Here is a 57,015-nt window from a genome sequence, read left to right on the forward strand (position 1 = left end):
GGGGAACCAACCTTGGAGACCGTGCCCGCCAAACACCTGCTGCAAAAGACCCGCTCCCCCGCCCGGCTTGGCGCGGCGTACAACCGCGACCTCTAACGGGGCTGCTGCCACTGCGACAGCCGCAGCGACGACTGCGACCGGGTGCGCGCCAAGGAGAACGCCATCCCCCTGCTGCGGCGGGAGCTGGCGGCCAAGCGACAGACCGGGGTGGTGAGCCTGGGGGCCATGGGCGACTGCTACAACCCCTTTTCTGTGCTATCCTGTAAATATCAAAGAGCGGGCCCAACCCCCGGGGCCCGCGCGGGGGGGGAACCAACCTTGGAGACCGTGCCCGCCAAACACCTGCTGCAAAAGACCCGCTCCCCCGCCCGGCTTGGCGCGGCGTACAACCGCGACCTCTAACGGGGCTGCTGCCACGGCTGCATCTACTGCGACAGCCGCAGCGAATGCTACCGCATCGACGACTTCGACCGGGTGCGCCGCCAAGGAGAACGCCATCCCCCTGCTGCGGTGGGAGCTGGCGGCCAAGCGGCAGACCGGGGTGGTGAGCCCGGGGGCCATGGGCGACTGCTACACCCCCTTTTCTGTGCTATCCTGTAAATATCAAAGAGCGGGCCCAACCCCCGGGGCCCGCGCGAGGAGGAACCAACCTTGGAGACCGTGCCCGCCAAACACCTGCTGCAAAAGACCCGCTCCCCCGCCTGGTTTGGGACCGAGTACAACCTCAACCTCTACCGGGGCTGCTGCCACGGCTGCATCTACTGCGACAGCCGCAGCGAGTGCTACCGCATCGACGACTTCGACCGGGTGCGCGCCAAGGAGAACGCCATCCCCCTGCTGCGGCAGGAGCTGGCGGCCAAGCGCCAGACCGGGGTGGTGAGCCTGGGGGCCATGAGCGACAGCTACAACCCCTTTGAGGAGGGGCAGCGGCTGACCCGGCAGGCCCTGGGCCTCTTTTTGCGGCACGGCTTTGGCGCAGCCATCGCCACCAAGAGCGACCTGATCACCCGCGACCGGGCCCTGCTGGTCGAGCTCTCCGCCCAGGCGCCGGTCATCGTCAAGTTCTCCCTCTCCACCGCCGACGAGGGGCTGGCCGCCCGGGTGGAGCCCCGCGCCCCCTCCCCCGCCCGGCGGCTGCGGGCGCTGGAACAGCTGTCGGCCGCCGGGGTGTTTGCCGGGGTGCTGCTGATGCCGGTGCTCCCCCTGCTGGAGGACGACCCAGACCAGGTGGTGGAGCTGGTGCGCCGGGCGGCGGACGCGGGGGCCCGGTTCGTCTACCCGGCCTTTGGGGTCACCCTGCGGCAAAACCAGCGCGCCCACTACTACCGCCAGCTGGACCGGCACTTCCCCGGCCTGGCGGAGCGGTACCGCGACCTGTACGGCGACGCCTACTGGTGCGCCTCCCCCCGCCACCGGGAGCTCTACGGCGTCTTCTCCGCCGCCTGCCAGCGGCGGGGCCTGCTCTACACCATGGAGGAGATCGTGCGCGCCTACAAGCCCCCCCGCGCCGAGCAGCTCTCGCTGTTTTGACCCCCGCCGCCCGGGGGATGCCGCCACAAAAAAAACAGAGGGCCCGGACAAGCCGCCGGGCCCTCTGCTCTTTATCTCTATCCCTCGCCGCCCTCTCCCCCCAAAGGGAGGAGGGTGACCGTCCCCCGGCCGCACCGCACCAGCCCCTCTTTTGCCAGGGCGGCCAGGGCCCGGTTGACGCTGCGCATGGGCGCCTTTACCTGAGCGGCCAGGGCCTGTTTGTCAATCGCTCCGCGGCGGCCCATCTCCCGCCAGCTCTGCAGGCAGGCGCGCACCCGCTCCTTGACGCGCAGGAGCTGCAGCTGGGTGGCGTTCTCGGCGTACCGGCGCATCTGCTGCGCCAGGTGGCGGATGAGAGCGGTGGTGAGGGCAAAATCCCGCTCCATCCACTCCAGCAGGTAGTCCCGGTCCAACTGCAAAACGGTGCAGTCGCTGGCGGCCATCACCTCGATGGTCTTGAGCCCCTCGCAGAAGATCTCCAGTTCCCCGAAGAGGTCCCCCTCGCCGTAGCGGTCCACCAGGGCGGTGGCCCCGCTCTCGTCCGCCACCCAGGCCATGGCCGTCCCCCGCTCCACCATGTAGATGCAGCGGTTCTCCTCCCCCGCCAGCAGCACCGGCTCCCCCTTGCAAAAGGTGCGCCGGTGCAGCCCGCCTCTCAGGTCTTCCGGCATCCGCTCAAAAAATTCCCGCATCTTTTTCTCCTTCGGGTCAATTGACCTGTTTTCATTCTACCGGCCGCCCTATACTGTTGTCAAGGGATCCCAACCGGCCGCCCTGGGCGGCAAGAGAGGAGAGTATGCAGATGAAAAGACCCATTGTGATCGACACCGACACCGGCTCTGACGACGCGGTGGCCCTGGTGCTGGCGCTGCGCGACCCCGCGGTGGAGGTGCTGGCCATCACCACCGTGGCGGGGAACGTGGGGGTCGAGCAGGCCACCCAAAACGCCCTGATGACCATCGACTACGCCGAGCGGGAGACCCCGCCGGTCTACCAGGGGTGCGCCAAGCCCCTCTACCACCCCCACATCTCGGCCGAGGGGGTGCACGGGGAGGACGGGATGGGCGACCTGGGCACCCTGGTCCCCAGCGCCCGCCTGCCCGAAAAGGAGCACGCCGTGGACGCCCTGATCGCCCTGGGGCGCAGGGGCGGGGTGGAGCTGCTGGCCCTGGGGCCCCTGACCAACGTCGCCCTGGCCATGATGAAGGACCCCGAGGCCATGCGGGGCTACACCCGCATCACCCTGATGGGCGGGGCCTACACCAAGGGGAACACCGGCCACCTGGCCGAATTCAACCTCTGGGAGGACGCCGAGGCGGCCGACTACGTCTTCACCTTCGGCGTCCCCATCACCATGGTCACCATTGAGGCCTGCCGGGACGAGGCCAAACTCACCCGGGACGACTGCGACCGCATCAAGGCCGCCGGCTCCCGCTGCGGGGCCTTCTGCGTGGACTGCAACCGCACCCTCTACGAGGCCAGCGCCCGCTACGGCGAGCCCTACTTCACCCTGCCCGACGCGGCGGCCGCCGCCGTGCTGCTGCGCCCCGACCTGGTGGCCGAGCAATTTGACAGCTACACCCGCATCGAGTGCCAGAGCGAACTGGCCTACGGGGCCACCGTCAACGACCGGCGGCCCCGGGACCGGGTGGAATTCGTCTCGAAGAAGTCCACCTTCCCCCCCTTCAACTGCCGGGTGGTACACCGGCTAAAAGCGGCGGAATTCAAAGAGTGGATGATCGCGCTGATCGCGTAGAGAGGAGAGAGCGCTGTGAAAAAAATCATTCTCGACACCGACACCGGGTCCGACGACGCGGTGGCCATCGTCATGGCCCTGCGGGACCCGGGGGTCCAGGTGCTGGCCTGCACCACCGTCTCGGGCAACATCGAGGTGGAACAGGCCACCTACAACTGCCTGCAGTCCATCGACTACGCCGGTACCTATCGCCCGCCGGTCTACAAGGGGGCGCGGCGCCCCCTGCAGGAGGAATATGAAAACGCCGACCAGGTGCACGGACAGGACGGGATGGGCGACCTGGGCACCCTGCGCCGACCCGCCGACAGCCCCGCGCCGGAATTCGCCGTGGACGCCCTGCTGCGCCTCCTGCGCGAGGGGGCGGGGGACATCGAGCTGGTGGCCATCGGCCCCCTGACCAACCTGGCCCTGGCCATCCTCCAGGAGCCGGAGACCATGAACAAGGTGCCCCACATCACCATCATGGGGGGCGCACACCCCTACAACAACCCCCACACCGTCTGGGCGGAGTTCAACATCATGTGCGACCCCGAGGCCGCCCAGGTGGTCTTCTCCTCCGGCATCCCCTTCACCTTGGTCACCCTGGAGGCCTGTTGGGGCGACATGCGCTTTGACGAGGGCGACATCGCCCGCTTTCGCGCCCGCAGCGAAGCCGGCGCCTTCTGTGTCGACTGCAACCGCACCGCCATCGACCTGGCGCGCAAACTGCACGGCAAGGGCAGCTTCGACCTGCCCGACGCCGCCGCTATGGCGGCGCTGCTGCGGCCCGAACTCGTCAAGACCAGCTTCCCCAGCTACACCCAGGTGGACTGCAAGGGCCGCTTCACCCGGGGGGCCACCCTCTTTGAGCCGATCGAGCGCCGCTTTGTCACCGACGCCTTCGGCCTCGAGAAGCACCGCCCCAACTCCACGGTGGTCACCGAGATGGACGGGGCGGGCTTCAAGGAGTACCTCATGGAGCTTCTCTAACTTTCTTCACCTTCTCCAACAAAACGCCACAGGGCGGCCGGGAACACTCCCGGCCGCCCCTCTTTTTGCGGTGTCACACGCCCCCAGGTCGCTTTATGTATGGGGGTTCCCCAAACCAAAGCTGACGCTCAAGGCGTGGTCGATTTGATCCATAGCGCCCGTATCCAGCTGCCCCATCCGCTCCTTGAGGCGGGTCTTGTCGAGGGTCCTGACCTGCTCCAACAGGACGATGGAGTTCTTGGCCAGCCCACAGGTCCCCCCGGTCACCGAGATGTGGGTGGGCAGGTGGTTTTTGTCCTTCTGACTGGTGATGGCTGCGGCGATGACGGTGGGGCTGTGGCGGTTGCCCACGTCGTTTTGGACGATGAGCACCGGGCGCACGCCCCCCTGTTCCGAGCCCACCACCGGGCTCAAGTCGGCGTAGTAGATCTCCCCGCGCTTGACGGTATTCACGTCTGTCACACTCCCAAAAGAAAATTGCGAAAGTCGCCCGCCGCGGTCCGCGGCTGCTGCCTGCACCCATAGTTTGGCCCGCTGCGGCTCCCCTTAAACACGGGAGGTGTACCCCATTCTATTTTTTGAAAGTGGCTTTGGTGTGGCCGCCGGGCCGCCCTGCCGCCCGCCCCCGAAGGGAGGGCGCAAAAAGAGGCGGGGAGCAGCCGGCCGACCGGCTTTTCCCCGCCTTTTTGCGTCTAAAAAATGGCCGCGAACAGGACCGGCGGCCCGGGCAGAGGGACCGCCCCCCTCACGAGACGGCCTTGAAGTTCTCCACCGCGATGCGGGTCTTGGCCCGCTCCCCCTCGCCGCCGTAGGTCATCTCCAGGGGGGCGAGGGTCTCCCCGTCAAAGGTGAGGGTGTAGGGGCCGTTTGCATCCTCTCCCCGCACGGTGATGCGGCCCTTCTTCTCGGTGACCTTACAGTTTTGGGCCTTGAACAGGGTCTTGATGACGTTGGCCACCGCCGTCCCCCGCATCGGCGCCCCGCCGGGGTTGATGCGCAGCCCCCCATAGGTGAAGGAGAGGTCGGCGATGGTGATGGTGCAGCCCAGCCCCTTGAGGGTCTCCGGACTCTGCACCGTGAACTGGTAGGTGCCCTCCGCCGTCTTTTCCAGGTCGAGGGCGCAGGAAAAGCCCTCGCTCTCCACCGTCACATCGCAGGTAAAGGCCCCCTCAAAGGCGGTGGTGGGGTTTTTCACCCCCGCTCCCCCGTCCTTCTTGCAGCCGGCCAGCCCGCCCAGACAGCACAGCAGCGCCAGGGCGGCGGCCCACCCCCTCTTTGTCCGCGTCATCGCCTCTCCCGCCTTTCCCACAAACTGGTTCCCTCTACTTCTATGCAGGGAGGGGGCCGTTCATGTGCCGAGGCGGGCTAGAGCATCACCACAAAGGCCACGGCCTGGGTCCGGTCGTGGCTGATGCTCACGTCGATGGCCCCGCCCCCCGCCAGCGCCTGGGCGCGGGGGGAGAGGGAGAGCACCGGCTTGCCCCGGCGGTCTCTTAGCACCGAGATGTCCTGAAAGCCGACCCCGCGAAAGCCGGTGCCCAGGGCCTTGACAAAGGCCTCCTTGGCCGCCCAGATGCCGGCGGCCGTCTCGGCCGGGTGGCGGCGCGACGCCAACAGCGCCCGCTCCCCCTCGGTGAAGCAGCGCGCCAAAAAGCGCGGATTTTCCAGGCAGCGGCGCACCCGCTCGATCTCGACGATGTCCACCCCACAGCGCAGCACAGCACAACCCCTCCTCTTTTAAAACAGCGTATCGGCGATTCAAGTAAAAGTAGGTTTCCAGTAAATGGACCAAATGGGCCGACAAGGGCCCCTTCCGCGCACCCGACGTCTCCCCCCACTATACCAAATTCTGTCCGACTTTTCAAAAATTCGGCGGGCGGGGTGTTGAAACCGCCCAAAAAATGTGGTAGAGTAGGGGCAGTAAACGCAGTGACGAAGGAAAGTAACCGTCCACAGACCGCTTCACAGAGAGGGCCCGGCCGCTGAAAAGGGCCCGGGGCGGGCGGGCGGCGAAGTTCCCTTCCGAGCGGCCCCGCTGAACGGCTTGTCTCAATAGGCGGGGACGGCAGGCCCCGTTACGGTTAAAAGAGTGTTTGCTCTATTGGCAAAAATCAGGGTGGTACCGCGGAAGCTGTTGACACGGCCTTCGTCCCTATAACAGGGGGCGAAGGCCGTTTTGTTTTCTCCCCCGTTCCCCGGCCGGGGCAGCGGCCAAAAAACGGGAGGGGCCCACGCCCCTCTGCAAAAAAGGAGTACAGAGATGAAAGAGGCACTGAAGAGGATCGAAGAGGAGGCGCTGGCCCAAATCGCCGCCGCCGAGGAAGGGCTTGACGAGCTGCGGGTCAAATACCTGGGCAAAAAGGGCGAGCTCACCGCCATCTTGAAGCAGATGGGCGGTCTCTCGGCCGAGGAGCGGCCGGTGGTCGGCCAGCTGGCCAACCGAGTGCGCGGCGGCATTGAGGAGGCCATCGCCCAAAAGACCGCCCAGCTGAAGGCCGAGAAGCTGGCCCGCCAGTTGGAGAGCGAGTCCCTGGACGTCACCATCCCCGGGCAGGCGCCCAAACTGGGCAAAAAACACCCCCTGACCCAGGTGCTGGACGACCTGACCGAAATCTTTTTGGGGATGGGCTTCTCGGTGGCCACCGGCCCCGAGGTGGAGTACGACTACTACAACTTCGAGGCCCTCAACCTCCCCCCCGACCACCCGGCCCGGGACACCCAGGACACCTTCTACATCACCGACAAGGTGTTGCTGCGCACCCAGACCTCCCCGGTGCAGGTGCGGGTGATGGAGCAGCAAAAGCCCCCCATCAAGATCATCGCCCCCGGGCGGGTCTACCGCTCCGACGCGGTGGACGCCACCCACGCCCCGGTCTTCCACCAGATCGAGGGGCTGGTGGTGGACAAGAACATCACCATGGCCGACCTGAAGGGCACCCTCAACACCTTCATCAAAAAGCTCTACGGGCCCGACACCGTCACCCGCTTTCGCCCCCACCACTTCCCCTTCACCGAGCCCTCGGCCGAGGTGGACACCCAGTGTTTCGCCTGCCACGGCAAGGGCTGCCGCCTCTGCAAGGGCGAGGGGTGGATCGAGCTGCTGGGCTGCGGGATGGTGCACCCCAAGGTGCTGGAAAACTGCGGCATCGACCCGGAGGAGTACTCCGGCTTCGCCTTCGGCATCGGCCTGGAGCGCATCGTCATGCGCCGCTACAACATCGACGACCTGCGGCTGTTCTCCGACAACGACCTGCGGTTTTTGAACCAGTTCTAAAGGGTGCGAAGGGGACTGCCGTCCCCCTCGCAAACTCCCCCGGCACGGCCTCCGCTCTGCCGCGAAGGCCGCGAGAGGAGTTTTTTCGGCGGCAGAGCTGCCGGAAAAACGAATGCGCGGTAGAGCCGCGCAAAAGGGGCGGCAACACCCCATTTTCTTACACAAACAGATGGAGGAATCGAGTATGAACCTTTCTTATAAATGGCTGCAGGACTACACCCCCTGCGACCTCGCCCCCCGCGCCTACGCCGAGGCCATGAGCCTCTCGGGCTCCAAGGTGGAGGGCTGGTCCAGCCTGGCCGACGAAATCAAAAACGTGGTGGTGGGACAGGTGGTCTCCATCGCCCCCCACCCGGGCGCCGACAAACTGGTGGTCTGCCAGGTGGAGGTGGGCCGGGGCGAGCCCCTGCAGATCTGCACCGGGGCGGACAACCTGAAGCCCGGCGACAAGGTGCCGGTGGCCCTGCACGACAGCGATCTGCCCGGCGGGGTGCACATCCAGCGGGGCGAGCTGCGGGGCGAGATCTCCGACGGGATGATGTGCTCCTTTGCCGAACTGGGCCTCACCATCCACGACTGCCCGGACCAGCGCGAGGACGGCATCATGGTGCTGGAGCCCGACGCCGTCGTCGGCCAGGACATTGTGAAGGCGCTGGAGCTGGACGACCTGTCGGTGGAGTTCGAGATCACCTCCAACCGGCCCGACTGCCTCTCGATGATCGGCCTGGCGCGGGAGACCGCCGCCACCCTGGACCGGCCCCTGCACCTGCCCGCGCCCACCGTCGAGCGCGAGAGCGGCGACATCGCCGACTACCTGAAGGTGGACGTGGAGAGCGACCTCTGCCTGCGCTACGCCGCCCGGGTGATCAAAAACGTCAAGATCGGCCCCTCTCCCAAGTGGATGCGCGACCGGCTGCGGGTCTGCGGGGTGCGCCCCATCTCCAACATCGTCGACATCACCAACTACGTGATGCTGGAGTACGGCAACCCCATGCACGCCTTTGACTACGACCGGGTCGCCGGGCACCACATCATCGTCCGCACCGCCAGAGAGGGAGAACACCTGGTCACCCTGGACGACGTGGACCGCACCCTCACCCCCGAAATGCTGGTCATCGCCGACGAGGCCGGCCCCTCGGTGGTCGCCGGCATCATGGGCGGCGAGCAGTCGGGCATCAGCGACGAGACCACCACCGTCATCTTCGAGGGCGCCTGCTTCTCGGGCCCCTCGGTCCGCCGCACCAGCAAGAAGCTGGGGCTGCGCAGCGAGAGCTCGGCCCGCTACGAGAAGGGGCTCGACCCCAACACCTGCATGAGCGCCCTGATGCGCGCCTGCCAACTGGTGGAGGAGCTGGGCTGCGGCGAGGTGGTCGGCGGGGTGATCGACTGCTACAAAAACCCGCTGAAGCCCTGGAAGATCGCCCTGGACGAGGGCTACATGAACCGCTTTTTGGGCATCGACATCCCCCGCAGCGAGATGGAGGAGTACCTGACCCGCCTGGGCTTTGGCATCGACGGCGGCGACGTGGTGGTGCCCACCTTCCGCGCCGACGTGGAGCACAAGGCCGACGTGGCCGAGGAGATCGCCCGCATCTACGGCTACGACAAGATCCCCGCCACCCTGGCCAAGACCGCCGACGAGGCCGAGCTGACCGAGGAGCAGAAATTCAAGCGCGCCGTGGGCGGCGCCCTGGTGGGGATGGGGCTCAACGAGATCATCACCTACACCTTCATCAGCCCCAAGTACTACGACAAGATCGACCTGCCCGCCGAGAGCCCCCTGCGCGACAGCGTCACCATCCGCAACCCCCTGGGCGAGGACACCAGCGTCATGCGCACCACCGCCATCCCCTCCATGTTGGAGGTGCTGGCCCGCAACTATGCCAACCGCAACCTCTGCTGCCAGATGTACGAGATCGCCACCGAGTACCGCAAACAGGGCGGCCCCGACGACCTGCCCGACGAGAGCGAGGCCGTCCTCATCGGGATGTACGGCGGGGAGAGCGACTTCTACCGCCTCAAGGGGATCGTGGAGAACCTGCTGGAGGCCACAGGGGTGAAAGACGCCGTCTTCCTGCCCGAGAAGGGCGACCCCACCTTCCACCCCGGCCGCTGCGCCAAGCTGCTGCTGGGCGGGGAAGAGGCGGGCACCCTGGGCGAGATCCACCCCCACGTGGCCCAGAACTACGGCATCAAGCAGAAGGTCTATCTGGCCCGCATCCCCCTGGCGGGGCTGCTGAAAAACGCCCGCAGGGAGATCAGCTACCGGCCGCTGCCCAAGTTCCCCGCCACCACCCGCGACCTGGCCCTGGTCTGCGACGAGGCGGTGCTGGTGGGCGACATCTCCCGCGCCATCGCCGAGAGCGCCGGCAGCCTGCTGGAAGGGGTGGAGTTCTTCGACATCTACCGCGGCAAGCAGATCGGCGAGGGGAAAAAGAGCGTCGCCTACAAGCTGATCTTCCGCTCGGACAGCGAGACCCTCAAGGACGAGCACGCCGACGCGGCCGTGGAGCGGGTGCTGGCGGCGCTGAAGCCCCTGGGCATCACCCTGCGCAGCTAATATTTTCCAGATGTGGACGGCATTTTTCTTGATTCTTGGGGCAGGATAGTGTATCCTACAAAGAGAGGTGATCGCTATGCAGGACAAAACCATGACCTTTTCCATCTATGAGGACAAGGAGGACGAGACCCGCCGCATCCTCACCCAGGTCTACGACGCCCTGAAACACAAGGGCTACAACCCCATCAACCAGATCGTGGGGTACATCCTGTCCGAGGACCCCACCTACATCACCACCTACGACAACGCCCGCAGTCTGGTGCGCAAGCTGGACCGCGACGAACTGCTGCGCACCCTGGTCAAATCCTACCTGGGCGAATAGGCGCTCTGTCATCTGAGATCCGCCCGCCGCCCCCTGCCGGGACGGCGGTAAAGGGACGCGGACTCCCCCTTCGGGAGTTCGCGCCCCTTTTTTGTTTTCCTTGCCAAGGCCCTGACAGAGATGTATCATAAAGGGGAAATAATTTTACATCTTGCAAAGGGGAAATAAACGGGCGCCCCTGCAAACAGGCAGGGGCGCAAAGCCACAGGGTCTTCTGCACGGGGAATGGCGGCGGCCGGTCGCCGCATTCGCCCCTGCTGCGGGGCCAGTTGGCAAAAAGAGGGGGTTTTACCGTGAGATTTGCAAAGAGACAGCGGGGGGTGGTCGCCCTCGCCCTGCTGGTGGCGCTGGCCGCCCTGTCGCTCTCCACCTGGGCGGAGGAGGCCCCTTATGCCGGGCCGGTCTTCACCTGGGCGGCGGCGGGGGACGGGGTCGCCGTCACCGGCTTTGACGACCGGTACCTCGCCTCCCTCACCGAGGCGCAGAGGGGGGACATCGCCATCGCCATCCCCGAAACCATCGGCGGCAAGCCGGTGACCGCCATCGGCGATCTGGCCTTTTACAACAACACCCACCCCTCGTACAAGGACTGCCGGTTCACCTCGCTGGACCTCTCCCAGGCGACCCACCTGGTCCAGATCGGGGAGATGGCCTTTGACAGCCACAGCGAGCTCACCGGCCCGCTGGCCCTCCCCACCTCGCTGGAGGCCATCGGCAAACAGGCCTTTATGGGCTGCCGGTTCACCGGCTCCCTCGACCTGCCCGCCGCCCTCACCACCCTGGGGCAGGGGGCCTTCAAGTACAACACCGGTCTCACGGGGGTGCGCTTTCCCGCCGGGCTGACCACCATTGAAAACGCGGCCTTTTCGGGCTGCACCGGTCTGTCGGGGGAACTGGCCCTCCCGAACTCCCTCGAGAAGATCGGCGCCCAGGCCTTTCAGTCCTGCACCGCCCTCACCAGCACCCTGGTCCTGCCCGAGGCGCTGACCTTCCTGGGCTCCCAGGCCTTTTACGGGACCAATTACTCCACCGCCGTCCTCCCCACAGACCCCGCGGTCGTCCTGGAAAACGGCGGCACCGCCTTTCGCAACTGCACCCGGCTGACCGCCCTCCTCTGCACCGGGGAGAACTACGCCGCCTACAGCCAATCCCTCACCTATGCCGACGCCAAAAAGCTGCTGGGCTACCCGGTGCGCGTCTCCTATGCCGACGGCTCGGCCCCCGCCCTCGAGCGGCTCTTTGGCCGCCCCCTCAACCTGGTCAAGGGCGCAGATGGCCACTGGGCGACGGACAGCAGCTTTGCCCTGCCGGCGGACGACAGCGGCAGCGGCTACCTGACCCGGTGGAGCTTTGCCGAGGGGGGGAGCGCCGTCTCCCCCACCAGCGCGGTGAGCGGCGCCACCCTCTACCCCGTTCGCGGCTACGCCGACCCGGTGCTGACCCCCAGCGACAGCCGGGTCTCCAAGGTGTACGACGGCCGGCCCGTCGAGTTGAAAATCGACATCTCCCACCCCCTCAAGGGCGACAAGGTCTTTTTCTACTGCATGTGGACCAAGGTCCACAACTATCAAAAGGACAAAGACAGGTGGTCCGCCGACAACTGCTGGACCGCCGTCGACGTGGCTGACAGCGCCCCCGGCGGCGGCGACTGGTACCAGGTGACCGTCTACGGCTACGACTACGCCACCAAGACCAACTTCTACAAGAGCCAGACCCACTACTTCTACCTCGACATCCAGCCGGCCGACGCCACCGTGCTGCCCGTCTGCGCCGGGGACGCCCCGCTGGGGTCCGGCCTCCCCTCCCTGGCCCTGGGCGAGGGCAGCACCCACGGCGCCATCGCCTGGGAGGAGGGCCAGACCCCGGTGGCCGGCACCGCCAACTACCGCTGGACCTTTGAGCCCGACAGCGACAACTACCGGGGCGCGGGCGGCGAGGTGGCGCTGACCCTACACCCGGCCCCGGACATCGCCGTCGAGGCGGGGGCGGGCGGCGCTGTCAGCCGGGAGGGGGAGATCCTCTGGGGGGAGGACGCGGTCTACCGCCTCACCCCCGACCCTGGCTACCGGGTGGACGCCGTTCTGGCCGACGGCGTCCCGGTGGCGGCGACAGGGCGCTACACCTTCCCCCAAATCAGCGGGCCCCACACCATGCAGGTCACCTTTGCCCCCCTGCGGGCGGAGGAGGCCGAGGAGATGATCGACGCCCTGCCCCCGCTGGACGGCACTCTCGCCCCCGAGGAGCAGGCCGCGGCGGAGGAGGCCGCCCTCGCCGCCAAGGTGCACACCGAGGCCCTGAAAAAGGGCGGCACCGCGCTCTCCGCCGGGGCGCAGGACGCCCTCAACGCCGCCCTGGCCCAGCTCTCCACCGTGACAGTGGAGGGACCGGACCACCCCGCCGTCGCCCTCAACCGGCCCGCCGCCCTCCTCTCCAACATGAGCCAGGAGGAGGCGGCCGCCCTGCAGGCGGGGGAAATCAGCCACTACCGCCTCTCCCTGCAGCGCGGCAGCGCCGCCCCCGACGGCCGGGAGCAGGCGGCCATTGAGACCGCCGCCCAGGGGTACGCCCTGGCCGACCAGCACAGCCTCACCCTGCAAAAGATCATCACCCGGGGGGAAGACACCGAGGTGGTGACGGTCGAGCGGCTCGCCGCGCCCATCTCCCTCACCTTCGCCGTTCCCCCCGCCCTGTAAGCGCCCGACGGCATCGCCCGGACACACGCCGTTCTGCGCACCCACCAGGCCCCCGACGGCAGCTGGACGGCCGAAATTTTGGAGGATGTGGACAACAGCGCCGCCACCGTCACCGTGCTGACCGACCGCTTTTCCACCTACACCCTGGTCTACCGGGACGAGGCGGTCGCCCCCGGGCGCTGCACCGTCCGCTTTGCCGGCACCGGGCTGGCGGACACAGAGGTCGCCGCCGGCAGCCTGCTGCCCCAACCCGCAGATCCGGTGAAAGAGGGGTACCGCTTTGGCGGCTGGTACCAGGACGGGGGCTGTACCCTCCCCTGGGACTTTGCCGCCGACCGGGTGGAGGGGGATCTCACCCTCTACCCCCAGTGGATCCCCCTGGAAGGGACGCCGGGCGAGGGAGCGATCCCCGCCCCTTCGCCCGCTCCTACCCCTGCCGAGGGGCCGCCGGCCGAGACCGGCGACACCGGTCTCCCCCTGGCTGTGGGGGCGCTGGCCCTCCTCGCCGCGGGGGCGGTCGCCGTCTCCCGCGCCCGAAAGCGGCGGTAACCTCGCGCCCGATGGCGGGGCCCTTTTGCGGCCCCGCCATTTTTTCTGCCCCGCCGAATTTCTTCCCGCCAAACAGGAAGATTTTTGGGCCGGAACATGGTACACTGGGAGGCAGAGAGGGGGTGCGGCAGATGGACGACGAGGAGAGGTGGCGGGCGGTGCGGGACTGCGACCCCGCCTGGGACGGGCGCTTTTTCTACGGGGTGAAAACCACCGGCATCTACTGCCGGCCCTCCTGCCGCTCCCGCCTGCCCGGCCGACAGAACATCCGCTACTTTCCCAGCGCCCGGGCCGCCGAGGAGGCCGGTTACCGCCCCTGCAAGCGCTGCCGCCCCGACCTGGCCGCCTACCGGCCGGAGGAGGAGTTGGCGCGGGCCGCCGCCGGGTGGCTGGAGGAGCATCTCTCCCGGCCCGACGCGCTGCGCGCGCTGCCGGGGGCCCTGGGGGTAAACGGCGACCACCTGCGGGCCCTCTTTCGCCGCCAGCGGGGCGAGACCCCCGCCGCCTTTCTGGTCCGCCGCCGGGTGGAGGCGGCCTGCCGGGCCCTGAAAGAGGGGGACGCGCCCATTTTACAGGTCTCCCAGGCGGTGGGGTTTGCCAGCCTGTCGGCCTTTTACGCCGCCTTCCGGCGGCAGGTCGGACTGTCGCCGGGGCAGTACCGCCAAAACACGTTGTCAAAGGAGAGGTGTCTATGAAGACCATCTGTTGGAGAGAGAGCCCCATCGGCCCCCTGGGGGTGGGGGAGGAGGACGGCGCCATCACCCTGATCCTCTTTGCGGGGCAGCAGCCCCCCGAGGGCTACCGCGAGGGGGAGACCTCCCTGCTGCGGGAGGCCTGGGCGCAGTTGGAGCGCTATTTCGCAGGCGAGCTGCGGCAGTTCTCCCTTCCCCTGGCCCCGGCCGGGACCCCCTTTCAGCAGGCGGTCTGGCGGGCGCTGGAGGAGATCCCCTACGGCGAGACCCGCAGCTACGGGGAGATCGCCGGCCGGGTGGGCAGGCCCAAGGCCAGCCGGGCGGTGGGGGCGGCCAACCACCGCAACCCCATCCCCATCGTCATCCCCTGTCACCGGGTCATCGGCGCGGGGGGGACCCTCACCGGCTACGGCGGCGGGCTGGACAGAAAGAAGCTGCTGCTGGACTTGGAGCGGCAAAACCGCCCCCCAAAGGGCTGAACCGCCTGCCCTTGCCCTCCATTGCCCCCCCTCGCCCCCCCTCGCCCTGCTCGGCAAGCCCTCCCCCGCTGTGTAAACGCGCTGCCACTGCGCGGGAGGGGCGGCCTTTCCCCAAACAGCCAAACAGACAAAGGGACGGGCGCGGCTTTTACAAGTCGCGCCCGTCCCTTTATTTGTCTGCCCTTATGTGCTGGAAATGCTCCATGGCAACGGGGGGACGGAGGCCGGCTTATTGGGCCGGCGGTGGGCCATTCGGCCCAACAGAAGCGCCCATTTTTGCAGGCCCCTCCTGCGCTAGCTCTTCTCCAAGATCTTGCTGCCGAATTGCTCTATGAAATCCTTTGCGCTCTCCCAATCCTCTATTTCCACTTTGGTGATCCTCTCCAATGCCATGCAACAGATATACTCATACAGGCCCTGATGCGGGCTCTTGTACAGGATCAAGTACAGCGGTTTTGCCGCCGCGTTCCCCATCTCTAAAACTTCTTGAAACTGCTCGCTCTCCAACGTGTAGGTGTACCAACCGGCGCCAAAAGCAAATTCCGGGTCTTCTCTCTCCCTTTTCTCTATTTCGCCGGTCAGCTCCTGCAACAGAGCAGCCACCCGTTCCAAGACTGCCGTGTCCACCGCTTCCATCAGCTTTTCTTCGTCTACGCCATCTGCCAAAATCTCATTCCAAGTGATTTCAGTTGACTCGCTGCCGCTGTTTTCCCCTGGGCTGCTGCTGTTGCCCATATCCCCTATATTTCCGTTTTGACATCCTGTAAAATAGAATATCATTACGCCCAACAGTATAAATACCAATGCTTTTTTCACATATTTTTCCTCACCAAATGCCGACTGGGGGTCGTCTATTTCTCGTCGCCGTGCTTTTTTCGCTGTCCGACGATCGCCATGACGGCCGCAAAAAAGCACAGGGCCGCGGCGCCCCATGCCGCGGGATGCCCCATCAGCCCGGCCACACAAAAGCAGACCGCCACGATGAGCAGGACCCAATAAAATCCTTTCACACCTGTCTCCCCCTCCCACTGTTCCGGTGCGCCCTCTCTGCCTAAAAGGCACCCTTTTTTTCATGATACCTTGTAGACCTGTTTTTTTCAAGGCCATTTGGTGGGGCCGAGGGAACTTCGCTGTTGAGGCACCCGCCCGCGACAGGAACCGACAGCCCCTTCCCTTTACAAACCCGCAGGGCGATGGTATACTGATAAAAAGTACCCAATAGGGAGTTGTGCGGCAACGCGGGGAGGGCTCTCCGCGTTGCCTATCTCTAGTGAAGAACAAATAAAGGAGGTCACCGGGATGGCACAGGTGCAAACGGCGCTGAAATACCAGGGGAAACCCCTCGCCCGCTGCGGCGACGAGCTGTATTTCGGCAGCATGGACGATAAATACATCGTGTATATGCAGATCTTGAGCAAGCAGACCTACCAGGGCGAGGAGATGGCCGACAAGGTGCGGCTCTCCCTCATGCTCACCGACACCAACCTCTCCCCCATCGAGCGCATCATCAAGAGCAGCGAGAAGAAGGGGCTGTGGGGGGCGCTGGAAATCGCCAATATCTGGCTGGAGCGCGCGAACGCAGAAGAAAAGTAGATCGGGTATGCAAAAAGGCAGGGGACATCATCGTCCTCTGCCTTTTGTGCAACTATCTCCCCGACCAAACGGGAAGGAGTGTTCCATATGTCCCTGTTTCACTGCCATTTTTTCTCCAAGGTGCTGCAGACCCCCACCGAGCTGACCGTCTGCCTCCCCTCGCCCCCCGACTACGTCTGCAAGGAGACCCCCATCGACCAGCTCTACGCCCCGGTGCAGGACAGGCTGCCAGTGCTGACCCTGCTGCACGGCCTCTCGGGGGACTGCACCAGCTGGCTGCGCGAGTCCAGCGTCGAGCGCTACGCCGCCGAGGCGGGGGTGGCCCTCGTCATGCCCTCGGCCCAGAACAGCTTTTACAGCGACCTCTCCCCCGCCGGCCCCTACTTCACCTACATCGCCGAGGAGGTGCCCCGCTTCTGCCGCGCCGCCTTCGGCCTCTCCACCCGGCGGGAGCAAAATTTCATCGCCGGGCTCTCCATGGGCGGGTACGGGGCGGCCAAGCTGGCCCTCACCCTGCCCGAGCGCTACGCCGCCTTCGCCAGCCTCTCGGGGGCGCTGGACGCGGCGGCCCTGGCCGGCCAGTGGAAGGGCGACCCCGCCTTTGCCCAAGTTGCCGCCGCCTTTGGCGACCTCGACTCGGTGGCGGGGAGCGAGCACGACCTCTACGCCCTGGCCCGGGGGCTGGCCGAGAGTGACGCCCCCCTGCCCGCCGCCTATCTCTGCTGCGGCACCGAGGACTTTCTCTACCCCTACACCCCCGCCTTTGCCGACTTTCTGGGGGCCCTGGGCTTTGACGTGACCGAGGAGGAGGGGCCCGGCGTCCACGACTGGGCCTTCTGGGACGAGTTCATCCAAAAGGTGCTGGCCTGGCTGCCCCTCCCCCGGCTGTAGAGGGGGGCGCGAAGTGAACATCACCCGCCGCCAGGTGCTGGACGACCTGCGCTTTTTAAAGGTGCTGGCCCGCCAGTACCCCACCATCCAGTCGGCCTCTACCGAGATCATCAACCTGCAGGCCATCCTCAACCTGCCCAAGGGGACCGAGCACTTTATGAGCGACCTGCACGGGGAGTACGAGGCCTTTTTGCACATCATGGGCAACGCCTCCGGCGCCATCCGCGAAAAGGTGGATCTGCTCTACCAGAACACCCTCTCCCAGGCCCAGCGGGCGGCCCTGGCCACCCTCATCTACTACCCGGAACAAAAGCTCAAAGAGGTCAAAGAGGAGACCCCCCAGGAGGAGCTGGGCGAGTGGTACCGCCTCACCCTGGGGCGGCTGGTGGAGGTCTGCCGGCTGGTGGCCTCCAAGTACACCCGCTCCAAGGTGCGCAAGGCCCTGCCGCCCGATTTTGAGTACATCATCGACGAGCTGCTGCACACCACCTACGACGAGCGCAACAAGGGCCGCTACTACGAGAACATCATCGCCACCATCATTGAGATCGAGCGGGGGGACGCCTTCATCGCCGCCCTCTGCGGCACCATCAAGCGGCTGATCGTCGACCGGCTGCACATTGTGGGGGACATCTACGACCGGGGCCCCCGGGCCGACATCGTCATGGACTCGCTGATGGCCCACCACTGCGTGGACATCCAGTGGGGCAACCACGACGTCCTCTGGATGGGGGCCGCCGCCGGCAGCCGCACCTGCATCGCCAACGTCCTCAACAACTCCATCACCTACAACAACCTGGAGGTGGTGGAGAACGGCTACGGCATCAGCCTGCGGCCCCTGGCCCTCTTCGCCGCCGAGACCTACGGCGGCCGGGACATGGCCGCCTTCCTCCCCAAGGGGGAGGCCACCCGCGGCTACAGCCCCAAGGACATCCACCGGGTGGCCTGCATGCACAAGGCCATCGCCGTCATCCAGTTCAAGCTGGAGGGGCAGATCATCCTGCGCAACCCCGGCTTTTTGATGGGGGAGCGGATGCTGCTGCACAAGATCGACCGGGCGCGGGGCACCGTCCGCCTGGACGGGCGGGACGTCCCCCTCAAGGACACCGACTTCCCCACCGTCGACCCCGCCGACCCCTACGCCCTGAGCGAGGAGGAGGCCCGGGTGATGGAACAGCTGAAATTCTCCTTTTTGCAGAGCGAGAAGTTGCAGCGGCACGTCCGGTTCCTCTACGCCAAGGGCGGGCTCTACAAGTGCTTCAACGACAACCTGCTCCTCCACGGCTGCGTCCCCCTGCGGCCGGACGGCAGCTTCCTCCCCTTCTCCTGCGAGGGGGAGGAGCTCTCGGGCCGGGCCTTTCTCGACTACGCCGAGGGGTTGGCCCGCCAGGGCTACTACGCCCAGCCCCACTCCCCCCAGCGCCAGCAGGGGAAGGACTACCTCTGGTACCTGTGGTGCGGCAAGAACTCCCCCCTCTTTGGGCGGGAGCGCATCGCCACCTTCGAGCGGCTGCTCTGCGACGACGAGCGCACCTGGGAGGAGCCCAAGAACCCCTACTACCTCCTCTACGAGCGGCCGGACATCTGCGAGAAGATCCTGCGGGAATTCGGCCTGGGAGGGCCGGGCAGCCACATCGTCAACGGCCACGTGCCGGTGCGGACCAAGGACGGGGAGAACCCGGTCAAGGCCGGGGGGAAGCTCATCGTCATCGACGGCGGCTTCTGCCAGGCCTACCAGCCCAAGACCGGCATCGCCGGATACACCCTCATCTACAACTCCTACGGGCTGCGCATCGTCTCCCACAGCCCCTTTGAGGGGGTGAAGGAGGCCATCCGCCAGGACCGGGACATCCTCTCCACCACCGTCCTCACCCAGGCCACCGAGCACCGCATCCAGGTGGGGGAGACCGACGTGGGGCAGGAGATCCGCGAGAACATCGACGGCCTGCGCAAGCTGCTGGCCGCCTACCGGATGGGGCTCATCAAGCAGGACCACTCCCACTGAAATCCGCAGTCGGGACTGCCGATGGAGCGGGGGGACGCGGGGCCTTTCCCTGCGGGGGGCTGGGGGGCGGGATGCCCGCGCCGCCGGCAGGCCGGGAGCGGGGCGCGCGCCGTCCGCCCCCCAGCCCGGCCCTCCCTTTCCGCCTTCGCGGCCCCCTTTGGTGCCGGGAAAGCGATGCGGCTCCCCCGGCAACACGGGGGCGCGGACACCGCAAAAAAAGCGCTGTGAGAAACGGTTTCTCACAGCGCTTTCTCTTTTTATGTATCCGACTTCCCGCCCCCGGGCCGCCGCGCCCGCAGGGCCGCGGCCAGCCCCCAGAGGGAGGCCAGCGCCGAGACCAGACAGAGGACGAAGGGGACGGGGCTTGTGTAGAGGGGCAGGGTAAGGGGGGGCGGCAGGGGCAGCCAGCGGCAGTTGCACCAGAGGAAGAAAGCCGGCGACCAGCCCAAAAGGGGGAGCTGCACCCAGGCCCGCTCCCCCCGCAGCCGCCCGTAGCCCGTGGCCGCCAGCACCTGCAAAAAGGTGAGGGCCGCCGCCAGGGAGAGCCAGAGCAGCGTTCCCGCCACGGCGGCCCCATATCGCGCGCCCATGGTCTCGAGATAGGTCTGCTGCACCCGCTGCACCCCCCACACACTGCCCAGCAAGAGCAGGGGGCCGGCCAGCAAAAATAGCCGCCAAGCCGTCCGTTTCATCTCTTTTTCTCCTCTCTATCCTATAGGTGAAGGGCCCCTTCCAGCCGCCGGCGGAGGATCGCCCCCCTGGGGGCGGGCTCCTCGCAGCGCAGGGAGAAGGCCATGTGGGGGTGGATGGCCTCGCGGATGGGCTCCCCCGCGCCGTCGCGCAGGTCGGCCACCGGCAGGGCCAGCGGGGCCCGGCCGGGGAGGAGGAGTTCCAGCTCCTCCCCCTCCCGCAGCCGGTTTTTCATCCGGCACCAGAGGCGGCCGTCCGCCCAGCGCTCGGCCACCGCCGCCACCTGGCAGCTCTGCAGGTACTGCCCGCTCTCGGTGAACTGGCGGGGCTGGCCGAAGTAGAAGCCGGTGGTGTAGGGCCGGTGGCTCACCGCCTCGGTCTCCCCCACCAGCCAGTCGGGGCAGGGCTCGTCCGGCGCGGCGGCCCAGCGGTCGATGGCGATGCGGTAGGCGTTGGTGACGGTCGCCGCGTAGTAGACCGACTTGGCCCGCCCCTCGATCTTGAAGCTGCCCACCCCGGCGGCCGCCAGCGCGCCCAGGTGCTCGATCATCCGCAGGTCGCCGGCGTTGAGGAGGTAGCTCCCCTGGCCGGGGATCTCCCCGATCTCGTGGTAGACGCCGGGGGCGCTCTCCTCCTCCAGCCGGTAGCGCCAGCGGCAGGGCTGGGCGCAGTCCCCCCGGTTGGGGTCCCGGCCGGCCAGGTACTGGGAGAGGAGGCACCGCCCGGACACCGACATGCACATGGCCCCGTGGACAAAGGCCTCCAGTTCCAGCTGGGGCGGGGTCTCCCGGCGGATGGAGGCGATCTCCTCCAGCGAGAGCTCCCGGGCCAGCACCACCCGGCTGGCCCCCATTTTATAGAGGGCGGTGGCGGTGGCCGCGTTGACCACCCCCAGCTGGGTGGAGACGTGCAGCGCCACCTGGGGCGCCGCCTGCCGGGCGGCCTCCATCACCCCCAGGTCGGCGATGATGAAGGCGTCCACCCCGGCCTCCGCCACCTCGGCCAGAAAGGCGGGCAGGGCGGCCAGCTCCCCCTGCCGGGGGAGGGTGTTGCAGGTCAGGTAGACCTTGACCCCCTTTTGGTGGGCCAGGGCCACCGCCCGCCGCAGCCCGTCGGGGGAGAAGTTCTCCGGCCCGGCCCGCATGCCAAAGCGCTGGCCGCCCAGGTAGACGGCGTCCGCCCCGTAGAGGAGGGCGACCTCCAGCCGCTCCTCATCCCCGGCGGGGGCCAGCAGTTCCGGTTTTTTCAGCACCGCCTACTTCCCCCGGGTCGCGTCGGCCTGGGCCACGTTCTTCTCGTGCTCGGGGAAGGTCTTGGCGTAGAGGTAGTTGTTGTCGGCGTCGGTGACAAAGTAGTAGTAGTCGTGGCTGGCCGGCCAGAGGGCGGCTTCCAGGGCGGCCTTGCCCGGGCAGGCCACCGGGCCGATGGGCAGGCCGGTGACCGTGTAGGTGTTGTAGGCCTCCGACTGCTCCTCGGTGTAGGGGATGCCGTAGGCGTCATAGGCCCGCAAAAAGACGATGGTCACGTCCGACTGGAGCATGGGCAGGCTGCTGCCGGCGGCCATCCGGTTGTGAAACACCCCGGAGACCTGCTTCATGTCCTCGTTGGTGAAGGACTCCTTCTGGATGATGGAGGCCAGGGTCACCGTCTCCTCCAAGCTCATCCCCAACTCGTCCATCCGCGCCCGCATCTCGGCGGTGATCTGGCTGTCGAAGTGGGCGAGCATGGTCTGGGCCACGGCGGCCGGGTCGCTCCCCTTTTCAAACTGGTAGGTGTCGGGGAAGCAGTAGCCCTCCATCTTCAAGATCTTCAGGGGGGAGTCGCTCACCTCTGCCTCGAAAGAGCCCTCGAACTGGCCGGTCTGCAGGGCCTGCAAAAAGGCGTCCCCCTTGCAGACCCCCGCCTCTTCCAGGGCGGCGGCGATCTGGGGCAGGCTGTACCCCTCGGGGATGGTGACGGTGGCCACGTTCTCGTTGATCGCCGCCTGCTGGAGGGCGGCGATGACGTCCTTGTAGGCCGCCTTTTTGGGCAGCTCGTGGTTGCCGAACTGGTAGGTGCCGTCGCCCCCACTCAACTTGGAGTAGAGGCGAAAGAGGGTCTTGCTGCCGATGACCCCCTCCTCCTTGAGGGCCGAGGCGATGGCCGCCGTCGAGGCCCCCTTCTCCACCGTCACCGTCACCAGTTGGCTGTCGTCGCCCCCCCAGCCGCCGATCTCCGACGCGGCGTAGAGGCCCAGCCCCCCGGCAATGAGCAGCAGCGCTGCCAGGACGATTGCCACGATCAGCAGGGTCTTTTTCTTCTTTCCGGCGGTTTGCTTGTTCAGGTGTTCCATGCGCTTTCTCCTATCGGGCGGCTATCGCTTTGCCGCGTACTCTCCCCTCTCGGTGAGGAGGATGTCCACCGGCTGATCCCAGGGATCAACCTCGATCTCGTCCAGCAGGCAGGCCTCGTAGCACAGGCCGACCTTGAGCCCGGGGTAGTTCTTCAGGTATCGGTCGTAGTAGCCCCCGCCGTAGCCCACCCGGTGGCCCCGGCGGTCAAAGGCCAGCCCGGGCACCAGGATGGGCAGCGCCATCCGCTTGTCCAACACGGTGGAGCCGGTGGGTTCCAGGATGCCGTAGGGGCCTTTGGCCAGCTGCCGCGACCCCTCAAAGCGGACCATCCGCATCTTCCCCGCGGGGCTGGTCTGGGGCAGGTAGACCCGCTTTCCCTCGGCCAACAGCCGGCGCATGATCCGCCGGGTGTCCACCTCCTGCGGGAGGGAGTAGTAGAGGGCTGCGCCCCGTTCGTCCCCGCCCGCCCCCTCGAAAAAGCCCCGGGCAATGGCGGTGTCCATCTTGTTTTTGGGCCCGGGCCGCAGCCCCTGGCGGTAACTGCGGGCTCTCTCCCTGGCCTCCTTTTTCGAGACCGCCTTCTCGGCCATTTAAATCGCCATAGAGGCCTTGACCGCCTCCATGGCCTCTCTGCCGCAGAGCTGTTCCACCAGCGCCAGGCCGAATTCCACCGCCACCCCGGCGCCCCGGCCGGTGGTGAAGCGGCCGTCCCGGCAGACGGCCTCGCCGGTGCAGACGGCCTTTCCCAACTGGTCCTGAAAACCGGGGTTGGCGGTGGCCCGGCGGCCGTCCAGCAGCCCCCGGTGCCCCAGGATGGAGGGGGCGGCGCAGATGGCGGCGATGGGGATCTCCCGCTCCAGGCAGAAGTCGATCGCCCCCTGCACCACCGGGCTCTTCTCCAAATTGAGGGTGCCGGGCAGCCCGCCGGGGAGGACGATCATCTCCAGCTCCGCCCCCGGCGCAAATTCGCTGTCGGCCAGGTCGCAGCGCACCGTCACCCCGTGGGAGCTGGTGATCTCCCGGCCGCCGATGCCCACGGTCCGCACCTCTTTCTTGGCGCGCCGCAGGGCGTCCACCGGGGCCAGGGCCTCGGTCTGTTCAAATCCCTCTGCCAAAAATACTGCTATCATCGCGCGAAACCTCCATTCTCGCCCCCTCAAAGGGGGCGTTTCCCCGCCGGTCAGTCGTAGAGGAGACCGGCGTAACAGCTCTCTGTTTTTGCCCCCAACAGCCAGTCGGGGGCGCTGGGCGCCGGCCGCAGTTGGGCAAAGCGCCCGACCTCCCCCCGGCCGGCAAAGAGGGGGGAGAAGACCGGCAGCGCCAGCCGGGCCCGGGCGGCCCCCGTCTGGGCGAACAGGGCGGCGAGGGCGGCAAGGGCGCTCCCGTCGTCGGGGGCGGCCAGCTCCTTGACGACCAGCTCCTCCCCGTCTCTCTGGTAGAGCAGGTGCCCGCCGGCAAAGCCCAGGGCGTCGCCCCCCCAGAAGCGGCAGTCGGCCACCGCGTGGCGAAGGCCCGCCGGGCCGTGGGCCAGGTAGCCGCCGGCCAGAAAGGCCGCCTCCCGGCTGTCTGCCAGCGCCTCTGGCGAGAGGGGGGGCAGGGGGCAGCCCGCCCCCACGGCGCACTCGCCCCGCGCCACCGTCAGCCGCCGCAGGCCGCCCCACTCCCGGTAGCCGCGGGCCCCGTAGAAGGAGAAGAGGGAGGGCTCCCCCGGCACCAGGGCGATGCCCGCCCGCCCGCCGGTCTCCCGGCGGTAGACCTCCTCCAGCATCCGGGACATGATCCCCTCCCCCTGCCGCTGGGGCAGGGTGGCCGCCGCGTAGAGGTACCAGAGGGGGACCCGCTCGCTGCCCCGGCGGTACTCCACCGGCAGCAGGAAGAGGGCGGCGGCGGGGCCCGCCTCGTCCTGCCAGAGGTAGGGGCGGCAGCTCTCCCGCCAGGTTTGCCAAAAGAGGCGGACGTACTCCTCCCCGTCGCCAAAGCCCGCCCGCCAGATCGCACAGAGGGACGCGAAGTCCCCCGGCCCCGCCAGGCGGAGCATCAGTCCGCCACCCGGGCGATGAACTTCTCCACCATGCACTCGGGGTGGTAGGAGAGCTTGGCCTTGCGCAGCCCCTCCTCGCCCAGGTCCTCCTCCCGGTTGATGTAGGTGTAGCCCCCGCAGAGGTTGCGGGCGAACTCCCGGTTGATGATGGGGTAGGCCCCCCGGTAGTCGGAGAAGGCCTTCTCCACGTGCACGTCCACCATGGTGTCGTTGAGGGCGTGGCCGAAGCTGTAGGCCACCACCCGGTCGTCCACCCGGATCAGCCCGCCGAAGAGGCCCAGCTCGTCCCAGTGGGCAAAGGCCTTTTTCACCGCGCAGTACTCGATCTGCAGGCTCTCGCTCTGGGTGCAGCCGTTTTCGCGGCACCACTCCTCGTTCATGGCCAGGCAGTCGGCCATGTTGTCCTCGTCGATGATCTCAAAACGCCAGTTGTAATTTTGCTCGAAGTAGGAGATGTGGTTGCGCTTGGAGTGGTACTTCTTCCCCGAGAGGGTGGCCAACTTCTCCTGTAAGTAGACGTAGTCGTAGAAGTCCCGGTTGTACTCCAACCGCACCCGGTCGCCGAAATGGCCGGTGAGCAGCGCCGCCTGTTTGGGGCCCGCGCCGCTGATGACCAGCTGTTTGCCGAGGGCGTCGGCGTCGGCCTTGCAGGCCGCGTACCACACCCCCACGTCCACCGCGCCGGCGGGGAACATGTAGTTGACCGTCTCCCCCTCCACACTGCGGGCGAGAAACATCCCCTCGTACTCGGTGAACTGGATGCCGTACCCCTCCCACCACATGAACATGTTGCTGAAGGTGTACTCATCGCTGGTGTACTGGCTCTGGTCCAGCAGGGGCTGGACCCATTTTCGGTCTTCGATCTCCGGCGTTTTAAATGACAACATACAATTTTTAACTCCTTTTTTGGTCACAGGGCGGCCTCGACCGCGCCGCGCAGCTCTTCGCCGATCTCCTCCACCGGGCGGGGAACGCCCCCCCGGGCGCAGTCGATGACCGTCCACCCCAGCTTCTGGCAGCAGTAGAGGGCGGCCTGGCGGCAGTGGTTCAGGTAGGCCAGGTCCTGTTCGTGGATGTCCTTCTCGCCGCTGGCGGCGTAGCGCTTGTCCATCAGCTTCTGCGAGGCCTCGGGCGGCATGTCCAGGTAGAAGACCGCCGCCGGGCGGGGGATGCCCAACTTGCCGAACTCAAAGTCGTAGAGCCAGTCGAGAAAGCCGTCCCACTCCCCCCGCGAGAGCTTGGCCGTCTGGTGGACGGCGTTGGAGGTGGTGTAGCGGTCGCAGAGGATCAAGCTCCCGGCCAGATAGGCCTCCCGCCAGTCCTGGCGAAAGCTGGCGTAGCGGTCCACGGCGAAAAAGGTGGAGGCGGCGTAGGCGTTGACGTCCTCCGGCTTTTGGCCGTAGCTGCCGTGCAGGTACTCGGTCAGGGCCCCGGCGGCCGGGTCCCCGTACCGGGGGAAGGAGAGCTTTCGCACCGCTCGCCCCTCCCCCTGCAGCCGCCGGGTCAAAAGCTCCGTCTGGGTGCCCTTGCCGCTGCCGTCGAGCCCTTCGATGACAAACAGTTTGCCGCTCACCGGCAAGACCTCCTCACAGTTTTTCCAATTTGGCGAAATTCGCCATGATCTTCTTCACCCCGGCGCCCTCAAAGGCGATCTCCAGCAGGGTGTCGCCCCCCATGGGGGTGGTGCGCAGCACCCGACCCCGGCCGAACACCTTGTGGGAGACCAGGTCGTCGGCCTGGTAGGTATTGCCGCCCCCGGCTGCGGCGGGGCGGCCGGTCTGCCCCCCCAGCCCCAGGTTGTTCTGGGCCCGGAAGTGGCCCACCTGCTTGGCGGCGCCCCCGCCGAAGAGGCCGCTGGGCAGTTCCTCCGCCCCCTCGTGCTCCACATACTCCTCGGGGATCTCCTGCAAAAAGCGGCTGGGCTGGTTGCGCTGGGTCTGGCCGAAGAGCATCCGCTGCCGGGTGTGCAGCAGGTAGAGATTCTCCTTGGCGCGGGTGATGCCCACATAGCACAGCCGGCGCTCCTCCTCCAGCTCCTCGGGGGAGTAGAGGGACTGCCGCCCGGGGAAGATGCCGTCCTCCATCCCGGCGATGAAGACGTTGGGGAACTCCAGCCCCTTGGCGGCGTGCATGGTCATCAGCACCACGCTGTCGGCCTCCCGGTCGAAGTTGTCGATGTCGGTGATGAGGGCGATCTCCTCCAAAAACTCCTGCAAGCTGGGCTCCTCGGCGGTCTGCTCGTAGCGGACCACGTTGGAGACGAACTCCTCGATGTTCTCCAGCCGGGTCTCCCCCTCAAAGCCCTGGGCCCGCAGGGAGGCGGCGTAGCCGGTCTCCTCCAAAAGGCGCAGGGTCAGCTCCGACATCTTCTCGCTCTCCCTGGCGGCGATCAGCTCGTCCATCACCTGGGTAAAGGCGGCGATGGCCTTTTTCTTGCCGGAGAGGGCGGGGTAGCTCTCCGCCTCCCGCAGCACCTCGTAGAGGCTGAGGCCCAGCCCGGCGGCGATCTGCTCGGCCTTGGCCACGGTGGCCTCGCCGATGCCCCGCTTGGGCTCGTTGATGATCCGCTTGAGGCGGATGGCGTCGGAGGGGTTGTTGAGGACGCTCAGATAGGCCACCAGGTCCCGGATCTCCTTGCGGTCGTAAAAGCGCAGGCCGCCGATTATTTTATAGGGTACCCCCGCCCTGGCGAAATATTTTTCAATGGCGTTGGACTGGGCGTTCATCCGGTAGAGGATGGCGTGGTCGCCGTAGCGGTATCGCCCCTCGGAGACGTTTTTCACCACCGTGTCGCCGATGAACTCGGCCTCGCCGAACTCGTCCCGGGCGGTGTAGTCGATGATCTTTGCCCCGTCGCCCTTGTCGGTCCAGAGGTTTTTGCCCTTGCGGGCGGTGTTGTTGGCGATGACGCTGTTGGCCGCGTCGAGGATGTTCTGGGTGGAGCGGTAGTTCTGCTCCAGCCGGATCACCTCGGCCCCGGGGAAGGTGCCCTCAAAGTTGAGGATGTTCTCGATGGTGGCGCCCCGGAACTTGTAGATGGACTGGTCGTCGTCCCCCACCACGCAGAGGTTTTGGTGCCCCCTGGCCAGCATGCTCACCAGCTCAAACTGCACCCGGTTGGTGTCCTGGTACTCGTCCACCAGTATGTAGCGGTAGCGCTGCTGGTAGTACTCCAGCACGTCGGGGTTTTGCTGGAACAGCCGCACCGTGTGGTAGATGATGTCGTCAAAGTCCACGGCGTTGGCCCGCTTGAGGGCGTCCTGGTAGCGCTTGTACACCTGGGCGGTGACGCGGAGCTTGTAGTCGGGGTGCTCCTGCGCGGCGTACTCCTCCCAGTCCACCATGCTGTCCTTGAGGCGGCCCAGGTTGTGCAGCATCGCCTTGGGGGGGAACATCTTGTCGTCGACCTGCATCTCCTTTAAGATGGTCTTGAGCAGCCGCAGGGCGTCGTCCTGGTCGTAGATGGTGAAGTTGGAGGTAAAGCCCAGCCGGTCGATGCCCCGGCGCAGGATCCGCACGCAGGCCGAGTGGAAGGTGCTGGCCTGGATGTCGCTGGCCTCCTCCCCGATCATGGCGATCAGCCGGTCTTTGAGCTCGCCGGCGGCCTTGTTGGTAAAGGTGATGGCGAGGATGTTCCAGGGCCGGGGGGCGTTCACCGAGAGCTTGCGGAAGGTCTCGGCGGGGATCTCGTCCCCGTTTTGGATGGCGCTCTCCAGGTTGAGGATGTCCTCCTCGGTGGGGGTGCCGTAGACCTTGTCGCTGTGGTAGGCCTGGCCGAAGGCCACCAGGTTGGCCACCCGGTTGACCAGCACGGTGGTCTTGCCGCTGCCGGCGCCGGCCAGGATCAGGATGGGGCCCTCGGTGGTGAGGGCGGCCCTCTTCTGCATCTCGTTGAGACCCCGGAAGCGGTAGTCGATATACTGCTTGCGCAGGGTCAAAAATTGGGACTGGTAGTCTGTCATAAAAATCTCCTTGCGGGTGTGATGGGAAGGCGCGCCGGCGCCGCCGGAAGGGGGCGGGGCGCGGGGCGGCCGCCGCCGATGGGGGGCCGCGTTTTCTCCCCTATTGTACCACATCTCCCCATCCAATAAAAGAAAAAGCGCCGATTTTCAGCCCGCAAATTGGATGTCTCGCCTCTTCTTTCGACGGCGTGGACAGATGGCGAAATTGGTCGTATAATAGAAAAAAAGGGCGGTTTGTCGTTTCTGTCTCTGGGTTGGCCGCCCGCTGAAAAGGGGTGTGTTTCACCGTGAAAAGGGAAAGTCTCATACAGCTGATCTTGGCGGTGCTGGTGCTGGTCCTCTCCGCCCTCTGCCTGGCGCGGGTGCTGGCCATGGACCTGTGGATGCCGGTGATCTTGGGGCTGTTGAGCGTCATCAGCTTTGTGGCCGGGTGGCGCGCGGTGAAGGAGAAAAAGACCTTTTTGGTGGTGGTCTTTTACCTGTGCGGGCTGTTTGCCCTGGGGGTGGCCCTGGTCGCGGTGTCCATGCGGTAAAGGCCCTTTCCTCCCTCCCCCCTTGGATCGGCCAGAGCGAAACCGCGAGAAAGAGCGCCCGAAGCACAAGGCTTCGGGCGCTCTTTTTAGGTGAATGTAGAGGAAATCGCCGCAAAATGGCTATTTGCAGATGTTGATGAGGACACCGGCCGCGACTGCCGAGCCGATGACGCCGGCCACGTTGGGGCCCATGGCGTGCATCAGCAGGAAGTTGGCGGGGTTCTCTTTCTGGCCGACCTTCTGGGAGACGCGGGCGGCCATGGGCACAGCCGAGACACCGGCCGAGCCGATGAGGGGGTTGATCTTGCCCTTGCTCAGGACGTACATCAGCTTGCCCAGCAGCACGCCGCAGGCGGTGCCGACACAGAAGGCGATGAGGCCCAGGGCGATGATCTTGAGGGTCTTGGGGTCGAGGAACCGCTCGGCCGTGGCGGTGGCGCCAACGGTGACCCCCAGGAAGATGGTGATGATGTTCATCAGCTCGTTCTGGGCGGTCTTGGCCAGGCGCTCGACCACGCCGCTCTCGCGCATCAGGTTGCCCAGCATCAGCATGCCGACCAGCGGGGCGGCATCCGGCACCAGGAAGGAGACGATGAGGGTGACCATGATGGGGAAGACGATCTTCTCGATCTTCGAGACCGGACGCAGGGTCTCCATCACCACCGCGCGCTCTTTCTTGGTGGTGAGCAGCTTCATGATGGGCGGCTGGATGATGGGGACCAGGGCCATGTAGGAGTAGGCCGCGATGGCGATGGCGCCCAACAGGTCAGGGGCCAGCTTGCTGGTGACGAAGATGGCGGTCGGGCCGTCCGCGCCGCCAATGATGCCGATGGAGCCGGCCTCCTGCGGGGTAAAGCCCAGCAGGGTGGCGCCGATGAAGGTGAAGAAGATACCGCCCTGGGCGGCAGCGCCCAACAGGAAGCTCTTGGGGTTGGCGATGAGGGGGCCAAAGTCGGTCATACAGCCAATGCCCAGGAAGATGAGCGGCGGGTAGATGCCCAGTTTCACGCCCTGATAGAGGTAGTAGATCAGGCTGCCGGCCATCTCCTTGCCGGTCACTGGGTCTATGTAGGGGGCCGCGTAGGAGTTGAGGTTGGCGACCGGGATGTTGGCAAGCAGCATGCCGAAGGCGATGGGGAGCAGCAACAGCGGCTCGAACCCGCGGCCGATGGCCAGATAGATCAGCACACAGGCAATGGCGATCATGACCAGGTTCTGCCAACTGCAGTTGGCAAAGCCGGACGACGTGAGGATGCCGCCAATGGCGTCCAAAGCTTGTTGAATCATGGCTTCATTTCCTTTCTGTTTCGGTTACGGGATTTAAAAGGGGCGGGTGTTTTCCACAATGCCGGCGGCGCCCCAGGCGGGACGGGTCTGCTTTTTGCGCTTGATGCTGCGCACGGCAAAGGGCTTGCCGCCCATCATGCTGGCAACTGCGGCGGAAATGGCTGCCACGACCTCACCCGGGATGCCGGCGGTGGCGTTTGCCACCGGAGCGGGCGCCTTGGGGGCGGGAGCGGCGGGCTTGGCCTCGGTTTTGGGGGCGGCGGGCTGCTTCGGCTTGGTGAAGCTGCTCAACAGTTTGCCCATCAGCCAGATGCAGAAGGTCAAAAAGATGAGGGCCGCAAAAACCACAGCCATGCCGGTAATGGTGACCAGAATTGCAAAGTCCATATCGCGATCTCCTTTTCTATATTCATTTTGTGAAAATTCCAATCGAATACATTATACCCCAAGGGCCTGTCTATTTCAATTCGGAGTGAACAATTTTTTAACAAATGGCTGCTGATTTTTTAACGGCGAAATTGTCTTTGTTTTGTCAAACTCGTCCAACTCCCCTCCCCCCTTTCCGCCGGGCGGGCTGCGATTGCCTTTTTGCGCAAAATGTGATAGGGTGAAGTCGTCAAAACCGTCTGTGTTAGGAGGGACCCCGCTATGGACACATCTTCCGCCGTCAATCTGCCGGAAATCCCCCAGGGCCTCACCCTGGAGGGGGTCTGGAACTGGTTTTTGGGCATGCTGCCCTCGCTGGCCAAAGCCGCCCTTATCCTATTGGTGGGCTATATCGCCATCAAGGTGATCCTGCGGCTGGTGGACCGGGTGGTCAAGCGCCGCAACCTCTCCCCCAGCGCCTACAAGTTTTTCTCCTCCGTCCTCAAAATCGTCCTCTGGTTCCTGGTGCTCTTCACCGCCGGCAGCTCCCTGGGCATCGAACTGTCGAGCTTTTTGGCCATCTTCAGCGTGGCCGGCATCGCCGTCTCCCTGGCGGTGAAGGACAGCCTGACCGATGTGGCCGGAGGGCTGCAGATCCTCATCACCAAGCCCTTTGGGGTGGGGGACTTTGTCGATCTCGACGGCACCTCGGGCACGGTGCTGGAGATCGGGGTGGTCTACACCAAGCTGCTGACCATCGACAACCGGGGCATCTACATCCCCAACGGCCAGGTGACCAGCTCCAAAATCATCAACGCCTCCAGCGAGGAGAGCCGCCGCCTGGATCTGGTGGTCCCCATCCCCTACGAGGCCGACTTTGAGCGGGCCATCGAGCTGCTCAAGGGGATCGTCTACGCCCACCCGGACAGCTACAAAGAGCCCGCCCCCCTGATCCGGCTGTCGGAGTTTGGGGACAGCGCCCTGGAGATCGCCGTGCGGGTCTGGACCGAACCGGCGAAGGTCTTCCCCCTGAAATACGACCTGCTCGAGGAGATCAAGCGCACCTTCGACAGAGAGGGCATCCCCATCGCCTACCCCCACTTGGATGTGACACTGGTCAAATAGGAGGACAAGCCGCTTTTTATGGCCGCCTCGACGCGCTGGACAGCGCCGGGGCGGCTTTTTGTCGCCCCAGACAGAGGGCCATTTTCGCCGCTGCGCTTCCCCCGCCAATGCGAGCCCTTGCAAGCAATGGCCTTTTGGAGAAAACAGAGAGAAAGGATCTGCGTTCAGTTCAATGCAGTGCGAATGGCAAGCGCACAGGGATTTCCCGGCAGGTCCGCACTGACAAAATAGGGGAAAAATGGAGAAAAAAGATGGGCGGCAAAAGAAATTGCGAGAAGATTGACAAGGGTCTGTACAAAAGATATAGTAAAAGGGCAAACAGGTATTCGCTTTTATACAAGTTTGCTGTCGCACCCGTGCGGGTGCGGGGATTGAAATATTGGAACCGTAGTCATTTTGGGCGCAGTGTACAGTCGCACCCTGTGCGGGCGCGGGGATTGAAATGAGTGGTGGGTTCGGTGCAAGAAATGTAGTGCTCAAGTCGCACCCTGTGCGGGGGCGTGGGTTGAAATTCGGACAGCCCCTCGAAAAACGGGAAGAAGCTGTGGTCGCACCTCATGTGGGTGCGTGGATTGAAATTGGGCAGACACAGCGGTCAGTCTCGTCGAAGCTAGTCGCACCCCGCACGGGTGCGGCAACAAACCGCTCCGCCACCTTGCCTTCTGAGCCCAAAAAGAGCTGCCGCCGATTCTCTCGGCGGCAGCTCTTCTGCGGTGCGGGCGGCTTTAGCGGGCGGTGTCGATTTTGATTTCGTGCTCACACTCGGCGTTGCACTGGGCGTTTTCCTTGGTGAACTTCTGCTTGGCCTGGTTGACCTTGTCGGCCTGGGCGGCGGGGGCCTGGTACCAGCCCCGCTTCTGCATCTCCTCGAAGACCTCCATCTGGATCTGGTGCTCCTCGGCGAGGATGTCCATCATCACGCCCTTCATCTGCTTGGTGGCGCACTCGTCGGCAAAGGTGTTGTAGATGCCGGTGATCTGTTTTTGCGAGCTCAGCATGTCGGTCAAAATCGACTTGTCATCCATCATGTTGTTCATCTTCCGTTCCCCTTTCCCTGCCTGCCCTTACAGGCAGGAGAGCAGCTTGTCAAAGTGGTTCTGGTGCTTGGCGGCCATCTGCTCACACTTGCTCTTCACCTGCGGGTCGGCGCAGATCGAGGCGTACATCTGGTACTTGGCAATGAGGTTTTGCTCCATAGTCAGGCTGTCCTCAATGCCGGACAGCTCTTTCTCTGTAATGTTCTCCACCGGTCATTCCCCCTTTTTTTGCTTGGAAAAAACAGCCGTCGCAGTCCCTGCAGCCGCGGCGGCCGCTTCTTCCCTATCAGTTTGCGCAGTCCGGCGGGGAAGATGCAAAAAAGCGGATGGAAGTCCATCCGCTTTTTTCTTTTGAAAAAATCTGTTTTTTTGATAAAATCCGCCAAAATACAACTACAAATCGTATAAAACGCAATCAATAGTCCCTGTCGTAGTTGATGCTGTACCCGTCTTCCATCAAATCCAGGGCCATGCCGGTGCCGATGGCCACGCAGTCGATGGGGGTCTCCGACACGTAGCAGCGCACCCCGGTCTCTTTGGAGATGAGCTCGGGCAGGCCCTTGATGAGGCTGCCGCCGCCGGTGAGCATGATGCCGTCCTCCCAGATGTCGCCCACCAGTTCGGGCGGGGTCTTTTCGAGGATGCCCTTGATGGTGGCGACCATGCTCATGGCAAACTCGTTGAGGGTGGGGGTGAGCTCGGAGGAGCTGACGGCGATCTTCATCGGCAGGCCGGTCTCCAGGCTGCGGCCCTTGACCTCCATCTCGGTCTCGGGGAGGACCCCCTCCATCACCGCGCCGATCTCCTTTTTGACCCGCTCGGCGGTCCGCTCGCCGATGAGCACCTTGCGGTTGAGGCGGATGTAGTTGATGATCTTTTCGTCAAACTGGGTGCCGGCGCACTTGACCGAGGTGGAGAGCACCACGTCGTTGAGGGAGATGACGGCGATGTCGGCGGTGCCGCCGCCCACGTCCACCACCATCCGCCCCCGGGGCTTGGAGATGTCGATGCCCGAGCCCAGGGCCGCGGCGATGGGCTCCTCCACCAGGAAGATCTTGCGGGCCCCGGCCGAGAGGGCGGCGTTGACCGCGGCCCGCGACTCGACGTTGGTCACCGAGGAGGGGACGCAGATGGCCACCTTGGGCTTGACCACGTAGGAGGAGCTGACCTTGCGGATGAAGTACTTGACCACCTCTTCGGTCATGTCGATGTCGGAGATGACGCCGTTTTCAAGCGGGCGCTTGGCGACGATGTGGGCCGGGGTCTTGCCCGCCATCTCCTGCGCCTTTTCGCCGATGGCCAGCACCTCGCCGGTCTTTTGGTTGACGGCGATGACCGACGGCTCTTTGACCACGATCCCCTTGCCCACCACATAGATGATGATGGAGGTGGTCCCCAGGTCAAAGCCAATATCATAATTTGCCATTTGCTTCCCTATTCCTTTCCTTACCTGCGGCTGCCGCCGCGCAGAAATACACCCGTTCACAGCCCCTGACCCGCAGCATCTTGGCGCACTCGGCGGCGGTGCCGCCGGTGGTGACGATGTCGTCGCAGAGGAGGAGGGTCTTGCCCCGCACCGCCGCCCGGTCGGCCACCTCAAAGGCGCCCAGCAGGTTTTCCCTGCGGGCCGGGAGGCCCAGCCGGTGCTGGTAGGGGGTGTCGAACAACTTGACCAGCGCCCCCTTCAAATAGGGGATGTCCAACTCCCGCGCCAGGTGCTGGGCCAGCAGTTCGCTGTGGCCAAACCCCCGTTCCCGCCGCTGGCGGGGGCGGCCCGGCACGCAGACGACCCCCTCGATCTCCTCAAGGGGGAGAACGGCGCGGCAGGTGTCGGCCATGTGGGCCGCCAGCACCTCGGCCGATCCCAGGCGGGCGGAGAACTTGTAGGCGGTGATGGCCCGGCGGACCGGCCCCTCGTACCAGAAGGGGGCGATATCCCCCTCGGCGTAGGGCAGGGTCTCCCCCTGCGCCTCCAACACGCCCTTACGGTTTATTGTATCCGATATGCGGTGGCTTTGCAACGTGCATTTTGGACAGACCCGCTGTCCCAGGGGGATGGCGTCGCCGCAGAAGGGACAGACCCGGGGGTAGAGCAGGCGGAGGGCCGCCGCGAGGGCCCTCACCCGAGGATGTCCCGCAGGAAGGAGCCCAGCCCGCTGTAGCGCAGGGTCTTGCGGTTGTTCTCCACCATCATCTCCACGGCGCGGCGACTGCCCACGATCACCAGCAGCTTTTTGGCCCGGGTGACGGCGGTGTAGAGGAGGTTGCGGAAGTAGAGCTTGGGGTTGGGTTCCAACAGGGAGAGGATGACCGCGTCGAACTCGCTCCCCTGGCTCTTGTGGACGGTGACGGCGTAGGCGTGCTCGATCTCCCCCAGCATGTCGGGGGTATAGGCGGCGCGCTTGTCCTCGTAGCGGATGTGGATGAGGCCGTTCTTGCGGTCGATCTCCTCGATCTGCCCCATGTCGCCGTTGAAGACCCCGGTCCCCTTCTCGCCGGTCTCCTCCTGGGTGGTGACGATGTCGTAGTTGTTGCGCGTCTGCATCACCTTGTCCCCCTGGCGAAAGCTCATCCCCATATAGCCGATCTCGGGCTGGCCGCGGGCGGGGTTGACCGCCTCCCGGAGGATGCGGTTTTGCTGCTGCACCCCGGCGGCCCCCCGGCGGCCCGGGGAGAGCACCTGGATGTCGGCGGGAGAGAGGCCGTAGGCCTTTGGCAGCCGGGTGGTGACCAGGTCGCGGATGAGGGCCAGGCCGGAGGGCTTGTCCCTTGCGGGGAGGAAGAAAAAGTCCTTGTCCCGCTGGGCCAGGTCGGGCACCTGCCCCTCTAAGATCTCGTGGGCCGAGGTGACGATGGCGCTCTGGGCAGCCTGGCGAAAGATGTGGGAGAGCCGCACCACCGGGAAAAAGCCGGAGTCGATGATGTCTTTGAGCAAGTTGCCCGCCCCCACCGAGGGCAGCTGGTCGTAGTCCCCCACCAGCACCAGCTTGCAGTTGAGCTTGATCGCCCGCAGCAGCGCCTCGAAGAGGAGGACATCCACCATCGACACCTCGTCGAGGATGAGGACGTCGCAGTCCAGCAGGTCCTCCTCGTTCTTGGTGAAGGCCAGGGTGCCGTCCTTCTGGTACCCCGCCTCCAACAGGCGGTGGATGGTCTTGGCCTCCCGCCCGGTGACGGCGCTCATCCGCTTGGCGGCGCGGCCGGTGGGGGCGCAGAGGGCCACCTTGCGGCCGTCCTTCTCGAAGAGCTCGATCATCCCGTTGATGGTGGTGGTCTTGCCGGTGCCGGGCCCGCCGGTGAGGACCACGAACCCCTGGCGCAGCGCCTGGGCGATGGCCTCCCTCTGGGTGTCGGCGTAGACGATGCCCAGCGCCTTCTCCTGGGCTGCGATCTGCCGGTCCCACTGGGTGCCGTTGTCGGGCATGAAGGAGATGAGCATCTGCAGACGGGTGGCGATGTAGCCCTCGGCCCGGTAGTAGTCGGGCAAAAAGATCATGGGCCGCTCGTCCCCGGTGTATTCCACCAGGTTCTCCCGCTCCAGCATCTCGCCGATTTCAAAGTCCACCCGCTCGGGGGGCAGGCCGATGTAGCTGGCGGTGACGGCGGCCAGCTTCTCCCGCGGCAGGCAGGTGTGGCCGTTTTGGGTGTTGTGGCGGAGCACGTGGGCGGCGGCGGCCTGCACCCTCTCCCCCGATTCGGGGGAGAGGCCCAGCTGGATGGCCATGGCGTCCGCCCGGTCAAAGGCGATGCCGATGAAGGAGAGGCAGAGGCGGTAGGGGTTTTCGCAGAGCAGCTCCTGCGCCTGGGGGCCCCAGAACTTCCACACCTTGATGGCCTCGGCGGCGGAGAAGCCGTACTGGGCCATAAAGGCCAGCAGGGAGCGGATGCCGAAGACCCGCTGGTACTCCAGGTGGATGTCCTCCGCCTTTTTCAGGGAGATGCCCTGCACCTGCGCCAGGGCGTCGGGGTCCTTTTCGATGACCTCCAGGGTGCGGCTGCCGAAGCGGTCGACGATGCGGCGGGCCGTCACCGGGCCGATGCCCTTGATGGCCCCGGAGGCCAGATACTTGAGGATGGCCCCGGCGGTGGCGGGGAGTTTGGTGGTGCAGAGGCTGGCCTTGAACTGGCGGCCGAAGGTGGGGTGGTTGACAAAGACGCCGGTGAGCTCCACCTCCTCCCCCTCACTGAGTTCGGAGAACTCGCCCACGGCGGTGATCAGTTCGCCCTCGCAGGAGATGTCCACCACCGACCAGCCGTTTTCCCGGTTGCGAAAGACCACCCCCTCCACCGTGCCGGCGAGCTGGATGAGCTGCTCTGCGCTTTCCACCTTGTCCCCTTCCCCCTTCAAAAAGGGCCGCCTTCTGGCGGCCGATACGTCCTGTATTCCGTGTACCAGTATACCCCAACTGCCCTCTCAATGCAAACCCAGTTGGCGGGGGTCGAATGTCTCCCAGACCTCGGGGAAGTCCTCGCTGCCGTAGAAAAAGCCGAGGATCTCCCGCTGCTCCTCGGTGAGCTCGCCGGGGCTGGTGAGGACCAGCTTGCAGGCAAAGGTGCTGCGCTCCACCGTGCGGCGAAGGCTGCGCAGGGCGTTCTCACAGTCGCCCGGCCGGGCGGGGAGGGGCGCAATCAGGTAGAGGGGCAGCTTGCGGCGGCGGTCGATCAGGTCGCCCAGCAGGCCCACGCACTCGGCCAGCCCCACGGCCGCCAGCACCACCAGCAGGAGTTTTGCGACGAATTCCATACTCAATCACCTCTTGCGCCAGTGTATGGGTGCAGGGGGCAAAAGGTGCCCCTCCCGCCGCCTTTTTGTGGGAAAAGGGGCCAAAAAGGAATGGGGCGGCAGCGGCTCTCCCTTCCCCGAAGGGGGCGAAAAACTGCCGTTTGGGCGCAGGCAGCTCCCCCTCATCTGCCCCGGACAAAAAAGGGGCCGGGCAGGCCACTCGGCCCGCCCGGCTCCCCTGCCGGCAGGTGAAATTGGTTCGGCCGCCCGTGCGGCCGCAAAAGGGGCTACTGCGCCGAAACGGCGGCCCGGAGGGCGTCGACCCGGTCGGTCTTCTCCCAGGGGACGTTCAGGTCCTCTCTCCCCAGGTGGCCGTAGGCGGCCAGCTGGCGGTAGATGGGGCGGCGCAGATCCAGGTCGCGGATGATGGAGGCGGGGCGGAAGTCAAAGACCTTCACCAGCGCCTCGGCCAGCTTGTCGTCGCTGACCGCGCCGGTGCCGAAGGTGTCCACCAGCACCGAGACCGGGTGGGCCACCCCGATGGCGTAGGCCAGCTCGACCTCGCACTTCTTGGCCAGGCCGGCGGCCACCACGTTCTTGGCGGCATAGCGGGCGGCGTAGGCGGCGGAGCGGTCGACCTTGGTGGGGTCCTTGCCGGAGAAGGCGCCGCCGCCGTGGCGGCCGTACCCGCCGTAGGTGTCGACAATGATCTTGCGGCCGGTGAGGCCGCTGTCCCCCTGGGGCCCGCCGATGACAAAGCGGCCGGTGGGGTTGACCAGGTACCTGGTCTTTTCGTCCAGCAGGGCGGCGGGGACGATGGGCTTGATGACCAGCTCGATCATGTCCTCCCGGATCTGCTCGAGGGTGACCTCGTCGCCGTGCTGGGTGGAGATGACCACCGTGTCCACCCGCACCGGGGTGTCGCCGTCGTACTCGACGGTGACCTGGGTCTTGCCGTCGGGGCGGAGGTAGTCCACCTTGCCCTCCTTGCGGATCTCGGTCAGCTGCTTGGCCAGCTTGTGGGCCAGGGAGATGGGCAGGGGCATCAGCTCCTCGGTCTCGTCGCAGGCGAAGCCGAACATCATCCCCTGGTCGCCGGCGCCGGTGCCGGCGTCCTCCTCCCCCGCCTTGGCCTCGAGGGCCTTGTCCACCCCGAGGGCGATGTCGGGGGACTGCTCGTCGATGGAGGTGAGGACCGAGCAGGTGTCGCAGTCAAAGCCGTATTTGGCCCGGGTGTAGCCGATGTCGCGGATGACCTGGCGGGCGATCTTGGGGATGTCCACATAGCAGCTGGTGGTGATTTCCCCCATCACCATCACCATGCCGGTGGTGACGCAGGTCTCACAGGCCACCCGGCCGGCGGGGTCCTTTTCCATGATGGCGTCGAGGACGGCGTCGGAGATCTGGTCGCAGATCTTGTCGGGGTGCCCCTCGGTGACCGATTCGGAGGTGAAGAGTTTTCTCATGCTCACAGTTTTTTCCTTCCTTTCAATGCACGCGTTTTTCTGCCATTGAAGAGATCACTTTTGCCGGGGTCGAAAAAAAGCCCGGTGGCAAACACCGAGCTTTTATGCGAAGCTTATCTTTCGGCTTTACCCGCAGGATTTGGCACCTTGCACCCCCGCGGGGGGCAGGTTGTCGGGCTTCACAGGGCCTGTTCCCTCAGCCGCTCTTGATAAGTGATATTCAATTGTGCGAAAATCAGTATACGCTATTTGGCGGAGGTTGTCAACACCGGTTGTTCCCTGCCGAAAACCAGCTTGCTGATGGGCTTGTAGACCAGGTAGGTGATGGCGCTGTTGCCCAGGGCCTTGACCAGGTTGAAGGGGATGATGATGGGGATGAGCATGGCCGCCACGTCCTTGGCGGTCCCCCCCATGAAGAGGGGGGTAAAAATCAGGTTGCACAGGCACATGACGGCGGTCATGGCCAGGGAACCCAGCAGCAGCCCCACCAGCGCCCCCTTGCGGGTGTGCCATTTCTGGTAGATGGAGCCGGCCAGCACCGAAAAGACCCCGGTGGCGAGAAAGTGCATGAGGATGCCGATGACCCCCGACCCGGCGCTGACGGTGAGGCCCTGGATCACCGAGACCACGGCGGTGAGGGCCAGCCCCGCCCAGGGGCCGAAGAGGAAGGTGCCCACCAGGATGGAGACGTCGGCGGGGTCGTACTCCAAAAAGGTGGCCCCGGGGATGATGGGGAAGTGGATGAGGGCCACCAGCACGATGGAGATGGCGGCCAGCATGGCCATGGTGGTGAGCTTGCGGGTGCGGTTGGCAGTTTGTCTGGACATAAAAATCCCTCCAAAAAAAGTGTTTGGAAGGTCTGTCTGGGACGCAAAAAGCCCTCGGTCTGAAAAGGCCGAGGGCGTGCGGACGCAGAAAAGATGCGCCGTTTCTCTCATCCGGACTATACCGTCGGCTTCGGAATCACACCGAATCAGTCCGCCGGCCGGGGAGGCCGGAGGAGTCGCGGGCTTCAGGGCAGAGGCCCTGTCACCGCCGGTGGGGAATCACACCCCGCCCTGAAACAGACTTTCTACTCTCATTATAGACCCCCGGGAGCCGTTGTCAAGGTGGGGACAGGCCTTTTTTACGCGGGGGATGCGCTAGAGCTCCCTCTCCAGGGCGTAGTTGGTGAGGGTCTGTTCCCCCCGCTTGACCTGCTGTTCCCTGACCACCCGGTACCCCCGGGCCAGAAAGAAGGGCAGGGCGGTGATGGAGGCGTCGGTGCGCAGCACCTTGACCCCGCCCTGCAGGGCGCGGGCCTCCAGCGCGTCCACCAGCAGGGCGGCCAGCCCCTGGCCCCGGCAGTCGGGGTGGACGTAGAGGCGGTCGAGATAGCTGCCGTCCAGGTCGCCAAAGGCGGCCAGTCCCCCCTCCCCCTCCACCACCAGGCTGTAGTGCTGGGTGAGGGTCTTCTGCCAGCGGGAGCGGTCGGGGTTTTGGGGCGCCCAGGCGTCCAGCTGGGCCTGGGTGTAGTCCCGGGTGCAGCAGCCGTGGACGGCCCGGTAAAAGAGGTCGAGCACCCCGTCCAGGTCTTTGGAGCGGTAGAGGCGCAAAAGCACAGGTATTCCCCCTTGCGTGATCTTTTGTTAACGTATGGGACAGCCGCCGGGCAGAGGCCCGCGCCCCCCTCCTCGCGAGGGGCGGCCGGACGGGGCGGTCGCCTTTCCCAGCTCCCCCGCGGAGGGCGGGGAGAGGGGCGGGCGGGGCCGCGCGGCCGGGTTTGGCAGACTACTTCAAAAAGCCCTCGATGATCTTGGCCTCCGCCTCCTCGGCGGTGAGGCCCAGGGTCATCAGCTTGGTGAGCTGTTCGCCGGCGATCTTGCCGATGGCCGCCTCGTGGATGAGGGCCGCGTCCAGGTCGTTGGCAGTGAGTTCGGGGATGGCGGAGACGGTGCCCTCGTCCATGATGATGGCGTCGCAGGCCGAGTGCCCGGTGCAGCGGACGTTGCCGTTGATGCGGGAGCGGAAGAGCTGTTTGGAGTGCCCCTTCGCCACCGAGCGGGAGATGAGGTCGGCGCCGCTGTCCTCGCCGTTGAGGTCCACCTCGAAATTGGTCTCGGCGTACTGTTCGCCGTGGGTCATCAGCTTTTCGCGGACCACCAGCCGGGCCCGGGGGCCGACCACGCCGGTGGTGAGGCGCTGGGTGGAGTCCACCCCCTTGATCTGGGTGGTGTCCATCTCCAGGTAGCTGTCCTCCTGCAGTTCCACATAGGTCTGGGGGTTGATGATGCGCTGGCCGCTGCCCTCGCCAGTGCCGATGTGCTTTTCCCGGTAGAGGACGCGGGCCCCCGGCTCGAGGTAGAAGCGGTGGATGCCGTTGTGCTGGGAGCTCTCCTCCCCGTCGGTGTGGACGCCGCAGCCGGCCACCACCACCACGTCGGCCCCGGCGCCGATGTAGAAGTCGTTGTAGACCAGGTCGTCCACCTTGCTGTGGGTGACGCAGGCGGGGATGTAGACCGTCTCCCCCTTGGTGCCGGGTTTGACCCGGATGTCGATGCCGGGCTTGTCCGACTTGGAGCTGATCTCGATGTTCTGGCTGTTCTGGCGGCCGGCGCAGCCGGTGTCCTCGCGGATGTTGAAGGCCCCGGTGAAGCCGGTCTCGGGGTCAAAATCGCTGATGAGCGATAAAAGCTGTTTGGTGATGTCGTTCACGGGTTACTCCTCCCCTCTGCAAAAGGCGCAGCGATCCCCCCGCAGGAGACCGGGCAGAATTTCGTCCTTCGGGCCGTGCATGGTGAGGGACCCGCCCGAGAGGACCACGATCTCGTCGGCGATGTTGAGGATCCGCTCCTGGTGGGAGATGATGAGGACCGAGCCCTCGGTCTCCCGCCGCAAGTCGGCAAAGACGTCGATGAGGTTGCCGAAGCTCCAGAGGTCGATGCCGGCCTCCGGCTCGTCGAAGATGGTGAGGGGGGTCTTGCGGGCCAGGACCATGGCGATCTCGATGCGCTTCATCTCGCCGCCGGAGAGGCTGGCGTTGGCCTCGCGGTCGATGTAGTCGCGGGGGCAGAGGCCCACCGCGCGCAGGTAGCGGCCGATGTCGCAGTCGGAGAGGGTCTCGTCCCCGGCGGCGAGGGTCACGAGGTCGCGCACCGTCAGCCCCTTGAAGCGCACCGGCTGCTGAAAGGCAAAGCCGATGCCCATCTTGGCCCGCTCGGTGATGGAGGCCCGGGTGATGTCCCGGCCGTCTAGGAGGATGCGCCCCTCGGTGGGGGCGAGGATCCCGGCAATGACCTTGGCGAGGGTGGATTTGCCGCCGCCGTTGGGGCCGGTGATGACCACAAAGCGGCCGTCGCCAACGGTGAGGTTGACGTCTTTGAGGATCTCCCTGTTGGCGCCGTCTTCGACCTGCAGGGAGATGTGTTGTAATTGCAGCATATTCTTTCTCCGCATCTTTCACAAACAAATTTGAACGGTATTAGTATACCACATTTTCCCGCCTTTGCAGCAGTAAAATACCAATTTAGTAAACATTTTGTTGGCCGGGGGCCGAACAGGGAAAAAAGAGGGTCGGGGCGGGGAAAGAGAGCCCTTCTCCCCGCCCCTCCGCTCTCCCCTGCGGCGGAAGGGCCGCAGGGGGGACAGGGGTTGCCCTTCGAAGTGGATAAACAGGGCGGTGCCGCTCACCCCGCCAAATAGGGATAAAAAGCCGGGCATTTGCGAGGGCAATATCTGCCCTGTCAACAGACAGATGGGCAGAAAAAAAGCGCTTCGGCAAAATTGCCGAAGCGCTTTTTAAAGGGCTAGAAACTAGTCGCGAACGCCAGTGACAACGCCCGAACCAACGGTGCGGCCGCCCTCGCGGATAGCGAAGCGGAGGCCTTCCTCGATGGCGATGGGGGTGATCAGCTCAACGTCCATGGTGACGTTATCGCCAGGCATGCACATCTCGGTGCCCTCGGGCAGGGAGATGACGCCGGTCACGTCGGTGGTCCGGAAGTAGAACTGGGGACGGTAGTTGTTGAAGAACGGGGTGTGACGGCCGCCCTCTTCCTTCTTCAGGATGTACACCTGGCCGGAGAACTTGGTGTAGGGGTGGATGGAACCGGGCTTGGACAGGACCTGGCCGCGCTCGATCTCATCTCTCTGGATGCCGCGGAGCAGGGCGCCGATGTTGTCGCCAGCCTCAGCGTAGTCCAGGATCTTGCGGAACATCTCGATGCCGGTGACAACGGTCTTCTTCTTCTCGTCGGCCAGACCAACGATCTCGACCTCGTCGCCGGTGTTCAGCTGACCGCGCTCCACACGACCGGTGGCGACGGTGCCGCGGCCGGTGATGGTGAAGATGTCCTCGATGGGCATCAGGAAGGGCAGGTCGGCTTTGCGCTCGGGGGTGGGGATATACTCGTCAACAGCGTCCATGAGCTCCAGGATGGGGGCGTACTCAGGGGCGTTGATGTCGGTGCTGGTGGACTCGATGGCCTGCAGGGCGGAGCCCTTGATGATCGGAATGTCGTCGCCGGGGAAGTCGTAGCTGCTCAGCAGCTCACGGATCTCCATCTCGACGAGCTCCAGCAGCTCTTCGTCGTCGACCTGGTCAGCTTTGTTCATGAAGACAACGATGTAGGGAACGCCGACCTGACGGGACAGCAGGATGTGCTCGCGGGTCTGGGGCATCGGGCCGTCAGCCGCGGAGACAACCAGGATAGCGCCGTCCATCTGGGCCGCACCGGTGATCATGTTCTTGACGTAGTCAGCATGCCCGGGGCAGTCGACGTGCGCGTAGTGGCGCTTGTCGGTCTCGTACTCAACGTGAGCGGTGTTGATGGTGATGCCGCGCTCTCTCTCCTCGGGGGCCTTGTCGATCATGTCGTAGGCCTCGTACTGGGCCTGGCCCTTCATTGCCAGGACCTTGGTGATGGCGGCGGTGAGGGTGGTTTTACCATGGTCGACGTGGCCGATGGTACCAATGTTCACATGGGGTTTGTTTCTTTCGAAATGCTGCTTAGCCATTGGTGTTCCTCCTTTTTCTTCGCTTGTAATAGCGCAATTATCGTCTGTCAGACAGACCTCTCAATGTACCCCTATTGTAGCAACTTGCCAGGGGAAATGCAAGGCCCAAAGCCGGGCGCAGGGCGGGGAACTAGTCCTCTTTTTTGCCCCGTTTGCTCATGATCCCCTCGGCGATGGACTTGGGAACCTCAGAGTAGTGGCTGGGCTCCATGGTGTACTGGCCACGGCCCTGGGTCTTGGAGCGCAGGTCGGTGGCGTAGCCGAACATCTCGGCCAGGGGGACGAAGGCGTTGATCTGCTGGGCGCCGGGGCGGGACTCCATGCCCTGGATCTGGCCGCGGCGGGAGTTGATGTCGCCGATGACATCGCCCATGTACTCCTCGGGGACGATGACCGCAACCTTCATGATGGGCTCCAGGATGACCGGGTCGCCCTTGCGCATGGCCTCTTTAAAGGCCATGGAGCCGGCGATCTTAAAGGCCATCTCGGAGGAGTCGACCTCGTGGTAAGAGCCGTCGTACAGCTCGACCACCACGTCGACCACCGGGTAACCGGCGAGCACGCCGGTCTGCATGGCGCCCTGGATACCGGAATCAACGGCGGGGATATACTCTTTGGGGATGGCGCCGCCGACGACCTTGTTGAGGAACTCATAACCCTTGCCGGTCTCGTTGGGGCGAACGCGGATCTTGACGTGGCCGTACTGGCCGCGGCCGCCGGACTGGCGGGCGTACTTGTGGTCCACGTCGCTCTCGCGGCGGATGGTCTCGCGGTAGGCGACCTGGGGCTTGCCCACGTTTGCCTCGACCTTGAACTCCCGCAGCAGGCGGTCGACGATGATCTCCAGGTGGAGCTCGCCCATGCCGGCGATGATGGTCTGGCCGGTCTCCTCGTCGGTGTAGGTCCTAAAGGTCGGGTCCTCTTCAGCCAGCTTGGAGAGGGCGATGCCCATCTTCTCCTGCCCGGCCTTGGTCTTGGGCTCGATGGCGACCCGGATGACCGGCTCGGGGAACTCCATAGACTCGAGGATGATGGGGGCTTTGGGGTCGCAGAGGGTGTCGCCGGTGGTGGTGTTTTTCAGACCGACCGCCGCGGCGATCTCGCCCGCGTAGACCTTCTCAATGTCTTTTCTGTGGTTGGCGTGCATCTGCAGGATGCGGCCGACCCGCTCGCTGTTGCCCTTGACCGAGTTGTAGACGCTGGTGCCCGCATCCAGGGTACCGGAGTAGACCCGGAAGAAGCAGAGCTTGCCCACAAAGGGGTCGGTGGCAATTTTGAACGCCAGGGCCGAGAAGGGGGCGTTGTCGTCGGAAGGACGGGTCTCCTCTTCGTCGGTCTCGGGGTTGACACCCTTGATGTCGGGGATGTCGGTGGGCGAAGGCATGTACTCGACGATGGCGTCGAGCAGCAGCTGCACGCCCTTGTTTCTGTAGGCGGTGCCGCACAGAACCGGAACCATTTCATTGGAGATGGTGGCCCGGCGGATGACTTTCTTCATCTCGGGGATCTCCAGCTCCTCGCCGTCGAGGTACTTCATCATCAGGTCCTCGTCCAGCTCGGCGACTGCTTCCACCAGCTCAGCATGATACTTGTCCGCCAGCTCCCGCATATCCTCGGGGATCTCCTCGTCGCGAACGTCGTTGCCCAGGTCGTCGTAGTAGACTTCCGCGCGCATGGTCATCAGGTCGACGATCCCCTTGAAGGTCTCCTCGGCGCCGATGGGCAGCTGCAGGGGCACGGCGTTGCACTTCAGGCGGTCTTTCATCATGGCGACAACATTGTAGAAGTCGGCGCCCATGATGTCCATTTTGTTGACGAAGGCCATGCGGGGGACTTTGTAGTTGTCGGCCTGCCGCCAAACCGTCTCGGACTGGGGCTCCACGCCGCCTTTGGCGCAGAACACCGTCACCGAGCCGTCGAGCACGCGCAGAGAGCGCTCCACCTCAACGGTGAAGTCCACGTGGCCCGGGGTGTCAATAATATTGATGCGATGGCCCTTCCAGTGGGTAGTCGTAGCAGCGGAGGTAATGGTGATACCGCGCTCCTGCTCCTGCTCCATCCAGTCCATTGTTGCCGCACCGTCGTGAGTCTCACCGATCTTGTGGTTGATACCCGTATAGTACAGAATACGCTCGGTGGTGGTGGTTTTACCAGCATCAATGTGAGCCATAATGCCAATATTTCTAGTCAGTTCCAGAGAAACGTCTCTTGGCATAATGCCCTCCTTATCAGGGTTTGCACGATTCTGTGCAGATGTTTGCTGAGAATATTGAAAACACTACCAGCGATAGTGGGCGAAAGCCTTGTTGGCCTCGGCCATCTTGTGGGTGTCCTCGCGCTTTTTCACGGACCCGCCGGTGGAGTTGACGGCGTCCATCAGCTCAGCGGCCAGCCGCTCTTTCATGGTCCTCTCCGAACGCTTGCGGGCGTACAGGGTGATCCACCGCAGGCCCAGGGTCTGCCGGCGGGCCGGACGGACCTCCATGGGGACCTGGTAGGTGGCGCCGCCGACACGGCGGGCCTTGACTTCCAGTACGGGCATGACGTTCTCCATGGCCTCGTCAAACACGTCCAGGGGGTCTTTCCCAGTCTTCTCTTTTACGATGTCAAATGCCCCGTACACAATCTTCTGGGCCACGCCCTTCTTGCCATCATACATGATGCTGTTGATCAGGCGGGTCACCATCTTGGAATTGTACAGCGGATCGGGTAACACGTCGCGCTTGGCAATCTTACCTCTTCTTGGCACTTTTCTTCCCTCCTTCATATCAATGAATTCACAGGTACTCGAAAGCGACAAAACTCCCGTGCTGCCAAGGACAGGCATTTATAAAAACGCCGACACATGGCAAAAAAAGTCTTGATTACTTCGAAGCACCAGCCTTGGGCCGCTTGGCGCCGTACTTGGAACGGCTGCGCATCCGGCCGGAAACGCCCTGGGTATCCAGAGTACCGCGGATGATGTGGTAGCGGACACCAGGCAAGTCTTTGACACGACCGCCGCGGATCAGGACGACGCTGTGCTCCTGCAGGTTGTGGCCGATACCGGGGATGTAGGCCGATACCTCCATACCGTTGGTCAGCTTCACACGGGCGATCTTACGAAGCGCCGAGTTCGGCTTTTTCGGGGTCATGGTACGAACGGCAGTGCAGACCCCTCTCTTCTGGGGAGAAGACATATCGCTCTGCGCCTTTTTGATGGAGTTGAACCCCTTCTGCAGGGCGGGAGCAGTCGACTTCTTCACCGAGACCTGTCTGCCTTTGCGTACGAGCTGGTTGAATGTTGGCATGTTGCACCTCCTCTTTATAAAATGTTTTTTCTATATGAAAAGGGCGCGTTTTCAGCAAACGCGCCCTCTCATAAGCCCTATTTGCTCAACATTCAAAGTTTAACACTTCACCAATATTATTGTCAAGCATTTAGGCAATATTGCCAGTCAAATCTGAGAAAATTTCCCGCAAAAGCGGGGCGTTTCCCCCGATTTTCCCGGATTTCTCCCCCCTTGGGGGAAAACGGGGTCGGATCTAGTCGCCCAGCCCGTCGAGCTGGTACTCGCAGGGGGCCACCTTGCTCACCAGGTCGCCCGCGGACTGGTGGGCCAGCTCCACGTCGTTGTAGACGTCCAGCCCGGTGCCGGCGGGGACCAGCTTGCCGATGATGACGTTCTCCTTGAGGCCGGTGAGGGGGTCGACCTTGCCCTTGATGGCGGCGTCGGTGAGGACCCGGGTGGTCTCCTGGAAGGAGGCGGCCGAGAGGAAGCTGTCGGTGGCCAGGGAGGCCTTGGTGATGCCCAGCAGCACCGGGATGTAGTCGGCCTTCTGCAGGCTGACCTCGCCCTCGGCGATGCGGCGGTCGATCTCCAAATTGGCCTTGATGAGGTCGGATTTCTCCACCACCGAGCCGGAGATGAGGTTGGTGTCGCCGGCGTTGTCCACCCGCACCTTCTTCATCATCTGGCGGACGATGACCTCGATGTGCTTGTCGTTGATGTCAACGCCCTGCAGGCGGTAGACCCGCTGCACTTCCTGGATCAGGTAGTTCTGCACCGCGGTCTCGCCCTGGATGGCCAGCACGTCGTGGGGGTAGACCGAGCCCTCGGTAAAGGCGTCGCCGGCCTTGACCCGGTCGCCCTCGGCCACCTTCAGGCGGCTGCCGTAGGGGATGAGGTAGCTGCGCTCGTCCTTGGTCTCGTCGTTGGTGACCACCACGTGGCGGGCCTTCTTGATCTCGCGGATGGAGACCACGCCGTCGATCTCGCTGATGATGGCCATGGTCTTAGGCCGCCGGGCCTCGAACAGCTCCTCGACGCGGGGCAGACCCTGGGTGATGTCCTCCGCCGAGGCGATGCCGCCGGTGTGGAAGGTGCGCATGGTCAGCTGGGTGCCGGGCTCGCCGATGGACTGGGCGGCGATGATGCCCACCGCCTCGCCGATGGAGACCTCTTTCTTGTTGGCCAGGTTGGCGCCGTAGCACTTGGCGCAGATGCCCCGGGCGCTGTGGCAGGTGAGGATGGAGCGGATCTTGGCGCTGGTGACGCCGGCGGCCACGATCTTCTCGGCCAGGATGTCGGTGATGAGGGTGTCGCGGTCGGCCAGCACCTCGCCGGTCTCGGGGTGGCAGATGGGCTCGGCGGCGTAGCGGCCGGTGAGGCGCTCCTGCAGGGGCTCGATCATCTCTTTGCCGTCGCGGATGTCCTCGATGACGATGCCGTCATGGGTGCCGCAGTCCTCCTCGCGGACGATCACGTCCTGGGAGACGTCCACCAGGCGGCGGGTCAGGTAGCCCGAGTCGGCGGTCCGCAGGGCGGTGTCGGCCAGGCCCTTGCGGGCGCCGCGGGAGGAGATGAAGTACTCCAGGATGTTCAGGCCCTCGCGGTAGTTGGCCTTGATGGGCAGCTCGATGGTCTTGCCCGAGGTGTTGGCGATCAGGCCGCGCATGCCGGCCAGCTGGCGGATCTGGTTGATGGAGCCGCGGGCGCCGGAGTCGGCCATCATGAAGATGGGGTTGTACTGGTCTAAGTTGGCCGTCAGGGCGTCGGAGACCTTGGTGGTGCACTCGTCCCAGATCTCGACCACCTGGTTGTAGCGCTCGTCGTCGGAGATGAAGCCCCGGTTGTACAGGGCCACCACCTGGTCGATCTTCTGGTCGGCCTCGTCCAGGTACTGCTGTTTCTGCGGGGGGATCACCGCGTCGCAGACGGCGACGGTGATGGCGCCCTTGGTGGAGTACTTGAAGCCCTGGGCCTTGATCTCGTCGAGCACCTCGGCGGTGGTGGCGGTGCCGTGCACCTGGATGCAGCGGTCGATGATCTGCCCCAGCTGTTTCTTGGTGACCAGGAAGTCGATCTCCAGGTCCAGCAGCTTCTCGGGGTCGCTGCGGTCCACATAGCCCAGGTCCTGGGGGATGGGGTCGTTGAAGATCAGCCGGCCCACGGTGGTGTCGATGAGCCGCTGGTGCTTGACCCCATCGACCTCCTTCTCGCGGCGGACCTTGATGGCGGCGTGCAGCCCCAGGATGCCCTCCTGGTAGGCCATGAGGGCCTCGTTCTGGTCGCGGAAGACCATCCCCTCCCCCGGCTCGCCGGGTTTCTGCATGGTCAGGTAGTAGGAGCCCAGCACCATGTCCTGGGTGGGGACGGTGACGGGGCGGCCGTCGGAGGGCTTGAGCAGGTTGCCGGCGGCCAGCATCAGGAAGCGGGCCTCGGACTGCGCCTCGGCGGACAGGGGGACGTGCACGGCCATCTGGTCGCCGTCGAAGTCGGCGTTGTAGGCGGTGCAGGCCAGGGGGTGCAGCTTGAGGGCGCGGCCCTCGACCAGCACCGGCTCAAAGGCCTGGATGCCCAGGCGATGCAGGGTGGGGGCGCGGTTGAGGAGGACCGGGTGGTCCTTGATGACGATCTCCAGGGCGTCCCAGACCTCGTTCTTGGCGCGCTCCACCATCTTGCGGGCGCTCTTGATGTTGCCGGCGGCGCCGGTCTCCACCAGGCGCTTCATGACAAAGGGCTTGAACAGCTCCAGCGCCATCTCCTTGGGGAGGCCGCACTGGTGCATCTTCAGCTCCGGCCCGACCACGATGACCGAACGGCCGGAGTAGTCGACCCGCTTGCCCAGCAGGTTTTGCCGGAAGCGGCCCTGCTTGCCCTTGAGCATGTCGGAGAGGGATTTCAGGGGGCGGTTGTTGGGGCCGGTGACCGGGCGGCCGCGGCGGCCGTTGTCGATCAGGGCGTCCACCGCCTCCTGCAGCATCCGCTTCTCGTTGCGCACGATGATGTCGGGGGCGCCCAGCTCCAACAGCCGCTTCAGGCGGTTGTTGCGGTTGATGACCCGGCGGTAGAGGTCGTTTAGGTCAGAGGTGGCGAACCGGCCGCCGTCCAGCTGCACCATGGGGCGGATGTCGGGGGGGATGACCGGGACCACGTCCAGGATCATCCACTCGGGCTTGTTGCCCGAGACGCGGAAGGCGTCCACCACCTCCAGCCGCTTGAGCAGCCGGATGCGCTTCTGGCCGGTGGCGGTCTCCAGCTCGGATTTCAGTTCCTTGCTGAGCTGCTCCAGGTCGATGTCCTGCAGCAGGGCCTTGATGGCCTCGGCCCCCATCCCCGCCTTGAACTCGTCCTCGTACTTCTCCCGCATGTCCCAGTACTCTTTTTCCGAGAGGAGCTGCTTTTTCTCCAGGGGGGTGAACCCGGGGTCCACCACGATGTAGGAGGCGAAGTAGAGCACCTTCTCCAGCAGCCGGGGGGAGATGTCCAGCATCAGGGCGATGCGGGAGGGGATGCCCTTGAAGTACCAGATGTGGGAGACCGGCGCGGCCAGCTCGATGTGGCCCATCCGCTCCCGGCGGACCTTGGAGCGGGTGACCTCGACGCCGCAGCGCTCGCAGATCTTGCCCTTGTACCGCAAGCGCTTATACTTGCCGCAGTAGCACTCCCAGTCCTTGGTGGGCCCAAAGATCCGCTCGCAGAACAGACCGTCCCGCTCGGGTTTCAGGGTTCTATAGTTGATGGTCTCGGGTTTCTTGACCTCGCCGTAGGACCACTCGCGGATCTGCTCGGGCGAAGCAAGGCCGATTTTGATCGAATCAAACACATTAAATTCCATTGGCGACCCCTTCTTCTATAACCAGTCGGATTATTCTTCGTCTAACAGCTCTTCGGCCCCGTCGGCCAGCTCGGAGAAGAGCTCTTCCCCGCTGTCCTCCAGACCGATCTCGCTGCCCGCGTCCTCGGGCACATCCTCCATGGTCAGGTTCTCGTCGACCTCGCTGTCCACGGCCACGTGGGAGAAGGCCTCGTCGTCCACCACTCTGGGAATGCCCATGTCCTCGTCGTCAAAGTTCTGCTTGAGGTCGATCTCCTCGCCCTCTTTGTCCAGCACCCGCACGTCCAGCGCCAGGGACTGGAGCTCTTTGATCAGCACCTTGAAGGACTCTGGCACCCCGGACTGGGGCACGTTCTGGCCCTTGACGATGGCCTCGTAGGTCTTGACGCGGCCCACCACATCGTCGGACTTGACGGTGAGGATCTCCTGCAGGGTGTAGGCGGCGCCGTAGGCCTCCAGGGCCCAGACCTCCATCTCGCCGAAGCGCTGGCCGCCGAACTGGGCCTTGCCGCCCAGAGGCTGCTGGGTGACCAGGGAGTAGGGGCCGGTGGAGCGGGCGTGGATCTTGTCGTCGACCAGGTGGTGGAGTTTCAGGAAGTACATGTAGCCGACGGTGACCGGGTTGTCAAAGGGCTCGCCGGTGCGGCCGTCGTAGAGCACGGTCTTGCCGTCTTCCCGCATCCCCGCCTGCTTGAAGGCCTCGGTGATGTCCTGCTCGTGGGCGCCGTCAAAGACCGGGGTCATGACCTTCCAGCCCAGGGCCTTGGCGGCCATCCCCAGGTGCACTTCCAGCACCTGGCCGATGTTCATTCGGGAGGGGACGCCCAGGGGGTTGAGGACGATGTCCAGGGGGGTGCCGTCGGGCAGGAAGGGCATGTCTTCCTGGGGCAGGATGCGGGAGACGACGCCCTTGTTGCCGTGGCGGCCGGCCATCTTGTCGCCCACCGAGATCTTTCTCTTCTGGGCGATGTAGCAGCGCACCACCATGTTGACCCCGGGGCTGAGCTCGTCGGAGTTCTCGCGGGTGAAGACCTTCACGTCCACCACGATGCCGTACTCGCCGTGGGGCACCTTCAGGGAGGTGTCGCGCACCTCGCGGGCCTTCTCGCCGAAGATGGCGCGCAGCAGCCGCTCCTCGGCGGTGAGTTCGGTCTCGCCCTTGGGGGTGACCTTGCCCACCAGGATGTCGCCGGCCTGCACCTCGGCGCCGATGCGGATGATGCCCCGCTCGTCTAAGTCCTTGAGGGCCTCTTCGCCCACGTTGGGGATGTCGCGGGTGATCTCCTCGGGGCCCAGCTTGGTGTCGCGGGCCTCCAGCTCGTACTCCTCGATGTGGATGGAGGTGTAGACGTCGTCGCGGACGATCTTCTCGTTGATCAAGACGGCGTCCTCGTAGTTGTATCCCTCCCAGGTCATGAAGCCGATGAGGGCGTTTTTGCCCAGGGCGACCTCGCCCCCGGCGGTGGCGGGGCCGTCGGCCAGCACCTGGCCGGCCTCGACCTTCTCGCCCTTGGAGACCATCACCCGCTGGTTGAAGCAGGTGCCCTGGTTGGAGCGGAGGAATTTGATGAGTTTGTAGCGGTCGAGCTCGCCCTTCTCGGTCTTGATGAGGACCTCGTCGGCGCTGACCGCCTCGACCACGCCGGCGCGCTTGGCCAGCACGCAGACGCCCGAGTCGACGGCGGCCTTGTACTCCATCCCGGTGCCCACGATGGGGGACTCGGTCTTGAGCAGGGGCACCGCCTGGCGCTGCATGTTGGCGCCCATCAGGGCGCGGTTGGCGTCGTCGTTTTCGAGGAAGGGGATCATGGCGGTGGCCACCGAGAGGACCATCTTCGGCGAGACGTCCATGTAGTCCACCTTCTCGCGGGAGATCTCGAGGATCTCGTCCCGGTGGCGGGCGTTGACCTTCTTGTGGAGGAAGTGGCCCTCGTCGTCCAGCGGCTCGTTGGCCTGGGCGACCACGTAGTTGTCCTCCACGTCGGCGGTCATGTAGACCACCTCTTCGGTGACCACGCCAGTGGCCTTGTCCACCTTTCTGAAGGGGGCCTCGATGAAGCCGTACTCGTTGATCTTGGCGAAGCTGGCCAGGTAGGAGATCAGGCCGATGTTGGGGCCCTCAGGGGTCTCGATGGGGCACATCCGGCCGTAGTGGCTGTAGTGGACGTCGCGCACCTCGAACCCGGCCCGGTCGCGGGACAGGCCGCCAGGGCCCAGGGCCGACAGGCGGCGCTTGTGGGTCAGCTCGGCCAGGGGGTTTGTCTGGTCCATGAACTGGGAGAGGGGCGAGGAGCCGAAGAACTCCTTGATGGAGGCCACCACCGGGCGGATGTTGATGAGCGCCTGGGGGGTCACCACTTCCAGGTCCTGGGCCTGCAGGGTCATCCGCTCGCGGATGACCCGCTCCATCCGGGAAAAGCCGATGCGGAACTGGTTTTGCAGCAGTTCGCCCACCGAGCGGATGCGGCGGTTGCCCAGGTGGTCGATGTCGTCGGTGGTGCCGATGCCCTGCGCCAGGCAGAGCAGGTAGTTGATGGAGGAGAAGATGTCGTCGATGATGATGTGCTTGGGCACCAGGTCGTCCTTGCGCTCGCGGATGAGCTCGCGCTTCTCGTCGTCGGACTGGGCGGCCTCGAGGATCTCCCGCAGGACGGCAAAGCGCACCTTCTCGCGGATGCCCAGCTCGGCGCAGTCAAAGTCCACGAAATCGGCGATGTTCACCATCCCGTTGGAGATGCACTTGACCGGGCGGCCCTCCACGTCCAGCACCACGGTGTCCAGGCCGCTGCGCTCGATGCGCTCGGCCACCTCGCGCTTGATGGCGACGCCGGGCTCGCAGAGCAGCTCGCCGGTCAGGGGGTCGATGGCGGGCTCGGCCAGCTTCTGCCCGGTGATGCGGGAGGCCAGGGCCAGCTTTTTGTTGTACTTGTAGCGCCCCACCTTGGACAGGTCGTAGCGGCGGGCGTCAAAGAAGAGGTTGTCGATGTGGGTCTGGGCGCTGTCCACCGTCGGGGGCTCGCCGGGGCGGAGCTTGCGGTAGGTCTCCAACAGGCCCTCCTCCACGCTGTCGGTGGTGTCCTTGTCGAGGGTGGCCATGATCTTGGGGTCCTCGCCGAAGAAGTCGATGATCTCGGAGTTGCGGCCCAGCCCCAGGGCGCGGATAAAGACCGTCACCGGGATCTTGCGGTTTTTGTCGATGCGCACATAGAAGATGTCGTTGGAGTCGGTCTCGTACTCCAGCCAGGCGCCGCGGTTGGGGATGACGGTGGTGGAGAACAGCTCTTTGCCGGTCTTGTCGTGATCCATGCCGTAGTAGACGCCGGGGCTCCTCACCAGCTGGGAGACGATGACCCGCTCGGCGCCGTTGATGACAAAGGTGCCGCTGTCGGTCATCAGGGGGAAGTCGCCCATGAAGATCTCCTGCTGCTTGACTTCGCCGGTGACCTTGTTGAGCAGCCGGGCGGTGACCCGCAGGGGGGCGGCATAGGTGGCGTCGCGCTCCTTGCACTCCTCCACCGAGTACTTGGCCTCCTCGTCCAGCCGGTAGTCCACAAAGTCCAGCACCAGGTTGCCGGTGTAGTCGGTGATGGCCGAGACGTCAGAAAAGACCTCCTTGAGGCCCTGATCCAAAAACCATTGATACGAGTTTTTCTGCACCTCGATCAAGTTGGGCATTTCCAGCACTTCGTTGATCTTGGAGAAACTCATTCTCACGTTTTTCCCCAGTTGGACAGGCTTGACATTCACCATAGGCTCGATCACTCCATTCCTCTATTGCACAACCTGTTTTTTACAAAATCGACCCGTTCATTTTGTCAAAAATAAAGGTTGCTTTCGCCAGCGGTTAATGATATAATGCCTTTTAGCAAAGACATAAATATCCATTTTGATACAGTATATCAGTATAGTACAAGTTGTTTCTTCTGTCAACTGATTTTCGTCGTTTTATAGGACTTCTTTTTCCCAAAGGGAAAAAGGGGTCTTTTTCTTTGCCCCCCCTCTCCCCTGCCCCTGCCGCCGGCGCGCGGGAGGGCGAAAGGCAGGCCGGGCTGGAAAGGGAGCGCGACGGGCTGAAAGCCCTGCCGCCGGCGCGCGGGCAGGCGAAGGGCAGCGCCCTGTTTGGCTTTTTGGGCTACCAGAGCGGGCGTCTGCCGCCAGTGCGCGAGAGGAGGCGGCGAGGGGCGGGCCGGGCTGGAAAGGGAGCGCGACGGGCTGTAAGCCCTGCCGTCGGCACGCGGGCAGACGAAGGGCAGCGCCCTGTTTGGCTTTTTGGGCTACCAGAGCGGCCGCCTGCCGCCAGCGCGAGAGAGGAGGCGGCGAGGGGCGGGCCGGGCTGGAAAGGGAGCGCGACGGGCTGAAAGCCCTGCCGCCGGCACGCGGGAGGGAGAGGGGCAGGGGCAAGGAGCAGGGACAGCGCGGGCGGGAGAGGGCCCTGCCAATCCCCTCTCCCTTCCCCACAAGCCGTTTCCCCGCCCCCTGTCCGCTGCGGGCGACACGGGCAGGCGGGGAAAGGGGGGCACGGGGGCGGCGGCAGAGATTGCCGGGAAGGAGCCCGCAAAGGCGGCAGCGCGGGGCGTGAAAAGGGGCTGGGCTGCACCTGGGGCGAGGGGCAGAAAGCCCGGTGGGGCCGGGCGGGACATTCGGGCGCACAAAAGCGGGAGGGCGAGACCGCCCAGCGGCTGCACCGCCGCCGGAAGGGGGGACAAGGGAACGAGCGGGCGCAGCAACGGCAGCGGGGGGCGAGACGGCAAAAAGGCGGGCCGCACAGGAGGCCCCGGGCAGGGGGACAGCGCGGGCCGCCAGGGGGGAGAAGGACCGACGCGGGCCACCAGGGAGGAGAAGGGCCGACGCGGGCCACCAGGGAGGAGAAGGGCCGACGCGGGCCGCTAGGGGGGAGAAGGGCCGACGCGGGCGACCAGGGCCAAAAAGAGGGGGCTTCGCACCCCGTCTGCAAGCGCGAAAGCCCCCTCCCTCTTTCTCTATATTCCCTCTAGCGGGATCCGGACGGGCCCTCCCCCGCCATGGCCTGGCGCATGGCCCGCAGCAGCAGCTGGTGGCCTTCGGTGATGGCCTGGCGCTGCTCCTCGCTCAGGAGGCAGTAGGCCTGCTCCTCCGCGGCGGAGAGGGAGTCGAGCACCGGGTAGAGGGCCGCCTCCCCCGCGGGGGTGATCTGCACCGACTTGTTGCGGTGGTCCCGCTCGTTCTGGTGGCGGCGGATGTAGCCCTGCCGCTCCAGCCCGGAGAGGATGAAGGAGACCGTCTGCTTGGGGAGGGCGGTCTTTTCGCAGATGTGCTTTTGGGTGCAGCCCTCGGGGTTGTCGCGGATGACATAGAGGGCCACCACGGTGTTGAACTGCAGCCCGTGCCGCTGGCACCAGGCGCTGTACAGGCTGTCCATCTGGTACCAGTGCTCGTAGTAGGCGCGCACGTGTTCGCGTATTCTCTCCTGTTCGGTCATGGCCTCTTCCCCCCGGCTGTCAAACGGTCTCATGTGATACGGTTTCTCCTGTCTCAGTATGGCGCTTTCCCCCCCAAATTGCAAGGGCCACTTTCCCCAAAAAGAGGGCGTTTTTTTCGCCTTTGCTTAAGCGGTGCATTTTTGGTATAATCTTGTCAGAGAAACCGCCCGGCGGGAGGGGCTGCTGCCCCCCTGCCGGGCGCCGGGGAGACGCCGAGGGGGCGTCGGCCCGGCCATTTTTAGGCAATGAGGAGGCGTGCGGTGTGAAGAGAGCGGCGACGGCCATCTTTTTGGCGCTGGCCCTTTTGCTCTTTGGCACGGGGCTGGGGAAAGAGCGGTCGGTGGACAGTGTCACCTGCAAGCGGATGGTGCTCTACGGCGGCTCCATCTACGTGGAGAACCGGGGCGACACCCCGGTGCGGCTGCCCGACGAGAGCTGGGGCGAGGTGGGCGAGGTGCGAAACGCCGTCTTCGCCAACGAGCGGCCCTCCCTCCCCTACTACTCCAACGCGGTGGAGCTCATCGGCAGCAGCCTCTACGGCAGCGCGGGCGCGCCCGAGACCCTCTATCTGCAGCTGGCCTCCG

General features: G+C 65.1%; 53 protein-coding genes, 1 pseudogene, 2 riboswitches and 1 other annotated feature (1 of these 57 only partly in view). Of the genes and pseudogenes, 18 read left to right on the top strand and 36 right to left on the bottom strand.

Translation table 11 applies throughout. From position 1 onward, the window contains the following. Positions 1-141 precede the first annotated feature (141 nt). The 3 genes and pseudogenes from ACTNAU_RS00005 to ACTNAU_RS00015 all read left to right on the top strand — a co-directional run bounded on the left by ACTNAU_RS00005 (position 142) and on the right by ACTNAU_RS00015 (position 1,530). On the top strand, positions 142-402 hold the full coding sequence (locus ACTNAU_RS00005) for a hypothetical protein (RefSeq protein WP_441097151.1): 261 nt from the start codon (positions 142-144) through the stop codon (positions 400-402). Beyond that, positions 403-583: pseudogene (locus ACTNAU_RS00010) on the top strand (radical SAM protein); the annotation flags it as partial. It abuts the gene before it with no gap. A 68-nt stretch (positions 584-651) separates the two neighbouring features. Beyond that, complete coding sequence (locus ACTNAU_RS00015) at positions 652-1,530, top strand: SPL family radical SAM protein (protein WP_441097152.1); 879 nt, start codon at positions 652-654, stop codon at positions 1,528-1,530. Between the two features lie 77 nt (positions 1,531-1,607). Here the strand turns inward: ACTNAU_RS00015 and ACTNAU_RS00020 are convergent, their stop codons facing one another. Then, positions 1,608-2,222 (bottom strand): Crp/Fnr family transcriptional regulator, encoded by a 615-nt coding sequence (locus ACTNAU_RS00020; protein ID WP_185916588.1) that lies wholly within the window; start codon positions 2,220-2,222, stop codon positions 1,608-1,610. 110 nt (positions 2,223-2,332) lie between these two features. On the opposite strand from ACTNAU_RS00020, the gene ACTNAU_RS00025 reads away from it, so the two are divergent. Both ACTNAU_RS00025 and ACTNAU_RS00030 read left to right on the top strand, forming a co-directional pair. Then, positions 2,333-3,286 (top strand): nucleoside hydrolase, encoded by a 954-nt coding sequence (locus tag ACTNAU_RS00025; RefSeq protein ID WP_441097153.1) that lies wholly within the window; start codon positions 2,333-2,335, stop codon positions 3,284-3,286. A 15-nt stretch (positions 3,287-3,301) separates the two neighbouring features. After that, positions 3,302-4,255: a nucleoside hydrolase gene (locus ACTNAU_RS00030; RefSeq protein WP_441097154.1), complete on the top strand. Its 954-nt coding sequence runs from the start codon at positions 3,302-3,304 to the stop codon at positions 4,253-4,255. Between the two features lie 93 nt (positions 4,256-4,348). Here ACTNAU_RS00030 and ACTNAU_RS00035 read toward each other — a convergent pair whose 3' ends face one another. From ACTNAU_RS00035 to acpS, 3 genes are all read right to left on the bottom strand, one after another. Further along, complete coding sequence (locus ACTNAU_RS00035; protein WP_021660723.1) at positions 4,349-4,717, bottom strand: type II toxin-antitoxin system PemK/MazF family toxin; 369 nt, start codon at positions 4,715-4,717, stop codon at positions 4,349-4,351. Between the two features lie 283 nt (positions 4,718-5,000). After that, positions 5,001-5,543, bottom strand: coding sequence for a hypothetical protein (locus tag ACTNAU_RS00040; RefSeq protein ID WP_185916585.1), 543 nt, complete (start codon positions 5,541-5,543; stop codon positions 5,001-5,003). A gap of 77 nt (positions 5,544-5,620) precedes the next feature. After that, positions 5,621-5,974: a holo-ACP synthase gene (gene acpS, locus ACTNAU_RS00045; RefSeq protein ID WP_216402081.1), complete on the bottom strand. Its 354-nt coding sequence runs from the start codon at positions 5,972-5,974 to the stop codon at positions 5,621-5,623. A gap of 201 nt (positions 5,975-6,175) precedes the next feature. Beyond that, positions 6,176-6,412: a binding site (T-box leader), on the top strand. Between the two features lie 103 nt (positions 6,413-6,515). On the opposite strand from acpS, the gene pheS reads away from it, so the two are divergent. The 7 genes from pheS (at position 6,516) to ACTNAU_RS00080 (ending at position 14,824) form a co-directional block, all read left to right on the top strand. Then, positions 6,516-7,529 carry a phenylalanine--tRNA ligase subunit alpha gene (pheS, locus tag ACTNAU_RS00050; RefSeq protein WP_021660720.1) on the top strand — a complete coding sequence of 338 codons (1,014 nt, stop codon included), beginning with the start codon at positions 6,516-6,518 and terminating at the stop codon, positions 7,527-7,529. A 184-nt stretch (positions 7,530-7,713) separates the two neighbouring features. Then, positions 7,714-10,089 (top strand): phenylalanine--tRNA ligase subunit beta, encoded by a 2,376-nt coding sequence (gene pheT, locus ACTNAU_RS00055; protein WP_441097155.1) that lies wholly within the window; start codon positions 7,714-7,716, stop codon positions 10,087-10,089. Positions 10,090-10,165: 76 nt separating this feature from the next. Beyond that, positions 10,166-10,411 carry an IreB family regulatory phosphoprotein gene (locus ACTNAU_RS00060; RefSeq protein ID WP_021660717.1) on the top strand — a complete coding sequence of 82 codons (246 nt, stop codon included), beginning with the start codon at positions 10,166-10,168 and terminating at the stop codon, positions 10,409-10,411. A gap of 293 nt (positions 10,412-10,704) precedes the next feature. Then, positions 10,705-13,104 (top strand): leucine-rich repeat domain-containing protein, encoded by a 2,400-nt coding sequence (locus ACTNAU_RS00065; protein WP_441097156.1) that lies wholly within the window; start codon positions 10,705-10,707, stop codon positions 13,102-13,104. Positions 13,105-13,191: 87 nt separating this feature from the next. Continuing rightward, positions 13,192-13,653 carry an InlB B-repeat-containing protein gene (locus tag ACTNAU_RS00070; RefSeq protein WP_441097312.1) on the top strand — a complete coding sequence of 154 codons (462 nt, stop codon included), beginning with the start codon at positions 13,192-13,194 and terminating at the stop codon, positions 13,651-13,653. A 131-nt stretch (positions 13,654-13,784) separates the two neighbouring features. Beyond that, positions 13,785-14,348 (top strand): bifunctional transcriptional activator/DNA repair enzyme AdaA, encoded by a 564-nt coding sequence (locus tag ACTNAU_RS00075; protein ID WP_256136231.1) that lies wholly within the window; start codon positions 13,785-13,787, stop codon positions 14,346-14,348. Continuing rightward, positions 14,345-14,824 (top strand): methylated-DNA--[protein]-cysteine S-methyltransferase, encoded by a 480-nt coding sequence (locus ACTNAU_RS00080; RefSeq protein WP_441097157.1) that lies wholly within the window; start codon positions 14,345-14,347, stop codon positions 14,822-14,824. The genes ACTNAU_RS00075 and ACTNAU_RS00080 overlap by 4 nt, the downstream gene beginning before the upstream one ends. A gap of 294 nt (positions 14,825-15,118) precedes the next feature. On the opposite strand, the gene ACTNAU_RS00085 is transcribed toward ACTNAU_RS00080, so the two are convergent. Both ACTNAU_RS00085 and ACTNAU_RS00090 read right to left on the bottom strand, forming a co-directional pair. Then, complete coding sequence (locus tag ACTNAU_RS00085) at positions 15,119-15,640, bottom strand: hypothetical protein (RefSeq protein WP_441097158.1); 522 nt, start codon at positions 15,638-15,640, stop codon at positions 15,119-15,121. A gap of 35 nt (positions 15,641-15,675) precedes the next feature. Beyond that, positions 15,676-15,834, bottom strand: coding sequence for a hypothetical protein (locus ACTNAU_RS00090; protein WP_185916577.1), 159 nt, complete (start codon positions 15,832-15,834; stop codon positions 15,676-15,678). Between the two features lie 289 nt (positions 15,835-16,123). Here ACTNAU_RS00090 and ACTNAU_RS00095 point away from each other — a divergent pair, with 289 nt between their 5' ends. The 3 genes from ACTNAU_RS00095 (at position 16,124) to ACTNAU_RS00105 (ending at position 19,313) form a co-directional block, all read left to right on the top strand. Further along, a complete protein-coding gene (locus ACTNAU_RS00095; protein WP_021660709.1) occupies positions 16,124-16,417 on the top strand; it encodes a hypothetical protein in 294 nt (97 codons plus the stop codon). 87 nt (positions 16,418-16,504) lie between these two features. Then, on the top strand, positions 16,505-17,308 hold the full coding sequence (locus tag ACTNAU_RS00100) for an alpha/beta hydrolase (protein ID WP_441097159.1): 804 nt from the start codon (positions 16,505-16,507) through the stop codon (positions 17,306-17,308). Positions 17,309-17,321: 13 nt separating this feature from the next. After that, positions 17,322-19,313, top strand: coding sequence for a fructose-1,6-bisphosphatase (locus ACTNAU_RS00105; protein WP_441097160.1), 1,992 nt, complete (start codon positions 17,322-17,324; stop codon positions 19,311-19,313). Positions 19,314-19,570: 257 nt separating this feature from the next. Here the strand turns inward: ACTNAU_RS00105 and ACTNAU_RS00110 are convergent, their stop codons facing one another. From ACTNAU_RS00110 to ACTNAU_RS00150, 9 genes are read right to left on the bottom strand one after another with little or no spacing between them, the layout of a single operon-like run. Then, a complete protein-coding gene (locus tag ACTNAU_RS00110; RefSeq protein WP_441097161.1) occupies positions 19,571-20,005 on the bottom strand; it encodes a hypothetical protein in 435 nt (144 codons plus the stop codon). 20 nt (positions 20,006-20,025) lie between these two features. Next, the gene (locus tag ACTNAU_RS00115; RefSeq protein WP_441097162.1) at positions 20,026-21,255 is read right to left on the bottom strand and encodes a peptidase U32 family protein; all 1,230 of its coding nucleotides are present in this window, start codon (positions 21,253-21,255) and stop codon (positions 20,026-20,028) included. Positions 21,256-21,258: 3 nt separating this feature from the next. After that, positions 21,259-22,335, bottom strand: coding sequence for an endolytic transglycosylase MltG (gene mltG / locus ACTNAU_RS00120; RefSeq protein WP_441097163.1), 1,077 nt, complete (start codon positions 22,333-22,335; stop codon positions 21,259-21,261). A 21-nt stretch (positions 22,336-22,356) separates the two neighbouring features. Beyond that, positions 22,357-22,926, bottom strand: a complete 570-nt coding sequence (locus tag ACTNAU_RS00125; RefSeq protein ID WP_185916572.1) for a 5-formyltetrahydrofolate cyclo-ligase — start codon at positions 22,924-22,926, stop codon at positions 22,357-22,359. Continuing rightward, positions 22,927-23,466, bottom strand: a complete 540-nt coding sequence (locus ACTNAU_RS00130) for a DJ-1 family glyoxalase III (protein ID WP_441097164.1) — start codon at positions 23,464-23,466, stop codon at positions 22,927-22,929. It abuts the gene before it with no gap. Positions 23,467-23,516: 50 nt separating this feature from the next. Then, positions 23,517-24,374: a GNAT family N-acetyltransferase gene (locus ACTNAU_RS00135; protein ID WP_441097165.1), complete on the bottom strand. Its 858-nt coding sequence runs from the start codon at positions 24,372-24,374 to the stop codon at positions 23,517-23,519. Beyond that, positions 24,374-25,264 (bottom strand): DUF2156 domain-containing protein, encoded by an 891-nt coding sequence (locus ACTNAU_RS00140; protein ID WP_185916569.1) that lies wholly within the window; start codon positions 25,262-25,264, stop codon positions 24,374-24,376. The genes ACTNAU_RS00135 and ACTNAU_RS00140 overlap by 1 nt, the downstream gene beginning before the upstream one ends. A 23-nt stretch (positions 25,265-25,287) precedes the next feature. Then, entirely contained in the window at positions 25,288-25,950 is a 663-nt protein-coding gene (locus ACTNAU_RS00145; RefSeq protein WP_441097166.1) for a dTMP kinase, read from the bottom strand. Between the two features lie 13 nt (positions 25,951-25,963). After that, entirely contained in the window at positions 25,964-28,339 is a 2,376-nt protein-coding gene (locus ACTNAU_RS00150) for an ATP-dependent helicase (protein ID WP_441097167.1), read from the bottom strand. A 287-nt stretch (positions 28,340-28,626) separates the two neighbouring features. Here ACTNAU_RS00150 and ACTNAU_RS00155 point away from each other — a divergent pair, with 287 nt between their 5' ends. Beyond that, positions 28,627-28,872, top strand: coding sequence for a hypothetical protein (locus ACTNAU_RS00155; RefSeq protein ID WP_185916566.1), 246 nt, complete (start codon positions 28,627-28,629; stop codon positions 28,870-28,872). Positions 28,873-28,992: 120 nt separating this feature from the next. Here ACTNAU_RS00155 and ACTNAU_RS00160 read toward each other — a convergent pair whose 3' ends face one another. Continuing rightward, positions 28,993-30,159: a sodium ion-translocating decarboxylase subunit beta gene (locus ACTNAU_RS00160; RefSeq protein WP_207721352.1), complete on the bottom strand. Its 1,167-nt coding sequence runs from the start codon at positions 30,157-30,159 to the stop codon at positions 28,993-28,995. A 33-nt stretch (positions 30,160-30,192) separates the two neighbouring features. Continuing rightward, entirely contained in the window at positions 30,193-30,546 is a 354-nt protein-coding gene (locus ACTNAU_RS00165) for an OadG family protein (protein ID WP_185916565.1), read from the bottom strand. 261 nt (positions 30,547-30,807) lie between these two features. On the opposite strand from ACTNAU_RS00165, the gene ACTNAU_RS00170 reads away from it, so the two are divergent. After that, the gene (locus ACTNAU_RS00170) at positions 30,808-31,650 is read left to right on the top strand and encodes a mechanosensitive ion channel family protein (protein WP_185916564.1); all 843 of its coding nucleotides are present in this window, start codon (positions 30,808-30,810) and stop codon (positions 31,648-31,650) included. 725 nt (positions 31,651-32,375) lie between these two features. Here ACTNAU_RS00170 and ACTNAU_RS00175 read toward each other — a convergent pair. The 19 genes from ACTNAU_RS00175 to ACTNAU_RS00265 all read right to left on the bottom strand — a co-directional run bounded on the left by ACTNAU_RS00175 (position 32,376) and on the right by ACTNAU_RS00265 (position 56,463). Beyond that, on the bottom strand, positions 32,376-32,687 hold the full coding sequence (locus tag ACTNAU_RS00175) for a spore coat protein (protein ID WP_185916563.1): 312 nt from the start codon (positions 32,685-32,687) through the stop codon (positions 32,376-32,378). A gap of 27 nt (positions 32,688-32,714) precedes the next feature. Next, positions 32,715-32,897, bottom strand: coding sequence for a hypothetical protein (locus ACTNAU_RS00180; RefSeq protein WP_021661495.1), 183 nt, complete (start codon positions 32,895-32,897; stop codon positions 32,715-32,717). A 3-nt stretch (positions 32,898-32,900) separates the two neighbouring features. Then, entirely contained in the window at positions 32,901-33,080 is a 180-nt protein-coding gene (locus ACTNAU_RS00185) for a hypothetical protein (RefSeq protein WP_441097168.1), read from the bottom strand. 22 nt (positions 33,081-33,102) lie between these two features. Next, on the bottom strand, positions 33,103-34,113 hold the full coding sequence (locus ACTNAU_RS00190) for a rod shape-determining protein (RefSeq protein WP_441097169.1): 1,011 nt from the start codon (positions 34,111-34,113) through the stop codon (positions 33,103-33,105). Continuing rightward, positions 34,100-34,810, bottom strand: coding sequence for a ComF family protein (locus ACTNAU_RS00195; protein ID WP_185916561.1), 711 nt, complete (start codon positions 34,808-34,810; stop codon positions 34,100-34,102). The genes ACTNAU_RS00190 and ACTNAU_RS00195 overlap by 14 nt, the downstream gene beginning before the upstream one ends. Continuing rightward, positions 34,807-37,014, bottom strand: coding sequence for an SF1B family DNA helicase RecD2 (gene recD2, locus ACTNAU_RS00200; RefSeq protein ID WP_441097170.1), 2,208 nt, complete (start codon positions 37,012-37,014; stop codon positions 34,807-34,809). Before recD2 ends, ACTNAU_RS00195 begins: the two co-directional genes overlap by 4 nt. An 87-nt stretch (positions 37,015-37,101) precedes the next feature. Further along, positions 37,102-37,431, bottom strand: a complete 330-nt coding sequence (locus ACTNAU_RS00205) for a hypothetical protein (RefSeq protein WP_021658682.1) — start codon at positions 37,429-37,431, stop codon at positions 37,102-37,104. A gap of 266 nt (positions 37,432-37,697) precedes the next feature. Beyond that, the gene (metK, locus tag ACTNAU_RS00210) at positions 37,698-38,876 is read right to left on the bottom strand and encodes a methionine adenosyltransferase (RefSeq protein ID WP_441097313.1); all 1,179 of its coding nucleotides are present in this window, start codon (positions 38,874-38,876) and stop codon (positions 37,698-37,700) included. 110 nt (positions 38,877-38,986) lie between these two features. Next, positions 38,987-39,092, bottom strand: a riboswitch (SAM riboswitch). Positions 39,093-39,121: 29 nt separating this feature from the next. After that, positions 39,122-39,703 (bottom strand): ECF transporter S component, encoded by a 582-nt coding sequence (locus ACTNAU_RS00215; protein ID WP_207721350.1) that lies wholly within the window; start codon positions 39,701-39,703, stop codon positions 39,122-39,124. Between the two features lie 95 nt (positions 39,704-39,798). Beyond that, positions 39,799-39,946: riboswitch (FMN riboswitch) on the bottom strand. A 72-nt stretch (positions 39,947-40,018) separates the two neighbouring features. Beyond that, positions 40,019-40,477: a GNAT family N-acetyltransferase gene (locus tag ACTNAU_RS00220; protein WP_075109675.1), complete on the bottom strand. Its 459-nt coding sequence runs from the start codon at positions 40,475-40,477 to the stop codon at positions 40,019-40,021. Positions 40,478-40,646: 169 nt separating this feature from the next. Continuing rightward, a complete protein-coding gene (locus ACTNAU_RS00225; RefSeq protein ID WP_059003976.1) occupies positions 40,647-41,570 on the bottom strand; it encodes a SufB/SufD family protein in 924 nt (307 codons plus the stop codon). A 3-nt stretch (positions 41,571-41,573) separates the two neighbouring features. Further along, a complete protein-coding gene (locus ACTNAU_RS00230; protein ID WP_256136247.1) occupies positions 41,574-42,296 on the bottom strand; it encodes an ABC transporter ATP-binding protein in 723 nt (240 codons plus the stop codon). Between the two features lie 372 nt (positions 42,297-42,668). After that, positions 42,669-43,871 (bottom strand): elongation factor Tu, encoded by a 1,203-nt coding sequence (tuf, locus tag ACTNAU_RS00235; RefSeq protein WP_185916554.1) that lies wholly within the window; start codon positions 43,869-43,871, stop codon positions 42,669-42,671. Positions 43,872-44,001: 130 nt separating this feature from the next. Further along, complete coding sequence (fusA, locus tag ACTNAU_RS00240) at positions 44,002-46,086, bottom strand: elongation factor G (RefSeq protein WP_059003979.1); 2,085 nt, start codon at positions 46,084-46,086, stop codon at positions 44,002-44,004. A 63-nt stretch (positions 46,087-46,149) separates the two neighbouring features. Beyond that, positions 46,150-46,620 carry a 30S ribosomal protein S7 gene (gene rpsG / locus ACTNAU_RS00245; RefSeq protein ID WP_052537609.1) on the bottom strand — a complete coding sequence of 157 codons (471 nt, stop codon included), beginning with the start codon at positions 46,618-46,620 and terminating at the stop codon, positions 46,150-46,152. Positions 46,621-46,735: 115 nt separating this feature from the next. Further along, positions 46,736-47,161, bottom strand: coding sequence for a 30S ribosomal protein S12 (gene rpsL, locus ACTNAU_RS00250; protein ID WP_021658698.1), 426 nt, complete (start codon positions 47,159-47,161; stop codon positions 46,736-46,738). Between the two features lie 235 nt (positions 47,162-47,396). Continuing rightward, complete coding sequence (rpoC, locus tag ACTNAU_RS00255) at positions 47,397-50,972, bottom strand: DNA-directed RNA polymerase subunit beta' (protein ID WP_441097173.1); 3,576 nt, start codon at positions 50,970-50,972, stop codon at positions 47,397-47,399. A gap of 30 nt (positions 50,973-51,002) precedes the next feature. Then, positions 51,003-54,722: a DNA-directed RNA polymerase subunit beta gene (rpoB, locus tag ACTNAU_RS00260; protein WP_441097174.1), complete on the bottom strand. Its 3,720-nt coding sequence runs from the start codon at positions 54,720-54,722 to the stop codon at positions 51,003-51,005. Positions 54,723-55,962: 1,240 nt separating this feature from the next. Further along, positions 55,963-56,463 (bottom strand): MarR family winged helix-turn-helix transcriptional regulator, encoded by a 501-nt coding sequence (locus tag ACTNAU_RS00265; protein ID WP_021658703.1) that lies wholly within the window; start codon positions 56,461-56,463, stop codon positions 55,963-55,965. 230 nt (positions 56,464-56,693) lie between these two features. Between ACTNAU_RS00265 and ACTNAU_RS00270 the strand changes: the two genes are divergently transcribed. Beyond that, positions 56,694-57,015, top strand: partial view of a hypothetical protein gene (locus ACTNAU_RS00270; protein ID WP_441097175.1) — the 5' portion only. Its footprint extends 617 nt past the window's final position; 322 of the gene's 939 nt are visible here — the first part of the coding sequence; its start codon is at positions 56,694-56,696; its stop codon lies off the right edge, out of view.

The sequence above is a fragment of the Bittarella sp. HCP28S3_D9 genome (assembly GCF_052065655.1).
GTDB lineage: Bacteria > Bacillota > Clostridia > Oscillospirales > Ruminococcaceae > Bittarella > Bittarella massiliensis.

Coding starts and splice junctions, on each gene's coding strand:
- ACTNAU_RS00265 (WP_021658703.1), bottom strand. CDS start 56,463: ATGAGACCGTTTGACAGCCGGGGGGAAGAGGCCATGACCGAACAGGAG.
- tuf (WP_185916554.1), bottom strand. CDS start 43,871: ATGGCTAAGCAGCATTTCGAAAGAAACAAACCCCATGTGAACATTGGT.
- ACTNAU_RS00215 (WP_207721350.1), bottom strand. CDS start 39,703: ATGTCCAGACAAACTGCCAACCGCACCCGCAAGCTCACCACCATGGCC.
- ACTNAU_RS00135 (WP_441097165.1), bottom strand. CDS start 24,374: ATGCTCCGCCTGGCGGGGCCGGGGGACTTCGCGTCCCTCTGTGCGATC.
- ACTNAU_RS00095 (WP_021660709.1), top strand. CDS start 16,124: ATGGCACAGGTGCAAACGGCGCTGAAATACCAGGGGAAACCCCTCGCC.
- ACTNAU_RS00170 (WP_185916564.1), top strand. CDS start 30,808: ATGGACACATCTTCCGCCGTCAATCTGCCGGAAATCCCCCAGGGCCTC.
- ACTNAU_RS00160 (WP_207721352.1), bottom strand. CDS start 30,159: ATGATTCAACAAGCTTTGGACGCCATTGGCGGCATCCTCACGTCGTCC.
- ACTNAU_RS00110 (WP_441097161.1), bottom strand. CDS start 20,005: ATGAAACGGACGGCTTGGCGGCTATTTTTGCTGGCCGGCCCCCTGCTC.
- ACTNAU_RS00230 (WP_256136247.1), bottom strand. CDS start 42,296: ATGCTGCAATTACAACACATCTCCCTGCAGGTCGAAGACGGCGCCAAC.
- ACTNAU_RS00100 (WP_441097159.1), top strand. CDS start 16,505: ATGTCCCTGTTTCACTGCCATTTTTTCTCCAAGGTGCTGCAGACCCCC.
- rpsL (WP_021658698.1), bottom strand. CDS start 47,161: ATGCCAACATTCAACCAGCTCGTACGCAAAGGCAGACAGGTCTCGGTG.
- ACTNAU_RS00080 (WP_441097157.1), top strand. CDS start 14,345: ATGAAGACCATCTGTTGGAGAGAGAGCCCCATCGGCCCCCTGGGGGTG.
- pheS (WP_021660720.1), top strand. CDS start 6,516: ATGAAAGAGGCACTGAAGAGGATCGAAGAGGAGGCGCTGGCCCAAATC.
- ACTNAU_RS00190 (WP_441097169.1), bottom strand. CDS start 34,113: ATGGCAAATTATGATATTGGCTTTGACCTGGGGACCACCTCCATCATC.
- metK (WP_441097313.1), bottom strand. CDS start 38,876: ATGAGAAAACTCTTCACCTCCGAATCGGTCACCGAGGGGCACCCCGAC.
- ACTNAU_RS00205 (WP_021658682.1), bottom strand. CDS start 37,431: ATGGAATTCGTCGCAAAACTCCTGCTGGTGGTGCTGGCGGCCGTGGGG.
- ACTNAU_RS00025 (WP_441097153.1), top strand. CDS start 2,333: ATGAAAAGACCCATTGTGATCGACACCGACACCGGCTCTGACGACGCG.
- ACTNAU_RS00040 (WP_185916585.1), bottom strand. CDS start 5,543: ATGACGCGGACAAAGAGGGGGTGGGCCGCCGCCCTGGCGCTGCTGTGC.
- ACTNAU_RS00150 (WP_441097167.1), bottom strand. CDS start 28,339: ATGACAGACTACCAGTCCCAATTTTTGACCCTGCGCAAGCAGTATATC.
- ACTNAU_RS00020 (WP_185916588.1), bottom strand. CDS start 2,222: ATGCGGGAATTTTTTGAGCGGATGCCGGAAGACCTGAGAGGCGGGCTG.
- rpoC (WP_441097173.1), bottom strand. CDS start 50,972: ATGGAATTTAATGTGTTTGATTCGATCAAAATCGGCCTTGCTTCGCCC.
- ACTNAU_RS00125 (WP_185916572.1), bottom strand. CDS start 22,926: ATGGCCGAGAAGGCGGTCTCGAAAAAGGAGGCCAGGGAGAGAGCCCGC.
- ACTNAU_RS00140 (WP_185916569.1), bottom strand. CDS start 25,264: ATGTTGTCATTTAAAACGCCGGAGATCGAAGACCGAAAATGGGTCCAG.
- rpoB (WP_441097174.1), bottom strand. CDS start 54,722: ATGGTGAATGTCAAGCCTGTCCAACTGGGGAAAAACGTGAGAATGAGT.
- ACTNAU_RS00175 (WP_185916563.1), bottom strand. CDS start 32,687: ATGAACAACATGATGGATGACAAGTCGATTTTGACCGACATGCTGAGC.
- ACTNAU_RS00075 (WP_256136231.1), top strand. CDS start 13,785: ATGGACGACGAGGAGAGGTGGCGGGCGGTGCGGGACTGCGACCCCGCC.
- ACTNAU_RS00060 (WP_021660717.1), top strand. CDS start 10,166: ATGCAGGACAAAACCATGACCTTTTCCATCTATGAGGACAAGGAGGAC.
- mltG (WP_441097163.1), bottom strand. CDS start 22,335: ATGGAACACCTGAACAAGCAAACCGCCGGAAAGAAGAAAAAGACCCTG.
- ACTNAU_RS00130 (WP_441097164.1), bottom strand. CDS start 23,466: ATGATAGCAGTATTTTTGGCAGAGGGATTTGAACAGACCGAGGCCCTG.
- ACTNAU_RS00165 (WP_185916565.1), bottom strand. CDS start 30,546: ATGGACTTTGCAATTCTGGTCACCATTACCGGCATGGCTGTGGTTTTT.
- fusA (WP_059003979.1), bottom strand. CDS start 46,086: ATGCCAAGAGACGTTTCTCTGGAACTGACTAGAAATATTGGCATTATG.
- pheT (WP_441097155.1), top strand. CDS start 7,714: ATGAACCTTTCTTATAAATGGCTGCAGGACTACACCCCCTGCGACCTC.